46 protein-coding genes and 2 tRNA genes (1 of these 48 running past the window's edge) are annotated in these 57,671 nt (G+C 52.1%); 24 read left to right on the top strand and 24 right to left on the bottom strand.

Features of this window, described 5'->3' with window-relative positions; all coding sequences use genetic code 11:
• Window positions 1–20 precede the first annotated feature (20 nt).
• Complete coding sequence (gene sstT / locus V8L70_RS00510) at window positions 21–1,244, top strand: serine/threonine transporter SstT (RefSeq protein WP_101147706.1); 1,224 nt, start codon at window positions 21–23, stop codon at window positions 1,242–1,244.
• Between the two features lie 54 nt (window positions 1,245–1,298).
• Here sstT and V8L70_RS00505 read toward each other — a convergent pair whose 3' ends face one another.
• Window positions 1,299–2,603 (bottom strand): MFS transporter, encoded by a 1,305-nt coding sequence (locus tag V8L70_RS00505; protein ID WP_101147705.1) that lies wholly within the window; start codon window positions 2,601–2,603, stop codon window positions 1,299–1,301.
• Between the two features lie 171 nt (window positions 2,604–2,774).
• On the opposite strand from V8L70_RS00505, the gene V8L70_RS00500 reads away from it, so the two are divergent.
• From V8L70_RS00500 to V8L70_RS00475, 6 genes are all read left to right on the top strand, one after another.
• Window positions 2,775–3,305, top strand: a complete 531-nt coding sequence (locus V8L70_RS00500) for a helix-turn-helix domain-containing protein (protein WP_101147704.1) — start codon at window positions 2,775–2,777, stop codon at window positions 3,303–3,305.
• Window positions 3,302–4,024 carry an AzlC family ABC transporter permease gene (locus V8L70_RS00495; RefSeq protein WP_101147703.1) on the top strand — a complete coding sequence of 241 codons (723 nt, stop codon included), beginning with the start codon at window positions 3,302–3,304 and terminating at the stop codon, window positions 4,022–4,024. The genes V8L70_RS00500 and V8L70_RS00495 overlap by 4 nt, the downstream gene beginning before the upstream one ends.
• Entirely contained in the window at window positions 4,021–4,353 is a 333-nt protein-coding gene (locus V8L70_RS00490; RefSeq protein ID WP_101147702.1) for an AzlD domain-containing protein, read from the top strand. The genes V8L70_RS00495 and V8L70_RS00490 overlap by 4 nt, the downstream gene beginning before the upstream one ends.
• A gap of 75 nt (window positions 4,354–4,428) precedes the next feature.
• Window positions 4,429–5,436, top strand: coding sequence for an ABC transporter substrate-binding protein (locus V8L70_RS00485; protein ID WP_101147701.1), 1,008 nt, complete (start codon window positions 4,429–4,431; stop codon window positions 5,434–5,436).
• Window positions 5,430–6,434 (top strand): FecCD family ABC transporter permease, encoded by a 1,005-nt coding sequence (locus V8L70_RS00480; RefSeq protein WP_101147700.1) that lies wholly within the window; start codon window positions 5,430–5,432, stop codon window positions 6,432–6,434. Before V8L70_RS00485 ends, V8L70_RS00480 begins: the two co-directional genes overlap by 7 nt.
• Window positions 6,431–7,462, top strand: coding sequence for a FecCD family ABC transporter permease (locus V8L70_RS00475; RefSeq protein ID WP_101147699.1), 1,032 nt, complete (start codon window positions 6,431–6,433; stop codon window positions 7,460–7,462). Before V8L70_RS00480 ends, V8L70_RS00475 begins: the two co-directional genes overlap by 4 nt.
• On the opposite strand, the gene V8L70_RS00470 is transcribed toward V8L70_RS00475, so the two are convergent.
• Window positions 7,459–9,606, bottom strand: a complete 2,148-nt coding sequence (locus V8L70_RS00470; protein ID WP_101147698.1) for a TonB-dependent receptor — start codon at window positions 9,604–9,606, stop codon at window positions 7,459–7,461. The two genes, V8L70_RS00475 and V8L70_RS00470, sit on opposite strands and share 4 nt — an antisense overlap.
• Before the next feature lie 249 nt (window positions 9,607–9,855).
• Between V8L70_RS00470 and V8L70_RS00465 the strand changes: the two genes are divergently transcribed.
• Complete coding sequence (locus tag V8L70_RS00465; RefSeq protein ID WP_101147697.1) at window positions 9,856–10,692, top strand: ABC transporter ATP-binding protein; 837 nt, start codon at window positions 9,856–9,858, stop codon at window positions 10,690–10,692.
• 95 nt (window positions 10,693–10,787) lie between these two features.
• Here V8L70_RS00465 and V8L70_RS00460 read toward each other — a convergent pair whose 3' ends face one another.
• Window positions 10,788–12,788, bottom strand: a complete 2,001-nt coding sequence (locus V8L70_RS00460; protein WP_101147773.1) for a TonB-dependent siderophore receptor — start codon at window positions 12,786–12,788, stop codon at window positions 10,788–10,790.
• Window positions 12,789–13,115: 327 nt separating this feature from the next.
• On the opposite strand from V8L70_RS00460, the gene V8L70_RS00455 reads away from it, so the two are divergent.
• Window positions 13,116–13,219, top strand: a tRNA-Met gene (locus V8L70_RS00455).
• Window positions 13,220–13,440: 221 nt separating this feature from the next.
• Here V8L70_RS00455 and V8L70_RS00450 read toward each other — a convergent pair.
• The 5 genes from V8L70_RS00450 to V8L70_RS00430 all read right to left on the bottom strand — a co-directional run bounded on the left by V8L70_RS00450 (window position 13,441) and on the right by V8L70_RS00430 (window position 21,446).
• Complete coding sequence (locus V8L70_RS00450; RefSeq protein WP_198556140.1) at window positions 13,441–16,866, bottom strand: SNF2-related protein; 3,426 nt, start codon at window positions 16,864–16,866, stop codon at window positions 13,441–13,443.
• Complete coding sequence (locus V8L70_RS00445) at window positions 16,866–18,284, bottom strand: EH signature domain-containing protein (RefSeq protein WP_101147696.1); 1,419 nt, start codon at window positions 18,282–18,284, stop codon at window positions 16,866–16,868. The genes V8L70_RS00450 and V8L70_RS00445 overlap by 1 nt, the downstream gene beginning before the upstream one ends.
• A 2-nt stretch (window positions 18,285–18,286) precedes the next feature.
• The gene (locus V8L70_RS00440; RefSeq protein WP_232774964.1) at window positions 18,287–18,973 is read right to left on the bottom strand and encodes an OmpA/MotB family protein; all 687 of its coding nucleotides are present in this window, start codon (window positions 18,971–18,973) and stop codon (window positions 18,287–18,289) included.
• Between the two features lie 56 nt (window positions 18,974–19,029).
• Window positions 19,030–20,961 carry an anti-phage ZorAB system protein ZorA gene (gene zorA, locus V8L70_RS00435; RefSeq protein WP_336268486.1) on the bottom strand — a complete coding sequence of 644 codons (1,932 nt, stop codon included), beginning with the start codon at window positions 20,959–20,961 and terminating at the stop codon, window positions 19,030–19,032.
• Window positions 20,962–21,369: 408 nt separating this feature from the next.
• A tRNA-Ile gene (locus V8L70_RS00430) sits at window positions 21,370–21,446 on the bottom strand.
• Between the two features lie 112 nt (window positions 21,447–21,558).
• Between V8L70_RS00430 and V8L70_RS00425 the strand changes: the two genes are divergently transcribed.
• Window positions 21,559–22,149 (top strand): hypothetical protein, encoded by a 591-nt coding sequence (locus V8L70_RS00425; protein ID WP_035586867.1) that lies wholly within the window; start codon window positions 21,559–21,561, stop codon window positions 22,147–22,149.
• A gap of 3 nt (window positions 22,150–22,152) precedes the next feature.
• Here V8L70_RS00425 and V8L70_RS00420 read toward each other — a convergent pair whose 3' ends face one another.
• The 5 genes from V8L70_RS00420 to V8L70_RS00400 all read right to left on the bottom strand — a co-directional run bounded on the left by V8L70_RS00420 (window position 22,153) and on the right by V8L70_RS00400 (window position 27,889).
• Window positions 22,153–23,961 carry an ABC transporter ATP-binding protein gene (locus V8L70_RS00420; RefSeq protein ID WP_101145258.1) on the bottom strand — a complete coding sequence of 603 codons (1,809 nt, stop codon included), beginning with the start codon at window positions 23,959–23,961 and terminating at the stop codon, window positions 22,153–22,155.
• Window positions 23,962–23,995: 34 nt separating this feature from the next.
• Window positions 23,996–24,823 carry an ABC transporter ATP-binding protein gene (locus V8L70_RS00415; protein WP_101145257.1) on the bottom strand — a complete coding sequence of 276 codons (828 nt, stop codon included), beginning with the start codon at window positions 24,821–24,823 and terminating at the stop codon, window positions 23,996–23,998.
• Complete coding sequence (locus V8L70_RS00410; RefSeq protein WP_431313207.1) at window positions 24,820–25,917, bottom strand: FecCD family ABC transporter permease; 1,098 nt, start codon at window positions 25,915–25,917, stop codon at window positions 24,820–24,822. Before V8L70_RS00410 ends, V8L70_RS00415 begins: the two co-directional genes overlap by 4 nt.
• Window positions 25,918–25,955: 38 nt before the next feature.
• The gene (locus V8L70_RS00405) at window positions 25,956–26,900 is read right to left on the bottom strand and encodes a FecCD family ABC transporter permease (RefSeq protein ID WP_232774508.1); all 945 of its coding nucleotides are present in this window, start codon (window positions 26,898–26,900) and stop codon (window positions 25,956–25,958) included.
• A 74-nt stretch (window positions 26,901–26,974) separates the two neighbouring features.
• Entirely contained in the window at window positions 26,975–27,889 is a 915-nt protein-coding gene (locus V8L70_RS00400; RefSeq protein ID WP_431313206.1) for an ABC transporter substrate-binding protein, read from the bottom strand.
• A 300-nt stretch (window positions 27,890–28,189) separates the two neighbouring features.
• Between V8L70_RS00400 and V8L70_RS00395 the strand changes: the two genes are divergently transcribed.
• Window positions 28,190–30,322, top strand: coding sequence for a TonB-dependent receptor domain-containing protein (locus V8L70_RS00395; RefSeq protein WP_101145254.1), 2,133 nt, complete (start codon window positions 28,190–28,192; stop codon window positions 30,320–30,322).
• A gap of 153 nt (window positions 30,323–30,475) precedes the next feature.
• Here V8L70_RS00395 and V8L70_RS00390 read toward each other — a convergent pair whose 3' ends face one another.
• The gene (locus tag V8L70_RS00390; protein WP_101145253.1) at window positions 30,476–32,434 is read right to left on the bottom strand and encodes a ligand-gated channel protein; all 1,959 of its coding nucleotides are present in this window, start codon (window positions 32,432–32,434) and stop codon (window positions 30,476–30,478) included.
• A gap of 190 nt (window positions 32,435–32,624) precedes the next feature.
• Between V8L70_RS00390 and V8L70_RS00385 the strand changes: the two genes are divergently transcribed.
• The 5 genes from V8L70_RS00385 to V8L70_RS00365 all read left to right on the top strand — a co-directional run bounded on the left by V8L70_RS00385 (window position 32,625) and on the right by V8L70_RS00365 (window position 38,730).
• Window positions 32,625–33,539, top strand: coding sequence for a LysR family transcriptional regulator (locus V8L70_RS00385; RefSeq protein WP_101145252.1), 915 nt, complete (start codon window positions 32,625–32,627; stop codon window positions 33,537–33,539).
• A 77-nt stretch (window positions 33,540–33,616) separates the two neighbouring features.
• Window positions 33,617–34,492 carry an AEC family transporter gene (locus V8L70_RS00380; protein ID WP_008958165.1) on the top strand — a complete coding sequence of 292 codons (876 nt, stop codon included), beginning with the start codon at window positions 33,617–33,619 and terminating at the stop codon, window positions 34,490–34,492.
• A gap of 130 nt (window positions 34,493–34,622) precedes the next feature.
• A complete protein-coding gene (locus V8L70_RS00375) occupies window positions 34,623–35,819 on the top strand; it encodes a PQQ-dependent sugar dehydrogenase (protein ID WP_101145251.1) in 1,197 nt (398 codons plus the stop codon).
• 53 nt (window positions 35,820–35,872) lie between these two features.
• Complete coding sequence (locus tag V8L70_RS00370) at window positions 35,873–37,318, top strand: sensor histidine kinase (protein WP_101145250.1); 1,446 nt, start codon at window positions 35,873–35,875, stop codon at window positions 37,316–37,318.
• A gap of 11 nt (window positions 37,319–37,329) precedes the next feature.
• Window positions 37,330–38,730, top strand: coding sequence for a sigma-54-dependent transcriptional regulator (locus V8L70_RS00365; RefSeq protein WP_101145249.1), 1,401 nt, complete (start codon window positions 37,330–37,332; stop codon window positions 38,728–38,730).
• Between the two features lie 162 nt (window positions 38,731–38,892).
• Here the strand turns inward: V8L70_RS00365 and V8L70_RS00360 are convergent, their stop codons facing one another.
• Window positions 38,893–39,342, bottom strand: coding sequence for a hypothetical protein (locus V8L70_RS00360; RefSeq protein ID WP_101145248.1), 450 nt, complete (start codon window positions 39,340–39,342; stop codon window positions 38,893–38,895).
• Window positions 39,343–39,760: 418 nt separating this feature from the next.
• Between V8L70_RS00360 and V8L70_RS00355 the strand changes: the two genes are divergently transcribed.
• From V8L70_RS00355 to V8L70_RS00340, 4 genes are all read left to right on the top strand, one after another.
• The gene (locus V8L70_RS00355) at window positions 39,761–40,963 is read left to right on the top strand and encodes a quaternary amine ABC transporter ATP-binding protein (protein WP_101145247.1); all 1,203 of its coding nucleotides are present in this window, start codon (window positions 39,761–39,763) and stop codon (window positions 40,961–40,963) included.
• A complete protein-coding gene (locus tag V8L70_RS00350) occupies window positions 40,963–41,790 on the top strand; it encodes an ABC transporter permease (RefSeq protein ID WP_101145246.1) in 828 nt (275 codons plus the stop codon). Before V8L70_RS00355 ends, V8L70_RS00350 begins: the two co-directional genes overlap by 1 nt.
• Before the next feature lie 140 nt (window positions 41,791–41,930).
• On the top strand, window positions 41,931–42,806 hold the full coding sequence (locus tag V8L70_RS00345) for a glycine betaine ABC transporter substrate-binding protein (RefSeq protein WP_101145245.1): 876 nt from the start codon (window positions 41,931–41,933) through the stop codon (window positions 42,804–42,806).
• A gap of 241 nt (window positions 42,807–43,047) precedes the next feature.
• A complete protein-coding gene (locus tag V8L70_RS00340) occupies window positions 43,048–44,688 on the top strand; it encodes a BCCT family transporter (protein ID WP_336268485.1) in 1,641 nt (546 codons plus the stop codon).
• A 71-nt stretch (window positions 44,689–44,759) separates the two neighbouring features.
• On the opposite strand, the gene V8L70_RS00335 is transcribed toward V8L70_RS00340, so the two are convergent.
• From V8L70_RS00335 to V8L70_RS00325, 3 genes are all read right to left on the bottom strand, one after another.
• Window positions 44,760–45,485, bottom strand: a complete 726-nt coding sequence (locus tag V8L70_RS00335; protein ID WP_336268484.1) for a 3'-5' exonuclease — start codon at window positions 45,483–45,485, stop codon at window positions 44,760–44,762.
• A gap of 1 nt (window position 45,486) precedes the next feature.
• On the bottom strand, window positions 45,487–47,397 hold the full coding sequence (locus tag V8L70_RS00330; protein ID WP_336268483.1) for a DUF294 nucleotidyltransferase-like domain-containing protein: 1,911 nt from the start codon (window positions 47,395–47,397) through the stop codon (window positions 45,487–45,489).
• Window positions 47,398–47,669: 272 nt separating this feature from the next.
• Complete coding sequence (locus tag V8L70_RS00325) at window positions 47,670–48,062, bottom strand: DUF4168 domain-containing protein (protein ID WP_176304468.1); 393 nt, start codon at window positions 48,060–48,062, stop codon at window positions 47,670–47,672.
• 145 nt (window positions 48,063–48,207) lie between these two features.
• Here V8L70_RS00325 and V8L70_RS00320 point away from each other — a divergent pair, with 145 nt between their 5' ends.
• Together V8L70_RS00320 and V8L70_RS00315 are read left to right on the top strand one after the other, a co-directional pair.
• Window positions 48,208–49,146 (top strand): DMT family transporter, encoded by a 939-nt coding sequence (locus tag V8L70_RS00320; protein ID WP_336268482.1) that lies wholly within the window; start codon window positions 48,208–48,210, stop codon window positions 49,144–49,146.
• A 31-nt stretch (window positions 49,147–49,177) separates the two neighbouring features.
• On the top strand, window positions 49,178–49,945 hold the full coding sequence (locus tag V8L70_RS00315) for an EAL domain-containing protein (RefSeq protein ID WP_442906335.1): 768 nt from the start codon (window positions 49,178–49,180) through the stop codon (window positions 49,943–49,945).
• 73 nt (window positions 49,946–50,018) lie between these two features.
• On the opposite strand, the gene mtgA is transcribed toward V8L70_RS00315, so the two are convergent.
• The 4 genes from mtgA to V8L70_RS00295 form a co-directional block, all read right to left on the bottom strand.
• Window positions 50,019–50,735 (bottom strand): monofunctional biosynthetic peptidoglycan transglycosylase, encoded by a 717-nt coding sequence (mtgA, locus tag V8L70_RS00310; protein ID WP_101145238.1) that lies wholly within the window; start codon window positions 50,733–50,735, stop codon window positions 50,019–50,021.
• A 10-nt stretch (window positions 50,736–50,745) separates the two neighbouring features.
• Window positions 50,746–51,600 carry an S-formylglutathione hydrolase gene (fghA, locus tag V8L70_RS00305; RefSeq protein ID WP_101145237.1) on the bottom strand — a complete coding sequence of 285 codons (855 nt, stop codon included), beginning with the start codon at window positions 51,598–51,600 and terminating at the stop codon, window positions 50,746–50,748.
• Window positions 51,601–51,685: 85 nt separating this feature from the next.
• Window positions 51,686–52,795, bottom strand: a complete 1,110-nt coding sequence (locus V8L70_RS00300) for an S-(hydroxymethyl)glutathione dehydrogenase/class III alcohol dehydrogenase (protein ID WP_336268481.1) — start codon at window positions 52,793–52,795, stop codon at window positions 51,686–51,688.
• A 45-nt stretch (window positions 52,796–52,840) separates the two neighbouring features.
• Window positions 52,841–53,824 carry an MBL fold metallo-hydrolase gene (locus V8L70_RS00295; RefSeq protein WP_336268480.1) on the bottom strand — a complete coding sequence of 328 codons (984 nt, stop codon included), beginning with the start codon at window positions 53,822–53,824 and terminating at the stop codon, window positions 52,841–52,843.
• A gap of 130 nt (window positions 53,825–53,954) precedes the next feature.
• On the opposite strand from V8L70_RS00295, the gene V8L70_RS00290 reads away from it, so the two are divergent.
• Window positions 53,955–54,851: a LysR family transcriptional regulator gene (locus tag V8L70_RS00290; RefSeq protein WP_101145235.1), complete on the top strand. Its 897-nt coding sequence runs from the start codon at window positions 53,955–53,957 to the stop codon at window positions 54,849–54,851.
• An 11-nt stretch (window positions 54,852–54,862) separates the two neighbouring features.
• Here the strand turns inward: V8L70_RS00290 and V8L70_RS00285 are convergent, their stop codons facing one another.
• Complete coding sequence (locus V8L70_RS00285; protein WP_336268479.1) at window positions 54,863–56,245, bottom strand: L-serine ammonia-lyase; 1,383 nt, start codon at window positions 56,243–56,245, stop codon at window positions 54,863–54,865.
• 171 nt (window positions 56,246–56,416) lie between these two features.
• Here V8L70_RS00285 and V8L70_RS00280 point away from each other — a divergent pair, with 171 nt between their 5' ends.
• Entirely contained in the window at window positions 56,417–57,055 is a 639-nt protein-coding gene (locus V8L70_RS00280) for a hypothetical protein (RefSeq protein WP_336268478.1), read from the top strand.
• A 185-nt stretch (window positions 57,056–57,240) separates the two neighbouring features.
• On the opposite strand, the gene rpoD is transcribed toward V8L70_RS00280, so the two are convergent.
• A protein-coding gene (gene rpoD / locus V8L70_RS00275) for an RNA polymerase sigma factor RpoD (RefSeq protein WP_008956351.1) crosses the window boundary here: on the bottom strand, window positions 57,241–57,671 show its end. It continues 1,420 nt past the right edge of the window; only the last 431 of its 1,851 coding nucleotides appear in the window; its start codon lies beyond the right edge, outside the window; it ends in the stop codon at window positions 57,241–57,243.

Below are 57,671 nucleotides of genomic sequence, written 5' to 3'. Positions count from 1 at the left end.
CACTACCTGAGAGTTGCGCAATGTTCGCCACCGCCCACGCAGTTTTCCAGCCGCTCATACGGCTGGGCCTTATCCCGCAGATTTTAATCGGTATCGTGGCCGGGGTATTGCTCGCCCTGTTTGCACCGGGCGTTGCCAGCGATGTGTCTTTACTGGGCCAGCTATTTATTGCCGCTTTACAGGCAGTGGCACCTATTTTGGTGTTTGTACTGGTGGCGGCAGCCATCTCTGCTCATCAAAAAGGTCAACCTACCCACATGCGCCCTGTGCTGGTGCTGTATGTGGTTGGCACGTTGATCGTCGCATTCATTGCGGTGGCGGCCAGTTTTCTTTTTCCTACAGAGCTTTCATTGAATGCAGGTGAAGTGGAAGGCACCCCACCTGGGGATATCTTTAGCGTCCTGCGCGATCTGCTGTTGAACGCCGTGGCCAACCCCGTTAGTGCATTGATGGAGGCTAACTTTATCGCTATTTTGGCCTGGGCCATCGGCCTGGGTTTAACGCTGCGCCAAGCCAGCGACACCACCCGCCAGGCATTGAGCGATTTATCCGCAGCAATTACCCGCATCGTTACCCTGGTCATTCGTTTAGCACCGCTGGGCATCCTGGGTTTGGTGGCAGGCACGCTGGCAGAGTCTGGCGTTGAAGCACTGCTCAACTACGCACAGCTGTTAGGTGTAATCGTGGGCTGCATGCTGTTTGTCGCGCTGGTGAGCAATCCGCTACTGGTGTACGTCGCTACCCGACAAAACCCTTATCCACTGGTATTTACGTGCCTGCGGGGGAGCGCGATTACCGCCTTTTTCACCCGCAGTTCAGCAGCAAATATTCCGGTCAACCTAGAACTTTGCCGTCGCCTGAAGCTCGACCCTGACACCTACTCTATTTCGATTCCACTGGGCGCAACGATCAATATGTGCGGGGCGGCCATTACGATTACGGTGATCACCCTGGCCACGACTCATACCCTGGGGATTAATGTTGATTTCGCCACGGCGCTGCTGCTGTGCGTGGTTTCAGCGCTGGCGGCCTGCGGCGTTTCAGGCGTAGCGGGCGGCTCACTGATGCTGATTCCCATGGCTGCCAACCTGTTTGGCATTCCCACCGAAGTAGCCATGCAGGCAGTGGCGATTGGCTTTGTGATTAGCGTGGTGCAGGACTCTACCGAAACCGCACTCAACTCCTCTACGGATGTACTCTTCACCGCTGCCGCCTGCCAGTCACAAGAGTCGAAGCGTTCATAAATGCCCACTAGCGGGAGTGGTTTTTATAATAGCCACTCCCGGTCGCTGCCCACATTAACTATTGGATGGCTTAAAAAGCCCAGCCAATCGCTCACGCTCATCCTCTTCATAAAAACTCGGATCATCGAATAGATCACGCTGAGTATCATCGAAGATCATTTCTAATGCCCCTGCACTGCTTTGTACCATCGGCTCAAAATGCGCGGTGTGGGTAATCAATGCCGTCACGTGGCGACGACGATAAATGGCGTACAACCCCAATAGTGCAAATACGCAGGCGATATAGATTGGCAGGCCTTGGCTCCCCACCGCCGTCATTAGTGAACCCGCCGCAATCGGTGCCACTGCACAGCCAGCGCCATGCATCACCAGCATATCCGCCGAGCCGGAAACAATTTCATCCGGGTGCAGTTGGTCGATCAACTGGGCCACCGCCAGCGGATAGAGCGAAAACGCCAGGCCACCCCAGATAAAATAGAGCCCCAGCAGCACTTCATGGCTGGGCGCAAAGGGCATACCCGCTGCGATCAGCGCCGCCAAGAGCACCACCCAGGTCATCACCCGAGGGCGGTCATGCTTATCAGAGAAACGCCCAATCGGGATTTGCAGCAACGCACCGCCAATAATTGCCACGCTCATCACCAGCCCAACGCCGCCAATATCAAACCCCAGCTGTGTCGCATAGACCGGGGTCATCGACCAAAAAGCCCCCATGGCGAGCCCCGATAATGCCGCTGAAGCCACGGCCAACGGTGCAAAGCTCAAAAGCGCCCTTAAGCTGCTTTTAGGGCGCTCAGGGATTTTAGGCTGCACGCGGCGTGTCAGGGTAATCGGTAGCAGCGCCCAACTGATCAAAATAGCGATGACCACGAAAAGCAAAAAGCCTTGCGGTGAGGAGAGCCGCAGTAACTGCTGAGCAGTGGCTAAAGCGCCCAAGTTAACCACCATATAAACCGCGAAAATACGCCCCCGCTCATGGCTGGCGGCTTGGCTATTCAGCCAGCTCTCAATCACGGTGATTAAGGTAATAAACGAAAGCCCATAGACCACTCGCAACGGTAACCATACCCAAGGGCTAACAAAAATAAGGTGCAACAGCGCTACCGATGCACAAATAGAGGCACAGAAGCCAAAGGTACGGATGTGACCCATACGGCGGATCAATCGCCCGCTCACCCAGGTGCCGCAAATAAAGCCGACAAAGTAACCGGACATAATCAACCCCAGCACTGCGCTGGAAAAGCCTTCATCAGTCCCCCGCAGCGTTAGCAGCGTATTCAATAAGCCATTGCCCAGCAGCAACAACGCCACGCTCTGCAGTATCGATTTAACCGGTTTGAGCATTGCCAATGAACGCATTGCGTTTCCTCGTAGCAGACAACTTAAAGTTCATCAAAAAAGGCCATCAAAAAAGTTCATGCAGAAAGTAGGTGCATAAAGAGTGCCACTGAAAGCTTTCGCTACCACCGTTGACAGGCTAACGTTCTTTATATAGAACGTTCTATATAAAGAACAGCCGGACACCCCATTATGGATCAGCTCTCCCTAAGCACCTTAGGTCAACATTTACAGTCACTGCGATTAGCCCGGGGTTGGTCACTTTCGCAGTTAGCCAATGACGCGGGCATTGCCAAATCCAATTTGTGCCGCCTGGAGCAAGGGAACGGTAATCCAACGCTGGATACTATTTGGCGGTTGGCGGTGCAGCTCAACGTCCCTTTCGGTACATTAGTGGCGCCCATTACCGTACCGCTAGGCGAAGATGGCGTGCAGGTGCGTTTAATTGATCAGGGTAAAGATACTCCCCAAGTGGACGCCTATTGGATGCGCTGCGCGCCCCACACCCTGCGCCATGCCGAGGCCCATACCGCTGGCACTCGCGAGTCGCTGACGTTGATTAGCGGCTCGCTTGAAGCGGGGCCAGCAGGCGACACTACCCAGCTTGGGCCAGGGGATACGATCACCTTCGCCGCTGACCAGCCGCATCTTTATCGTACCCAAGAAGCAGAAGCCACCTTGATGATGACCATCACCTACGGCATAAAAGGCGACACGCCATGAACCAGCCTGCCAACCACTCCCCAATCCGCAACGCCTTCAAAGGCGTGCGGGAAGCCATTCCTCTGCTGGGCGGCTATGTTCCTGTTTCACTCTCGTTTGGAGTAGTCGCCACCCAGGCGGGGTTTAGCATGTGGGAAGCCGCCGCTATTTCAGCGCTGATTTACGCCGGCGCCTCACAGTTTTTGTTCGTAGGCATGGTGGCGGCGGGCTCTCCGCTTTGGCTGGTGGTAGCGATGACACTACTCATAAACGTACGCCATGTGGTTTACGGGCCGAACCTAGCAGCCTTATTACCGCGCAGCCGCCACTGGCCCTGGCTGATGCATGGCCTGACAGACCAGGTGTTTGCCCTGGCGCTTACGCGGCTGCCTCAGTTGCCTGCCCCTGAGCGTTTTGGCTGGTTTGTCGGCGCCTCGCTGCTGGCTTGGGGGGTGTGGATTGTCGGCACCATGGTCGGCGCAACGGCAGGGGAAACGTTAACCGCCCGCTGGCCACTGCTCGGTGAAGTGATGCCCTTCGCCCTGCCCGCGCTGTTTCTGACCATGGTCGCGCCGCGCTTTACCGACAAACGCTGGGCGCTGGCGCTGAGCTGCACCATTATCGCCGCGCTGCTGTTTACCTTTTACGGTTGGAGCAACGTGGCCATTCCGCTCGCAGCCGCCTGCGGCGCGATCTGTTTCTATATGGTGAAGTTTCAAACGAGAAGGTGTAACCCATGAGCACTGCACTCTGGCTAGCCGTTGTGGTTTCGGCATTGGGGACGCTACTCATGCGCGTAGTGCCTTTCCTCTGGATGCAACGCCGTTTAAACAGCGCGACCGGGATTAATAACATGCCCCAGTGGCTCGGCATTCTTGGCCCGCTGATGATTGCGGCGGTACTGGGTGTCTCCATCATGCCGGTCAACCCAAGCGCGATCTCCTGGTTCGCAACGGCTGTCGGACTCTCTGTGACACTATTGGTATGGTGGAAATTACGCTCATTGGGCTGGCCAGTGGCGGCTGGGGTAGCCGTTTTTGGGCTAGTGCAGGTGATAGCTTACATTTGATAATGCTTTGCATTAGCTTTTGCGTCATGCCATCATCTTGGCTCTGCAACCTATGTTAATCGTAAAGTGACATCAATGTTTAAAGCACACACCTATCACCTTAACGTATTAATACGTGTGCTACTGACGGCCATGATCGCGCTACTTTTTTTAAATGCGGTGCCCAGTTGGGGCCAAGCGCTTCCTTCCCAAAATAACCCCACTTTTTTCACCACATCACCGCGCATAGTGACGCTATACCAGGGGGCTACCGATAGCGCTGTGGCGCTCGGACTGACACCTGTCGGCGTGGTTGATTCATGGCTTGAAAAACCTACCTACCGTTACTTGCGAGCTCCGCTTGAGGGGGTCGAGCACGTTGGGCTCGAAACCCAGCCCAACCTGGAAAAAATTGCCTGGCTTCAACCGGACCTGGTGATGGCCAGCGATTTTCGCCACGCGCGCATAGCACCGCTACTCACCGCCATTGCTCCGACCGTTTCGGCCAATAGCGTATTTGATTTTAAAACCACGCTGACGCTTTTGGCGAAAGCCACTGACCACACAGCAGAGGCCCGCGAGTTACTCCAGCGCTGGGAGGCCCGAGCTGCCGATTTTCGCCAGCAAATTGCTACAGAGCTTGGCCATCATTGGCCGCAAAAAGTAGCCGTCGTTCGGTTTAAAAGCGACCACGTGCGCATTTATACCAGCGGCTTTGCGGGCTCAATTTTAACTGAACTGGGTTTCGAACAGCCGGAAACACTACAAAGCCAGAGTTGGGGAATGAAGCTTTCCAGTACCGAGAACATTCCCGTACTGGATGCCGATGTCATCTTCGTGCTGCTTGAGCCGAACGACCCAGCCATTGTGGATAATTACCAGCACTGGACGGCTCACCCCCTTTGGCAGCAGCTTGCCGCCGTGCAAAGCGGGCGCGTGTTTGAAGTCGACCCAGTCAGTTGGATGATGGGGGGCGGCATCCTCGCGGCTAACGCCATGCTGGATGATCTCTACAGTCATTATGGGCTTGATGAGACCATAGTGGCTAACCGCGACGCGTGTTCCCTTGATGCCTATCGCCAAGTGGATCAAGGCATATGCTAAACAGCGCGAGCGCTAAAATGGCGGGGCTTCTACTAGGAGGTTTGGCAGCGCTCGGTGCTTTTCTTGCCAGCATCATGCTGGGCACGACCGATATTGCTTGGTCATCGTTGCTGTCAGCATTTAATCACTACGACCCAAGCAAGATAGCCCATATTATCCTGCTCACCGAACGCCTGCCGCGAGCGCTGATTGCCGCCTTGGTGGGCGCTAGCTTGGCTATTGCCGGTGCGTTAATGCAAACGATGACGCGCAACCCCCTTGCCTCGCCAGGTATTTTGGGGATTAACGCTGGCGCGATGTTTTTTGTGGTGGTCGCCGTGTCGCTGCTCCCCCTGCATACCCCTGCCCACTACGTGTGGGCGGCGCTTTTGGGCGCACTGGTGGCCGCCATACTCGTCGTGCTCCTTAGCCGTGGCCGCCATGGTGAACTCTCGCCATTACGTGTTGTGTTGGCAGGCGTTGCCGTCACAGCCATGTTTGTATCCTTCAGCCAAGGGCTTTTAGTTATTGATCAGCAGAGTTTTGAAAGCGTTCTTTACTGGCTGGCAGGCTCCGTATCTGGACGTGACCTCGCGTTAATCCTACCTTTATTGCCCCTTTTTGGTGGAGCGCTTCTGCTCAGTGCGTTTTTGGTGCGTCATGCCAACGCGCTTTTACTGGGGGATGACATGGTTACCGGGCTTGGCATGCAGGCTACAACGATTAAGCTACTGCTGGGCATAGTGGTGATTGTTCTGGCAGGTAGCTCTGTGGCGCTGGCAGGTATGATTGGTTTTGTGGGACTGATTGTGCCCCATATGGCGCGTGGGCTGTTTGGTATTGACCATCGCTGGCTACTCCCTGCCTGCGCTCTGCTAGGTGCCTGTTTACTGCTATTAGCCGATGTGGCCTCGCGGTTTATCATCCCGCCGCAAGAAATACCGGTGGGGGTAATGACAGCGCTGATTGGTACGCCCTTCTTTATTTATCTAGCACGACGCAAGATGACCAGCCAATGAGACCGGTAGCAGCATTGACCCTTACCAATTCAGCGCCCCGCCTACGCTTTATTCCCAAGCTGCTTCTGTTAAGCCTTCTACTTTTAGTTAGTGCTGGTCTATCGCTCTGTTTGGGAAGTTTTCCCACCACACCGTTTCAGGTATTGCGTGCGCTGGCCGCTCCGCAAAACAGTGATATCGCGTTTATCATTTGGGAGCTGCGGCTACCCCGCATTGCGCTAGCGCTGGTGGTTGGCGCTGCTTTGGCGATAGCGGGGGCTATTCTACAAAGCATTGTGCGTAACCCGCTGGCGTCCCCGGATGTCATTGGCATCACCAGCGGTGCTGCACTGGCGGCAGTGCTGTTTCTATCGCTGTTAAGCGCGACGGTGAGCATTCACTGGTTACCCATTGCCGCCATGACTGGCGCATTGGCGTCGGCGCTTCTGGTGGTCAGCTTAGCGTGGAAAGATGGCATCAGCCCATCGCGCATGGTGCTCGTCGGTATCGGCCTTGCGGCAGCCATGGGAGCGGGCACCACACTGTTAATCGTGATTAGCGATGACGCCGCCGCCATGACGGCCTATGTTTGGCTAACCGGCAGCCTATATGCTGCGCAGTGGAACGATGTAAAAGGCCTGTTGCCGTGGGTATTGGTAGCGGCGCCTATCTGCTTGATTTTCGCCCGCCATGCGGATGCCATGGCACTGGGCGATAACGTTGCTGAAGGGCTTGGGGTACCGCTTCTGCGTAGCCGATTAGTATTGCTGGCTTGCAGTGTTGTACTGGCAGGGGCCGCCGTTGCCTTTGCGGGCGGCATCAGCTTTGTGGGATTAATTGCACCGCACTTGGCTGCCAAGCTAGTGGGGCGTAATCTGGCGCGGCTAGTACCCGCCTCTGCGCTGGTCGGTGCATTGATAGTGCTAAATGCTGACCTGCTGGGACGAGTAGCGTTTCTACCCAAAGATTTACCTGCGGGTATCTTTGTCGCTGGGATAGGCGCGCCCTTCTTCGTTTATTTACTGCATAGGGCGCGCTACAAAGATTAGAAATCGACGCGATACCCAAAGGTGACTGTTCTGCCTCGACCAGCGAAGTAGCGCTCGTCATTCACCAGGGCACTTTGCGAGTAGTAAGTGACGTACTGTTCATCTAATAAGTTGGCCACCCCAACATTCACCTGACCGACAGGCAGTTGATAGCCCACCGCCGCGTCCATCAATAAATAGCCATCAAACTCGCGATTCGTCTCATCAAAGGTTTCATCGAAGGCGTAGTTAGCCTGCACAAAGGTTGAGAGCTCATCGGTCCAATTAGCCGACCAACTGGCTACCAGGCGATCCGGCGATACATCCAATCCAGATAGCTTAGAATCCAGGCTACCGTTATCGTCGCTATCGTAGCGCCCTTCCATGCGTGAATAGGCTAAGCGACCAGCATGTTGATCGGTAAACTGATAATCTACCGCGGCCTCAAAGCCTTTGATTTCGGTCTCCTGGCGCTGCATATAGAAGACATCATCCACTTCTGTTAAGCGGCTACCAAAGTCAGAAGACGACTCATAATAGCTAAGCTCAGCGGCTAAGCGCCCGTTTTCAAAACGCACACCTGTCTCGACATTATCGGTCACGATAGGGCTTAGATTCTCGATGTTATTGACCGACTGCCCTGGAGTACTGATGCCCCTCAATGCACGGCCCACATCGGGAATCGAGAACCCCTCAGAGTAATTGGCAAACAGGCTCCAATTATCAACGGGACTCCACACAGCCCCCAGGTTATAAAGCGTTTCATTGAAACTGGGATCGCCTCCCTCAACGTTAACGCCATTGTTTGCCGCTACGGTCTGATAATCACCGATATCCAGCTTGGCATACTCATAACGCACACCAGCAGAAAGCAGCAACGAATCAACCGGACGAAAGTCTGCCTGGAGGAAGGGTGAAAGATCAGTATATTCAGTGGAAGGCACATAGGTCCGGCTTGACTGATATAAGTACTGCTCTGTTTCATCAAGCAGCGTATCAAAGCCAGCGGTCAGTTTAAGCCGATCATCCAACAGATCATCTTTGGTTAGAGACACCTTGGTGCCAAACTTGCTGGTCGCCGCCATCGTTTGGTCATAAAAAGTCCCTACTGGCGCAATGGTGGGATCTTGGAAAGTTGCCGAGTTGGTGGCACCAAACAGCGCTTCATAATCCTGGTAAAACGCCTGGGCACTTAAACGCATTCCGGCAAGGTCGTAATGATCGTAGCTTAGCCCAGTGGTCCAAACGCGGTTATAGGGCGCGTCACCTTCGGGTGAACCACGTTCAGACGTCGTCACCACACCATTGGCACGATCCCCCGTTACGCTGACATAGTTATTATGATTTTCAATATCGTAATGATTGAGCGTTAATTGAAGACGTTGATCATCATCAAGCCAATAGGCCACCTTGCCCAAAAAGTCATAAGAGCGTGAATCCATCAGGTCACCCTGAGTGTTATCAACGCCCACAGGGTCGCTATTGCCATCCAGGAAAAGACCTTGATCCTCAAAACTCATTGAGAATAGATAATCAATATTGCCGCTGTTGCCACTCACCCCATAATTGGTTTCGTAGCTTAATGTATCGCTGTCCAGCTCGCTGGTGGGAGTCGTCACCTTTACCTCAGCATGCTGGTTGAGCGAGCCGGGCTCTGGGCGTTTGGTAATCAAATTGATAACGCCACCCGCAGCCCCTACCCCGTTGGTGGCGTTCGCCCCCTGAATGACTTCAATCTGCTCGACCATCGAAAAATCGATAGCGTGCGCTTCACGACCAGTGGGCCGTAGCGGATTTGATTGTGGAATACCGTCGATAAGAATCAGCGGTGTTCGACCCCGTAGGGTTTCACCGCTACCGCTCATCTTTTGACGGCTGGGTGAATAGGAAGGCAACAGATTGCTTAATATCTGCGAGGAATCGCTGGAAATTTGCAGCTGCTGATTGATCTCTTCCTCGCTGATTATGCGCACCGTTTGAGGTGAATCTTCTTTTGTGGCATTGGTGCGTGAAGCAGTGACGACCATGGTTTGATTAGCGTCCCCACGGCTACTTTGCGACTCTGGATTAGTGATTGCGGGTGCCTGCCCATAGGCTTGGCTAGCAGTCACTAAACCGGCAAGCGTCAACGTGGGCCAAAATACCGAGTGTTTCTTAATGTACATCTTCTTTTTATCCCCTGCGTTTAAGTGGACGCCCCCTTCAAAACGTAATGCAGATCTAAATGATAATTATTATATTATGCATATAATAACAGCAAGATCTACTGCCATGGAACAAACCGTTCGATATAACGAAATTCTCTAGACCACTTCCAGCAGGGAATGGTTATCGATTAGCTAGCAGTAATTATTGAAAATGAGAATGTTTTGCCTTACGGTGCTAGCTGTTTCGATAACCCCTATGAGCGCCTCATGCCATACCCACCAACCCCGCCGCCCCGCCTAACGGGCGAAGCACTGCATGCTGGCTATGACGCCCGGCAGGTATTGAACGGTGTGGATATCGCTATTGCGGAAGGCAAACTCACGGTTCTCTTGGGGCCCAACGGAAGCGGTAAATCGACACTACTTAAAACCCTAGCCCGCACGCTTTCGCCGAGTAGCGGGCACGTGTACCTGGATGGCAAAGATATCCATCGCAGTAATACGCGGGAGGTCGCAAAACGTCTGGGTATTCTTCCCCAAGGGCCAGTGGCGCCGGAGGGGCTGAGCGTAAGGCAGTTAGTGGGAATGGGCCGCTTTCCACATCAGGGGTTGTGGCAGAAAAATGCGCAGCAGGACGCCAATGCCATTCGTGAAGCGATGGCGTTTACCAACGTCACTGATTTTGCCGAGCGCAGCGTGGATGCGCTTTCCGGTGGGCAGCGCCAACGCTGCTGGATTGCTATGGTGCTGGCGCAACAAACCGACCTGATTCTGCTTGATGAACCGACCACTTTTCTGGATCTAAAGGTACAGGTTGACCTACTGGAACTCCTTTCAAGTCTCGCCCACGAACATGGCCGTACACTTCTACTAGTGCTCCACGACCTGAACCTGGCCGCCGCCTACGCTGACCATTTAGTAATGATGTGTGATGGCCAAATCGTCACCAGCGGCGCACCCACTGAGGTGTTTACCGCTGCTAACCTTAAGCGCGTTTTTGACCTGGATGCCCACGTGATCCACGACTCTGAAAGCGGTATACCAATTTGTGTACCGCGAAAACGGCGCCAGCACGCTACTGAAACAGAAGCGCTTATTCAGTAGCGATGTTTGCAGTTAGCCATGGTTGGTGATTTTACTGCAGGCACAAAAAAGCCCGGCGAGTCGCCGGGCTTAGGGCTTAGCATCGGATAATTGTCTTACCAGCTATATTTCACACTGCCGATCACACTGCGGGATTCGCCGTAGTAGCACCAGTATTCACAGCTTGCGACATACTCTTTATCGGTGAGGTTATTAACGTTGACCTGAGCTTCCCAGCCATCGGCAAATTCGTAACCCACCATGGCATCCACCAGGGTATAGCTATCCACTTCTGTGTTATCTGCGACACTGGTATCAACGGTACTGCCCACATAACGCACGCCACCGCCCAGGGTAACGCCATTTAACGCACCGCCGGTAAAGGCGTAGTCTAACCAGGTGGAAGCTTGGTGACGCGGAATCAACGGCGCGCGTTCATCTTCTTCCAAGCGCGAATCGTTGTAGGTGTATGCCGCTGTCACTCGAAGGTTATCGGTCACATAGCCAACACCTTCCAGCTCGAAACCTTGAGAGGTGCGCTCCCCTTCTTGTACCTGGAAGCCTGCCGGTGAGTTCACCAGCGTGTTGCTTTCTTGCAAATCAAAAACGGCAGCCGTTACATAGCCATCCCAGCCAAAGGGAGCCACCTTCACACCGGCTTCCCACTGCCGCCCTTCACGGGGGTCGTAAAGCTCGCCATCACTGTCAACGCGACCCACTGGGTCGAACGACTCGGTATAGCTGATATAGGGGTTAACACCGTTTTCACCCAGGTACATTGCGCCACCTGACCAAGATACCTGGTCATCGTCTGAACGCTGGGTCGTGCCCGCCGTTAGGTTGCTATTATCCGTTTCGGCCTGGTCGTAACGCACACCACCCAGCAGCACCCAACGGTCATCTATGCGCAGTTGGTTTTGGGCATATAAACCAGTTTGCTCTTTATCGATTTCCCGACTCAACAGATCATCTTGAGCAATTGGTGTGTAGTTACCATAAACTGGGTCGAAAATATCGATCGGATCACCGAATGCGTAATCGTCCCCTTCCTGACCACTCAGGCTTAGGTTCTGGTAATCAACCCCTAGCAGCAGCGTATTCTCGGTACGATCACCGTACCAAGTACCCACCATGCGGTTATCGACAGTCCAGCTATCGATAGAGCCATCACGATATACCAACCCGCGTGAGGCGCGGCGATCATCGACCATAGACAGCGCATAGCTGCTGCGCAGCTCTAAATCTAACTCGCTGTAGCGTAAATCTTGTTCAAACGCCCAGGTGTCATTAATGTTATGTTGTAGCTCATAACCCAGCCCCCATTGGGTACGTGTGTCCTTATCGTACCCTGGCTCGCTCAAATTGGTTTGCGGATCAATACGCCCGAAAGGTGTGTTTTGGACGGTGCCGTAAGGTAGCTTAAAACCGTTGACCGGTACGCCGTCATCCTTTTGCACACTGGCTAAAAAAGTAACGGTGGTGTCTTCGCTAAAATCAACCGCTAGGCTAGGCGCAAAGTAATAACGCTCGTTATCCGTCGCGTTTAAATCGCCATCACGCTCTTTGTACATACCCACTAAGCGATAGCGTACATCGTCTGATTCACCCAGCGGCCCGCTGGTATCAATCCCAACTTGGCGATGGTTGCGGTTGCCAAGCTGCAAATTGACTTCCCCTTGGGGCGTTTCGGTAGGACGTTTGCTCACCGCATTGATCAAGCCACCAGGAGGCGCCTCACCGTAGAGAATCGATGACGGCCCTTTGAAGACTTCAATACGCTCCAACCCATAAGGCTCGGGTAGCCACTGATAAAACCCTTCCCGGTAAATGCGCAGACCATCTTGATAGGTAGACTGATCAAAGCCACGCACCTTGAGCCAATCGGTGTTGTTATCACTACCATAGTGGCCAGAAAGTACGCCCGCACGATAGCGGAACGTTTCATCTAACTGCTGAACGTTGCGGGTTTCCAACTCTTCACGGTCAACGCTTGAAACCGGACGCGGCGTTTCTACCAGCGGCGTGTCCACCTTTAGCGCCGTGGCAGTCACTACCACGGTGTCGTTGGAAGTGGCTTCTTCTTGAGCAAGCACCGTGAGCGGAACAACGCTCAGCATGCCGCCCAGCGACAGAACAAGCGAACGCCGCATAGCAGCAGAAAGCGGCGTGACGGGGAAAGACATCGGAGTACGGAGCATGAAGAGCCTCAGCGGTAAGAGGAAAGTTTTCATTATGATAAAGCGAATGATACGAATTTTTATTCACAATCACAATAACCGCTTTGATCTAAATGTGATAAGCGTTTGATGTGCACTTCATTAATGTACAGCCTGGGCGGTAAGCACTTACTTACCTAACTCAGTTAAACGATTTTTTAGCCGACTATTAAGAGTTTGTATAAAAGTCGGCGGGCGAAGGCTCTTGCAGTTAGTCGTTAAGCACAAATAGGAAGATAGTAAACGCGAAGGGAGAAAATCGAATAATTTGTTTACCGCCGACCAAGGGACTCATAATCCCTTGGCCGTAGGTTCAAGCCCTACTGGACCCACAATTTCTATATTTAGAAAGCAGGAGATTATGAGTGCAACCAAAAAACATTGGGATTAGGATTGCGACTGCAATGCGTAAATGGATATTTTTCATATATTGATATATTAATTCACATTTCCAAGCAAAATGGCTCAGCTACTTCCTGATTCCTGGGAACGACAGGCCGATTCGTTCGAGTATTGCTGAGCAGCCTTGTATATGACAGAGAGCATAGATACCCTACGCTTTCACACGACCCCTCTTCTCCAACAACAGCAAATCATTAATTTTTATAGTGTTCTGGACTAGCAGTTCTTCAAAATCATTAGCTGCAATAACCTCTACATTGTAGTCTAATGCTAATTTACGGCATTTTTTCACTAACCTTCGACTATTACTAATAAAATAAAGTTGAGTGCCAGCACTAGGTGCAAATAGTTTCTCATAAACTTTAGTGGCCGAATATACTTCCTGTATAGCGGAATACCCATTGTAGCTACCCGATACATGTTTAGCTTGTACTAAGTGCATAACCTCCCCTGCTATCGCCACACCATCGGCGCCATGGTCGCTACCATTGGATGTGAGGTAATAACGTTGTGCTCCAATTTTTTTAGCTATTAGCAACACTGCTAGCGCTTCAAACTGCTGCCACGTCAAGCGTTTAACTATAGCGGGGGTAATAATAGTTTCCAACGGCAAGGTTGAAATACCAGCAGGCTGTGGGACTACTTCCTCAGGGGTAACTACCGCATTTTTCAGCAATACTTTTTTGCTTAGTAAACTGTGTAAATTAGCATCAAATGATTCAAACTCCGGATGTAGCGCAACAGGTACATATACGTTTACATCGCGTTTTTGGCCAATACGGTAAACCCGATCCGTTGCTTGCGCTTCTTTCGCTGGATTCCAGTGTCGCTCAAGATGTATTACGTTATTTGCACCCACCACTGTCAATCCAACACCAGCTGCCACCGGTGACATAATAATGAGGTTAAAGCCTTGCTTAGCTTCAAATTCCTCAATGATGCTTGAGCGCGTTTGTGTTTGAGATGTTTTAGCTACAGCCTTTGTATCACCGTTAATCACGTCTACTAGGCCAAGTTCATAGTACTTACCTAGTGCCACGCTTAAATAGCATTGCAGTTTTTTATTTACTAGAAAGATGATGCACTTTTCATTTCGCCCCTTAATTTGGTCAATTATTACTAGCAGTGATGCCAGCTTAGCCGACTGTTTAAGTGAGTCCGTAACATTTGCATCTATATTACCTGCTCCCACCAAATCAGGGTGCAGCGAACAATTTCTAAGTTGCTGAATAGTACTCAGCGCATGGGCATCATTGTCATTAATCTGCTGATTTAATAACGAATCGTAAACTTCTAACTGATGCCCGTGTAAAGTACTTTCAAGCTCAGCCATATATTTCCAACTGGTATCTTTTAAGCCAGCATATAAACGTTTAGACGGTAAACCATCTAAATTATCTTCTTTGGTGCGACGCAACATTAGCGCACCAACTTTTTTACGCAGCATTCGACCATACTCAGCCCGCTTTGCATCAATTTCGTCGCCCGCAGATTGAGTAATTGGAGCCACATAGGTTTCACGGAATTCTTGGTAACTACCCAGCAACCCTGGACAAGCGGTATCCATCAGGCACCAAAAGTCCTTCAAGCTGTTCTCAACGGGTGTACCCGTAGTGACCATCTTAAAATCAGCCTTTAGACCCTTGGCTGCACGTGTTTGCAATGCATTAGGATTCTTAATATTTTGCGCTTCATCGAATACAACCATGCCCCAGTCGATACGGCACATTGAAAACTGATAATCGCGAAGAGTTTGATAAGTGGTAATAACTAACCTACCCGGCATATCCAGACGTTTAGAACCAAAGTTTTTACCCACTTTTAATGAGTACTTAGGTTCTGCGGTCATATCTGCTGAGGAAACTTTAACAATCTCTATGCCACCCTCTCGGTAGTGGTTCATCTCGGCATCAGATTGCAAAACAACAATATCACTGAAAGGGCTCTGATTAAATGTTTTTCCTACTTCTACTTTCCAGTTATCTAACAAGCTAAGTGGCGCAACAATTAAGGTAGGCTTTAGCGTTCGCTCCTGATGCTTACATTGCTCATAGTAAAAATAAGTAGTAGCCAACGCAGAGAAGGTTTTGCCCAACCCCATATCATCAGCGAATAGCGCCCCCGCCACTTCATTAGAGGTATCCAGCGCTTGGTTAATCAAACCAAGTCCCCATCGCACAGCAAACTCCTGGTGCACAAACGGATTTCGCAGAAAATTCTTCCAATCCAAGTCACCTGGATACAGCACTTTCTCAAGTATAGTTTCTATTGAAGCTGATTTAATTTCTAAGGTTTCGTCATTAAGGTCAACATCTACAACCAGCTGAATAGATTCTTCACGTTCTTCACTGACACCTAGTTTATCGTCGTCACCACTATAACCTTGTTCCTCTGCACGCTCATGCAATGTTTTTAATGAAAATAGTGTCGCCTCTTTATCGGAAATATCGTATAGCTTATGATCATGTTCAAAACTGGTTGCACCAGTTTTAATTGCATCATTTATCTTTTCAGTAACAGACGCTAAAGTTTCTGGGTCTTTAATAAATTTATCAGCTGCGGCAAACACTTCGGGAGTCATAGTACTATCAGAGCTACCAAACCAACTGACTCCGGACTCATCAGTATCGCCAAAATATGCCTGTAAATATCCAGTTACCCCATGAACTCTGGCTGAAAAACCGAGGTCAAGGTCAACAAGGGTCGCATCAAGATATTTAGTAGGGTATTTTAAGAAGTCTTCGACATCTTTAGGTTTTACGATTCGGTTACGAATGATCTCTTGCACAGCAGCTAATTTTTCTTCATTGAACAAAACAATCTCATTCCCCACGCGAAGGCTTTTAGCTTCTGGTCTTAGCAACTGGCCCAAGGTTCGGTTTAACTGCTCAGGCGTAGCATCTTGCTGCATACCTGGTGTCAATATCAAACTACCATTTGAATGTTGATCGATTGTAACTGTAATTTTATCCGGAACAGTAATTTTAAGCTTATTAAAGTGACCAAGCTCATATGTACACAACTCGGATTCGTAATGCGCTTGTTGAATAGCATAAATGTAACGAAGTTTCGATTCTTGAGATGCACCTTGATCTTTGAAGCGACTTTGCGCAGAAAATACTTTGTATTCACTAGGTCCTAACAGGTATTTCTGCGTGTCACCAAAACAAATAAGTGGACCATCAATTTCATAGTAATTAGTAAGTTTACCTGTTGGTGAGCTCACTTTTATCTTTACAGAAAACTTATCCTCTCGAGTATTGCCTGCAATATCAGCTACAATCTCACCTCGCCACTTACTTGGTAAATTGAGTAAAGTGCGCGAGCTTTCATCAAATGCTGCAACCACTTCATTTGCCACATCAAATCCATTTGGCAATAGCTCAGCTTGCCCTTGTTCTAAAAGAATTTTTAGCGTTGAGAATTGTAAAAGAACTACTTCCGACTGCTCACTTATTTTTACAAAAACATTTTTTGGAAGATAAAATGAAACAACGCCGGGATTAAGCTCCCACTTAAAAGACTTATCTTTTGGCGTATTGCCCATAATCTTTTTAATGTGGTCTAATAACGCCATTAACTCACTCCATACAGTCGCCGCTGAATATCATACTCACGAGCATCTATTACATCTTTTAATACAATATCAACACCACAATTTCTTAGTTCTGCTACAGCATGTCGCTGCCAGCTATTGGGGCTATGGGTAATATTAGCGGGTTTAGGCATTCCCTCCCTAACCTGCTGTGCAGCTAGTGCCTGCGTTAATTCGAAGTATGCAAATTTTTTACGAGAGTAGTTATAGACACAGGCGGTACTAATTAAATTCTTATAAATCCATAAATAACAGCTATGGCTACCCTCTATTAGATGGGCACCATCCAATTGAATATAAATTAATGACTTATCCTGCTGATCAATTACCTCATATTGCGTCAATGCACTTTGCTCATAGTTTTTCTTGAGATATTGGTCAGCCCGCCGGCTTAAAAATAAACGTGTATGCAGTACTAATTCTTTGTCGAGAAGTCCTTCCATAAACTTCTTACGTGCTGGGTACATTCTCATTAATTCTGTATTGTTTGTTGATTCCTTGAAGTCATTTAATGCTTCTAGAAATAAGCGCAGTTCATACTTCGACAACCAACTTCGAACTTTGGCTATCAATTTATTATCAATGTGTTGCCACCACTTTTGGTAGCGGGAGCTCGAAGGAGATACTCGCGGGTCACCAGCAATTTTGATCACCACATCTTGCCAAGCTTGATGAGGAGCATTGGCGTTCGCACGGTCGATTACAATTGACAAAATTTCATGCCCCAGCAAAGCCCCCCCAGCATAAGGTGCCTCTACGACTGAAGGCTTAACAATTTCTTTCAGTAAATTATGATCTCTGTTTACGTCGATTTTTTTCAATTGCTCTAAATAATAAATATTTTGTGATGCTTGTTTAAAATCACCAGTTGCGTGCAAATCTAACCGTAAAGCTTTTAAGCGTGCGTTTAATTCTATATCAGCTTCAATAGCCGAAGTTGCCGCCCATTTTGCACCAGAAGAAGAAAACAAAAATTCGTCATATGGTTGTTGAATACCGCGCTGCTGCCTGTTTTTTTTCAGCCAATCAGTAAGTGATGGAATTTTTATTGCTTCATAATAACGCATGAAGAAGAACTGTGTTAATGCTTCTAACAAAGCGAAACTAGGTTTATGTGCTAATGCATCTACTTTTTCTAATACTTCTTTAGTTAGAACATCAGGATAATCACGCAATACCGCGGGCAATGCCCGAAGCAAAACTCTGTTAGTGATCTCATGCTGTAAAGGACGCTTATAGCGAGCGGCCTCAGTTAGCTCCTTCAACGCTTTTAGGTACCTGTGGCTACCAGTGCCCACTCGATTAGCAAGGTGTTTTAAATCAGTAGTCGTCCGAATCAGTTTTTCTAGCTGCTCAACCGATCGGTTAGTATTAATTTTGAATTCCAAGCGCTTCATCATAATTATTCCTTAGAACTATTAGGCTTAATGCGCTCTAAGTCAGCAATCGATGGTGGCTTCACAGTAAAGCGAATATCAATGCGTCTATTTTCTGCTTTTTGCCTTGGGGTCTCTTCCAATTCTTGCACTCGGCGGCTGGCAGCATAGCCACTGACACTGAAAAGTCTTTGGCCGTAGATGTTTTCTAATTCGGAGTAGGCTGGGAGCACCTCCAATCCAACTAACCATGTATTCCAAATAGAGATAGCTCGGTCAGTAGATAAGCCCCAGTTTCCTTTGCCACGATAAAATATGGCGTCACTATCTGTATGGCCTTCAATAAATACTGTGTCGAGGTACTGCAAGCGGTCGTCACGAGTAATGGCTTGGTGCAAAACCAAACCAATTTGACGAACCGAATTTTGCACACGTTGATCAGCGGGAATTCTTTCTTCACCCGATTCAAATGAGAGCGTCGATTCTGGGATGCGGATCACAGTATCGTTATCTGCTATTAATACTTCGATGTCTTGCTCAGAAAGCTCTTGACGAACTTCATTCAGGATATCTTCACGTGCTTGCTCCGCTTTTTTCAGTTCTTCGATACCTTCATCTACATCAATAGTTTTTTGGGTTAACTCAATGATCAAAGCTACTGCCGCCAAGATAAAAATCACAAGCAAACCAGACATCAAGTCGGAAAATGACATCCAATATGGGTTTTCCTCGTCTACCTTGGCACTACGCCGACCCCGCCCCCCATCCATTAACGAACCCCTGCAGCTGCATCTTCGATACTTTCAACAATACTAGCCAGTTGTTTGTAGGCTTCGTTCATTTGCGCAGCATACTTGGTCGTGCCCTCAGACCAAGCTTTTAAGTGCTCTGAGGTCTGGGCATTAGCTTGTTCTGCATAGTCACTTAGCAGGACCGCAACTTTATCACTCAAGTTATCTACATTACTTTTTTGGTCAGTCAGGTACTCATTCTGCTGGCGTCTAAGCTCATCAAACACAGAGGCAGACTGGTCAAACATTTGTTGAATCTTATCCGCTAAACTATTGAATTGAGTAACGCTGCCGTTCAGCTCATCACGTAGCGTATTCAAACGATCAGCGGTTTCCTGATTTTGTTTTGCCAAGCCAGCAGTGGTAGAAGCAGCTTTTTCAACAGAGCCAGACAACTGGTTGCCCGCATCTCGGATTTGAGTGGCAAACACATTCATTGTATTTGCCGTGCCTTTTAGTTCTTTAGCAGCTTCAAGCATACCAGTACTGGCTTTATCACTGGCATCCATCGACAAGTGAACCTGTTTGTATAATTCGCGACTTTGCGACAACAGCTCAGCAACGGTTTCTGTTTGCTGACCATAGGTTTTTTGCACTTCTGAAACCAAGGCTTCTGTCGTCGTTTTCACCGCTTCGCTTTGCTCAGAAATCAACTTATTACGTTCTAATTCAGCGGCTTGTACTTTAGTGTCGCGCTCTGAAAAGCTTTGGCTTAACTGTTCAAGCTGACCTTGTGTTGCCTGCGCTACTTTCTGGCTTTGAGCTTCCATTCCGGCAACTAAACTGGCTAGCTTCTGCTCTAGCTGGTCGGTAAACTGGGATTGCTGTTGTACCATGCTAGTTTGCGTAGAATCTAAACGATTTACCATAGCTTGCATAGCGGTGCTCATATCGGCAATCGACTCGTTCACTTTAGCTGAAGCAGAATCCATTGCTTGGCGCTGCTGAGCACCTTGGTGGCCGAAGCTTTCCATAAACTTGCCTATTAGATCTTCCAGTGCTTTTTGATTACCTTCAGAGGTTTCATCCACCAGCTTATTGATTGCAGGTGCCATGATCTTTTCAAGGCTTTGTTCAAGGCCAGATTGGATGCTTTGCGTAACCTGAATCAGCGATTCCTGCATTTTTTCGCCTATCTTTTCGGCTAAACCTTGAAGCACCTCCCGAGATTCTTTTCCATGCGCAGCAATTTCTATTAATTGCTCTTCAGGACGAATACGTGGGAAAAGCCAGTCGACACGGGCTTCAAGCCTAGCAACTTTCTTTTTAACTCCTTGCTCCATAAACTTTTCTGCAAAGTTAAACACTAAGCTCATGCCGATACCCCACACCGAGGTCAAAAAGGCAATTTTTGCCCCATTAACAACACTGGCTATGCCAGTCTTCATTTGCTCGACATTACCGTCTAATTCAAGGCCACTTAAGCCAAGTTGTAAACCAATAAAGGTGCCGATAACACCCAGCGCTGTAAGAAATCCAGGTACTGCAGCTGTTAATCTATTTTCAGTAACTGAGCGTGCCAATGTATAATCATTAAAAAAATGTCCCCCATCAAGAGTATTGCGGAGAACAACTTGATCGTTTTTTTCCACCTCTACTAGTGTCTCATCAAACTCTTGCCACAAGTGCGCAGCGTTCGAGTTCTTATATCTTCTTTTTCGATCTTTAGCAGCTTGTATAAAGTCTCCTCGCTTTCTGGAAACAGTTTCTCGCGTTTCATTTTCTATCAGCTTGAATAACCATTGAATATCCCAACGGGCACTAACAGTACGGCATAATGAAATGAAGAAGAATATTAAGGCTACTGCAACAATAATAAGAGAAATAACACCACTTAATTCGACGCCATTTTCTGGGACTTTCAGCACCCATTCAGGCCATAACCAAGCGAGGCGAAACTGATTCTCCATGGACATTCCCTTATATTTTTTGTCACTTAACGTGGTTTACTAAGTTAATCAAACGAGCTAATAATGTTGATTAAGACGACTACTATCTGCAGGCATCCCAAACATTTAGTATAATTTCAATTGCTTACAAAAAATCAGTGGTTAAGAATAGCCAACTGCATAAATGAGGAAACCTATAAAAACATCTTCATCAGAATCATACGCAACGTTACCAAATCTGCACATAACAGTGACCCTACGTCAGAATACCAAATATTGCATCCACATAAGCACCTTGCTTTAGGTTATTTTGTTTATGCGCAACCTAGGGCCAATTCCCAACTTCTCGAAAAAAATGAAAAAGGGGGTCAAGGCCTGCGTTTTTTTGAAGCAAACGATGAAGGTGTAAGGAAGGAACAAATATAGAAATGGTGGGCCCAGTAGGACTTGAACCTACGACCAAGGGATTATGAGTCCCCTGCTCTAACCAACTGAGCTATAGGCCCGAAAAGCGTGCATATCATAGCGAATGTGGCAGAGTGAGGCTACCCCCTTTGCGCTATCTTGATGTCATTACGGCACTTTATGTGGATTGGGCAGTCTGGTGAGTAGTTCTTTATGCGGAGACGCGTTGTGAAAGCATTGATTGCTCTATTTCCCCTATTGTTGGCAGTGCCAGCTTTCGCTGACTGGCAGCTTGACCCTGCCCAGTCCCAGGTGCAGGCGTCGATTACTCAGTTGAACGGCGAAGCACCGCAAACTCATCACCACCAAGTACGTGATCTGCAGGGTGATATCTCCAGCGATGGTACGCTTCGACTGCCGTTAAAACTTAGCCAAACAGATGTGCTTGAGCGGTTTGGCGAACTTCCGCCGTGGATAGGTTTGTTGGCGAACACCACTTTAGTGACGCTGGTGGCGCAGATGCCACCCGAGCGGTTGGACAGCTTAGATATTGGTGAATCACTGGTGGAGACGCTGGAGTTTCGCGTTCAGTCCGACATGATAAACCAGCAGGAATCCGTGCCGCTGCGGTTTACCCGCGAAGGTTTGAATGAGATACGCGTGACCCACGCAGAGCCCATGGCGATGGATGGCAGAGCGCTGATGGCCAACAGCACGGTGCGTACCGTGCTGTCGATGCTGGGCTATCAGGAGATTGACGAGCATGTACCCGTCACCCTCAATGCGCTTTTAGTTAACCGTTAAAGATTAGCCCCTGAGTACTTCTACATCACCCGCCTGGGCTTCGCCGGTTTGTACTCGCCATTGGGCGGCGTAGTGGCCGTTAGCTTCCAATAGGGTTGAGTGGCTGCCGCGCTCGGCCACTTGGCCTTTCTCGATCACTACGATCTCATCGGCATGCACGATGGTAGAGAGCCGGTGGGCAATCATAATCACCGTGCGACCATGGGCGATGCGCTTAAGCGAGCGCTGAATGGCCGCCTCGGTCTCGTTATCGACTGCGCTGGTGGCTTCATCCAGCACCAAAATAGGCGGGTCTTTAAGCAGCGCCCTGGCTAGAGAAAGCCGTTGGCGTTGGCCGCCGGAAAGCCGCACGCCCCGCTCCCCTACTGGCGTGTCCAGCCCTTGGGGCAACGTCTCGATAAAGCTCCACGCTTCGGCCGTTTTGGCGGCATCGATAATGGCGGCTTCGTCTGCATCAGGTTTGCCGTAGGCGATATTGTCGCGAATGCTGCCTTCAAATAGATACACGTCCTGGCTGACCAGGCCAATCGACTGGCGTAGCGAGTTCATGCTGACGTCGGTTATCGGTTGCCCGTCGATAAGCACCCGCCCACTTTCCGGGTCGTAAAAACGCAGCAGCAGTTTGATCAAGGTGGATTTTCCCGATCCCGTCGCCCCCACCAACGCTAAGGTGTTGCCCGCTGGCACGTGCAGGTGAATGCCATCGACCCCGACAAGGCTGGTCGCGTAGTGAAAACTCACATTATCAATCGTTACTTCGCCACATACTGGCTGGGTAAGCGGTGTCGTGCTGTCATCTTTGACCGTAATCGGCACTTCGAGCAGGTCAAGAATGCGCCGCGTGCTCGCCATGGCACGCTCAAACAGGTCAATCACCTGGGCCAGGCCGGTGAGCGGCCAGAGCAGTCGCTGAGTTAAAAACACCAGCACGCCGTAAGCGCCTACGTTCAGGTTGCCGTTGAGCGCCATCATGCCGCCAACGGTAAAGGTGGCGAGAAAGCCTGCTAAAATCGCCATGCGGATGACCGGAATAAACGCGGAGCTAACCTTGATCGCGCGGCGATTGGCTTCTACATAGGCTTCGCTGGCATCGCGTAGGCGTTCGGCTTCGCGGTCTTCGCTGGTAAAGCTTTTAATCGTGGCGATGCCGCTGAGGTTATTGGTTAACCGGCTGGCCAAATCACCGACCTTTTCACGCACATCGCTGTACAGCGGCCCGGCTTTACGCTGGAAGAAGAACGCCCCCCAGATAATCAGCGGAATCGGTGTGAACGCCAGCAGCGCTATCAGCGGCGAAAGCACGAAGAACACCGCGCCCACGGCTACCACGGTGACCACCACCTGAATCAGCGCGTTGGCTCCGCCATCCAGAAAGCGCTCAAGCTGGTTCACATCATCGTTCATGGTCGCTACAAGCTGGCCGGAGCTTTTCGACTCAAAGAACGCCATATCCAGCCGCTGGGCGTGCTCATAAGTATCCTGGCGCATATCCGCCTGTAGCCGCTGGGCTAAGTTGCGCCATAAAATCTGGAACAGGTACTCAAACAGTGACTCCCCTGCCCAGATAAAAAACGTCAGCACCGCCAGCATCGTGATCTGCTGTTGGGGTGTTTGAAACCCCAAACTTGCCACAAAGCTCTGCTCTTGATTCACCACCACATCGATGGCGACCCCAATCAATATCTCTGGGGCAATATCAAACAGCTTGTTGATAACTGAACAGGTAGTGGCGGCAACAATGCGTCGCCGATAGCCCTTGGCGTAGCGCAGTAGCCGCACCAAAGCTTGAAAACTGTGCGCAGGAGAGGACACAAGTATTCCTTTCTAAGATTGTTTTAGGCCTAAGCTAGCCACTCACCGATGAGCGCCGCACATTGGCAAGCAGCGGGCTACCGGTATCAGGGTCGGTTAATAGTGTGCACTCTACTTGATAAAGCGTGCGTACTAAATCTTGAGTGACCACCGTGGCGGGCGGCCCCTCCGCCACAATCTGCCCTTCGCGCATGGCGATTAAGTGATCCGCGTAGCGGCAGGCGCTGGCGAGGTCGTGCAGTACCATCACCACGGTGCGACCGTGATGGGCAAGGTGCTGAACCAGTTCGAACACTTCGATCTGATGGCCAAGATCCAGTGCCGAAGTGGGTTCATCCAGCAACAGTAGCGGGGTTTGTTGAGCGATGGTCATGGCGATCCAGGCGCGTTGCCGCTGCCCCCCGGAAAGCGCGTCAATTGGCCGATCGGCGAGTTGCTCAAGCCCTGCTGCGGCCAGCGCGTGCTGGACGACTCGCTGGTCCTCCGCTGACCACTGGCGGAGCCACCCTTGATGGGGCTGGCGGCCAAAGCGAATCAGCTCTGTGACGCTTAAGCCTTCAGGCGCGACGGCCTCTTGAGGCAATAGCGCCAGCTGCGTCGCCAACTGGCGCGTGGGAAGGCGCTGTATATCGGCGCCATCCAGCAGCACCGCCCCGCTGTCAGGCTTATGAAGGCGCGCAAGCCCGGCCAATAGCGTTGATTTCCCACAGCCGTTGGGGCCCACAATGGCGGTGACTTGGCCGCTGGGTAGGGTGATATCCAAGCCATCAATCACCTGCCGGGCGCCATAACTCATGCCGAGTGATTGAGTCGCCAGTGAAGGCATTGATAAGGGCATTGATGTCGCCGGGGAATGGCTCATGTGTAGCTCCGTTGCGGGCGCATTAATATCCAAAGTAGCCAGGGGCCACCCAACACTGCAGTGACAATACCCACAGGAATCTCAATCGGTGCGAGCAGCGTGCGCCCGGCTAAATCAGCCAGCACCATCACTAATGCCCCCGCCAGCGTTGCCGCCAAAATAGGCACGCCGCGTGAACTCGACAGCGACCGGGCGATCTCGGGGCCAATTAGCCCCACCATACCCACCGGCCCAGCAACAGCGACCGCCAACCCCGTCAGTGCAACCGAAAGCAGCAGCACTTCCAGTCGGCGTCGTTTGACGTTAACCCCCAAGCCGCTGGCGGTGGCATTTTTAAAACGTAGCAGCGTTAGTGAACGGGCCAGCACCAGGGCGGTGGGCAGCCCTAACGCTAACCCGAGCATGAGTAGCTGTAGCGCGCCACTAGGCCGGGCATTCAGCGAACCAACCGTCCAGGGGTAGGCAGCGTTGGCGGTATCAATCGCCACCCGAGCAAGGAGCAGCTGCGTCACCGCACCAAATACCGCGCCAACGCCAATCCCCGCAACGATAAAACGGTAGCCCTGGGTGCCACTACCCGCCGCTAAACCAAAGGTAAGCACTGCCGCCGTGGTCGCGCCTGCCAATGCCATGGCGGGCGGTGCAATTGAAACACCTATCCCTACGATGGATGCCACGGCAAACGCCGTTGCGCCATTATCAATGCCGATAATACCCGGCGTCGCTAGGCGATTGCGGGCTAACGTTTGCATCAAAATGCCTGCCAGTGCGAAGGCAGCTCCGGTGAAGCAAGCGGCAGCCAACCGTGGCAAGCGTAGTTCTTGCACCACAAAGGCTGCCATCATGTCAGCGTTGCCCACCAGCGCTTGTAACACCGCCGTCGGGGCGACCTTAACGCTGCCCAGACTTAGATAAATAACGCTGGCGACGAGCAACGCGCCGAATAGACCCAGATTGACCACCACCGCACGCTGTTCAAACAGTACGCTGTTCGCACCCTGTTGATGGCGCCAGGCGAATCGCCAATACCCTTGAGGCGGCGAGACTGTGTCGTTGTCACCCGAAGCCGCTCGGGCTGTATCAGAGAAAGGCATAGAGGTGGATTTAATTGATGTGGTTTTCATGAACCAGCTCATAACATCGGTAAGCGGCGCGCACGCACGACCGCTATCAATACAGGTGCACCGCATAGCGCAGTGAGTACGCCCAGCGGTAACTCGGAAGGGGCGACCACCACACGCGAGATGATATCGGCGGCTAACACGATCAGTGGCCCAATGGGCAGACAAAACAGCAGCGTGCGGCGAATATCAGGCCCGGCAAAGGCTCGTGCAACAAACGGCACCACCAGCCCGACAAAGGCGATTGGCCCGGCAATAGCAGTGGCCGCGCCAACCAATAGCGCCACACAGGCCACGACCAGCCAGCGAATAAGGTTAGGGTGGTGACCTAATCCCGACGCAACCCGCTCACCTAAGGCCAGCGCGGCTAATGGCCGGGCGGTCAATATGACGACCACAGCCGCAACCAACATGCTAGGCAGCACCGCTAGCAAGTCGTCTAAGCGGCGGCCTGCCAAACTGCCAATCACCCAGAAACGAATTTCATCCGCGGCGCGCTGATCATAAAGCAGTATCAATGAGGTGAGTGAGGCCAGCAGCCCAGAAAACGCAGCCCCGGCGAGCACCAACCGGATAGGGTCATTGCCTACGCCACGAAAGCGCGCCACGCTCAATACACATACGCAGCCCACCAACGCACCTAGCTGCGCCACTGAAATACGCAAGGTAGCGGCACTGGCGCCGAGCACTAGCGCCAGCGCCACGGCAAAGGCAGCTCCTGCGCTAACGCCTAAAAGCCCCGGCTCAGCCAGCGGGTTGCGGGCCACCGCTTGCAACAGCGCCCCCGCCACCCCTAACGCCATCCCCACCACGATGCCGATTAACGTTCGCGGTGCGCGCAGCTCCCACACGATAAAATGCGCTTCGCTATCCTGGGCACCGAAAAGTAGCGCCAACACCCGACCGGGGCCAACACTTCCCGCGCCAATCAGTAGGCTAACGAGGCTCACCGCCATTAAGGCGGTGAGGAGTAGCAGTATCAGCGTACGCGGATGGGTACGGAGGTTAGTCGTTGCAGAAGATGGAACTGTCACGGCAATAGCGCCGCCTCTATATCATCAAGGATCGCTTGCGCCGCTAGCGGGCCGTTGGCGCTGGTCCATAGCTGGCCGTCTACCGGGACCACTCGCTCTTGCTGCACGACATTAAGCCGCGTAAAGGCACTGCTCTGTTTGGCCGCCTCCAACGCTGCTTGGCCGTCTTCGTTTAGCGTTGCCAGGAACAGCCAGCCACCGTCCACTTGTGAGAGGTTTTCCAAGCTAAGCACATCGCTATGCACGCCACGCTCACCCACCAATCCGCCGTCCTGAACATCCAAGCCGGCTTGGGCTAAAAGTCCTGCTGAGAAGAGGTTTTGCGACATGACCATTGGGCCACCGGGCATCCAGCGAACCAAAAACGTACTGCCACCAACGCCTGCGGCCTCCACTGCTTGACCAACCTCGGCGGCGCGCTGCTCAACAGTCGCAATGGCTTCTGCAATCGCTGCTTGACGATTGAGCGCTTCGCCATAAAGGCGCGCTTCGTCTTTCCAGTTATCCGGAGCAAGCGGCTGAGTGGGTGGCACCACCGTGGGCGCAATGCGGGATAGCAGCTGATACTGCTCATCAGACAACTGGGCGGGGGCCAGAATCAAATCCGGCTGCTGAGCCAACACGGCTTCGATGTTGATCTCGCGCACCACACCCATAATCGCCGGCCGGTCATCGCCAAGATGCGCTTCAATATAGCTCGCCACGTTGTCGCCACCACGGGTGGTAACGGCACCTAGCGGTTTCACGCCTGCCGCCACGGCGGCGTCTAGCGCGCCTTCGTACAGCGTTACAACACGTTCCGGCGTACCTTTCACTTCTACATCGCCGTAAGCGGTATCGAGCGTGCGGGCTTGCGCAGTGGTGGTGCCTAAAACGCTGACGACTAACGCACTGAGTAGCACGCCAACCATGTTGAAGCGCCAGCTCTTATGACGTGCGGTGGCTATTGCTGGGATGATAACCGACATAGCTTTCTCTCAAGACAAAACATTGAGACAGATAGTAACGATTATCAAAAGCACCTGCACTACTATTCAGCAGAATCTTACGTTCCATTTCTTGCAACCCATCGACGACTTATACGTTTCACTTTATGCAACAAATCGTTCCTCAATTTTGCATCGCAAATAGGAACTTTTCTTTTTAGACTCTCAACCCTATTTGATAATAAATATCATTGACAAGCGAAACGTATTACCAAGGGGTCCTTCATGCAAGACTTTACTCGCCGCATTTTAACCAGTGCTATTGCACTAGCCGCTGGCTCTTCGGGCGCCTATGCGCAAGACACTACTCAGTTAGACAACATGGTGGTGTCTGCCAGTGGCTTTGAGCAAGCCATGGTGGACGCACCGGCCAGCATCTCGGTGATCTCACGTGAGGAACTTGAGCGCACGCGTGTCACTAGCATTGCCGATGCCCTGCGCGATATTGAAGGCGTCGATGTAGGTGGCCAAGTGGGTAAAACGGGTGGCAGTAATATCAGCATCCGCGGCATGCCTAGCGACTACACGTTGATACTGATCGACGGACGCCGTCAGAATGCGGCGGGCAGCGTTACGCCTAACGGCTTTGGCGAAACCTCGACCAGCTTCTTCCCCCCCGTATCCAGCATCGAGCGCATTGAGGTTATTCGTGGGCCGATGTCGACGCTTTATGGCTCCGATGCCATGGGCGGTGTTATCAACATTATTACCCGCCGTGTTGGCCGTGAATGGACGGGCTCGGTGGGCGTCGAGAATACCTTTAACCAGGATCGTGACTTTGGCGACCGCCGTGAAATCAACCTCTATACCAGTGGCCCAATAGTGGCAGACACACTGGGTGTTCAACTACGTGGACGCTTCTATGAGCGCGACGCCTCCGAGCTTGTCTATAGCGACGAGAACGGTGACCCGATTGAAGTCAGCCAGCGCGGCCCCAGCCCGGTGGAGGGCGATATTTACAACCTGGGCGGCAAGCTGACCTGGACGCCTAATGACAACAATGATCTCTGGATGGATGGTGAGGTCAATCGACAGCGCTATAACAACGATGAATGCCAGCTAGGCACGCTTGACGGACGCACTCGTAGCTGCGACCCGGAACCAGGCGAAGCATTTGGCTACTCTGACGAACTGCGCTTTGAGCGTGAACAAGTCGCGATTGGTCACACGGGGCGTTTTGCATCAGGCACGTTGGAAACGAGCCTAATGCGCAACACTACCGAAACCAAAGGGCGCACCATGCCAGGTGCAATCGGTGAAGCTTACGACGGTTTTCCAGGCATTGTCGGTGGCGACCCGCGCGAACTCGAGACCACGAATACGGTACTCGATAGCAAGTTCATCATGCCGTTAGACAATCATATGACCACGGTGGGAATGCAGTGGTGGGATGCGGAACTCGATGACGGCCTTGCAGGGGAAACTTTCGAGCAAACCACTTGGTCGCTATTTGCTGAAGACGAGTGGCTGCTACAAGACGATTTAGCCCTTACCTTAGGCGGTCGCTATGACCACCATGATGCTTTTGGCAGCCAGTTCAGCCCACGCGGCTACTTGGTTTGGAATACTACCCCGGAGTGGACGCTAAAAGGCGGTGTTAGCCGCGGCTATAAGACCCCAACGCTTAATGCGCTGCACGCTGGCATTAATGGTGTCACCGGACAGGGTACCGTGCTGACCATCGGTAACCCTGACTTGGAGCCGGAAACCAGCACCAGCAGCGAGATCGGCGCTCACTACGATAATCAACAGGGTTTCACCGCCAGCGCGACGCTGTTCTACAATCAGTTTGACGACAAGATCGCCAGTGGCAACGATATCTTGATCGAAAACGATCCGCTGATTCCCGACGGTCTTTATGGCCAAGATATCAATATTGATGAAGCCATCACCCAGGGCATCGAGCTAGCCGCCAGCTATCAGTTCAATCCCGATTGGCGTTTGAATGCCAATTACACCTATACCGATAGTGAACAGCAAAGCGGCGAAAATGAAGGCGATCCGCTTACCGATACCCCAGAACACGCGGTCAATGCCACGCTGCGCTGGCAAACCACTGCGAAATTGGATACATGGCTTTCAGCGGAATACCGCAGCGAGCGCTACCGTAATCGCGAAAGCGTTCGGGGCGCCCCTTCCTATGATGATTTAGGTGATTTTAAAGCCTACTCGCTATTTCACCTGGGCGGTAATTACGCGGTGACCGATAGCCTTAACCTAAGCGCCACGATCTACAACCTGTTTGATAAAGACTTCGTTGACTACCGCGCCTATGGCGATGGCACTAGCTTTGGCAATGTGTACGCCAATAGTGAGGAAGGCCGCCGCCTGTGGCTCTCCGCCCGCTACGAGTTTTAATCGGTTTCAGCTCGCTACTGTTTCAATGCTGACTTCTGCCCCGGCTATGCGCCGGGGCTTTTTTGATAATTAGCACGCGCTCTTCTTAGCCAAAAAAAGGCGGCTATCGCTGGATAGCCGCTGCAGTAGTGCACCTATTACTGGAAAACTGGTTTAGAACGCAACGTTGAGACCCAACCAAACCCGGCGGCCATCTTCTACATAGCCGTACTCGTCGTAATCGATCGCTTCGTCGAACAGGTTGTAGATGCCGGCGTTGAGCTGCGTTGTTTCATTAAGCTGATAGCCCACGCCTGCATCTATAAAGGTGTAGGAAGGTGCCACAATGGCGCTTTGCGAGGGGCCGGTATTGGGCTGGCTCTCTTCACCGCGGTAGGTCGCTTTGGTCCACTGGCGCAGCTTGGGCGAGACTTGCCAATCTAGCGTGGCCGATACCTGATGGCGCGGGAGCTGGGTGAGCGGTTCGCCTGCGTACTCACCGCTCTTCTGCTCGCTGTCGGTAAAGGTGTAGCTGGCTGTTAGTTCAACTGCCTCGCCTAGGGGCGCCGCTATGCTTGCCTCTACCCCTTGTGTGACCGCTTCATCAATGTTGATGCGATAAGTAGGATCGCTGCCGAACTGGTTGGGTTCATCAGCACACACACCTTCGGGGCAGGCAATGCGGGTGATTTTATCTTTGAAGTCATTATGGAACAGTGTGATACCGCCACTTAGCCCGGCGTCATTGGCATACAGCAGCGCCAGTTCCTTATTGAGCGAGGTTTCTGGTTCTAAATCCGGGTTACCATAAACGTCACCGCCTCGGCTGATTTGCCCCCAGTCAGCAGTGGCTTCGCGCAGGTTAGGCGAACGGAAGCCGGTGGAAACTCCGCCTTTTAACGTCCAATCTGGGGTCATGTTCCACACACTGTAGAGCCGCGGGCTGATATGGCTGCCGTAGTTTTCAGCATCGTCTAACCGTATACCGCCAGTCAACGCCCAAATATCGGTCAGCAGCCACTCATCTTCTGCAAACAGAGCCCACTGCTGCTGCTCTACGTTAGTACGATCGGAAATCTGGTTGGTCGTGTTGTCATCCAGCGACTCCTCTTCGTAGCTCGCGCCCAAGGTGAGCATATGGGAACCCAACGGCATCACCAGGCTGGTTTTAGCGGTGGTGTTGGTGATCTCAATTTCCCGCGATGGGTTTTCGCTGGTTTCCCGCTGGACAAAGCTTTCGCTGGTGCCAATATCAAAGCGGCCGCTATGGGTCAGAGCAACATGCCGATTGGTATAATCGTTGAAGCTATCCGTGCAGCCACCTCGGCAGCCTTCTGAGGGCGCCGAGTTACCCATCAGCGATTGACGCTCCTGCTCGGTAATACCGGCTTCAGCGGTAAAGTCGTGGTTATCCGAGGCGGCAAGACTGAACCGTGCCGTCAGGCTTTGCAGGCTTTTATCTTCGTAACCGTTAATGATGTTGTCTTCGTCGCGCTGTGAGGTACGACCATAGAGTTGGAGACCTAACCGATCACCTATTAATGGCCCACTCAGATAAAAATTGGCTTGGCGGCTGTCACCAGAATCACTGCTCTCTTGCAGTACCGTGTCGAGCTGGACATTACCGTGCCACTCCTGGGCAACTTTGCGGGTAATCACGTTAATCACACCGCCAATGGCATCGGAGCCGTAGAGCGTCGACATTGGCCCACGTACCACTTCAATACGCTCGATTGCCTGCAGTGGCGGCAGCCAATCCTGTTCAAAACCGGCGCTACCATTGGGCCGAGACTCACGAGAATTTTGCGGGCGCCCATCCACCAGTATCAGCGTGTATTGGGAGGGCATGCCGCGGATAGAGATATCGTGGCCGTTATCCCCAGCGCCGCCACCGGTCACGATCACACCGGGCACATCGCGCAGCGCATCGGTAACATCTTGATAGTGGCCTCTTTCCAATTCCTCGCGTGAAATCACACTAATAGACGCTGGCGCATCCGAAACTGACTGTTCAAAGCCGGAGGCAGTCACCACCATATCATCTAACCGTGGCGCTTCTTGTGCCCACAGGGGGCCGCTGGAAAAAGTAGAGATAGCACTAGCCAGCAGCGTTCGGCGCAAACAGGGAGACATAGAAAAAGTCCTTCATGTAAGTGAGCAATTGCCCTATAAATGGGAATTATTAGCATTTGCATTTTTGCACACTCTTTCCATAATGGGGTGAGACGGTGCGTTCAGCAAAACGGAACACAAATGCCTATTATTTTCATTCGCACCAAACAGTGGCACAATTAAACCTCACCCTTTGCCCGTGGGCCTGACCATGTATGACTTTGACGAACTCACCGCTTTTGCCGATGTAATGACCACGGGCAGCTTGACCCGCAGCGCGCAAACGCTCGGTTTAGCCAAATCGACCCTAAGTCGACGCATCAGTCAACTGGAAGCTCGGCTTAACCAGCCGCTGCTAAGACGCCAAGCCAACCGCTTAATCCCCACGGAAGCTGGGCTGCTGTTTCACAACTACTGCACTGAACTTTTGGCGATGGCGGCCCATAGCCAGGAGGCGCTGGCGGAGCTGCGTGAGGAGATCAGCGGTGAAATAACCCTTGAGGTACACGGTGCCTTAGCGCGTAGTTGGTTAGCGAGCGCCATTGATGCCTTCTTGAACCGGCACCCCAAGGTAGAACTAACGCTACACACTCGTGAAACGCCGCCAACTAAAATGCACAGTAATAGCGTGCATGTTTGGTTGGGGCCAACGCATGAGTGCGGGCTTAATCAGGAACGCTTGGGGTATTTAACCCGTGGTTTATATGCCAGCCCCCGCTATTTAGAAAGGGCTGGCATGCCTAAGCACCCCGAAGAACTTAATCAGCATGCTTGGATAGACCTTTTGAACTCAGCGTCAAATGGGCTACTGCTCTCACATCCTGAACACGGCGAGTACACCTTTAACCCGCCCCGCTCACGGTTAAGGGTGGATCTCACCGCCCTCCATATTGATGCCATCGCGCGTAGCCAGGGCATTGGTCTACTCGCTCACTGGTTAACCGCCAAACGTGAACAGCATCATCCGGGCGAGCTGATTAACTGCCTGCACGGCTGGGAGCCAGCCCCTTTACCGATCACGCTGCTTTACGCTTATGGCCACCAGTCACGCCGAACTCACGCCCTGTTGGAGTTTTTACGCAGCCAAGTGCCCGCCCAGTGGCGTACGTCCACCGCCGCTGCATAGACCCATTAAGTGTTTACCTTGCCAGTTAGCCCGCTTATTAACGACAATAGGCGCTTAATTATTGCCAAGGACAGTCAATGCTTGCCGAACTTTTTGCCGTCATGGCGCCCGTACTTGCCGGTGCAGGGCTTGGCTATTTATGGGTACGCTTAGGCCATCCTTACCCGGTCGACTTCATTACCCGTCTGGTATTTAACATCGGAACACCGTCACTGGTATTAGCGTCCCTGGCAGGCGCCGACATTGATGCCACCACCTTTGGCCAGACAATGCTGGCCGCCGCGTTGGTGATTCTCACCATGGGGGCCGCGACCTTTCTGGTCGCGAAACTGTTGCGCCGCAGCTGGCGGGTGTTAATTGCTCCCATGATGTACCCCAATACCGGCAACATGGGCTTACCGGTGGTGCTTTACGCTTTTGGCAGCGCAGGCTTTGCCTATGGCATCACGGTGATGGTTACCGTCTCGTTATTTCAATTCACCCTGGGCGCTGTCCTTAATAGCCAAGGTAATCCACTCAAAACCCTCGTTAAAACGCCAACCGTTTACGCCATTCTTATTTCTATGGCGCTGTTGCTGACCGGTACCTCGCTGCCGCCCTGGTTGGCGAACACAGTAGATTTAATGTCCGGTTTCACAGTACCGCTAATGCTGATTACGCTGGGCGTCTCACTGGCCAGTATCAAGGTCAAAAACCTGCGTTCGGGGCTAGGGTTTAGCTTAGTGCGCATCCCCCTTGCTGCGGTAGCCGCTTGGTTGATCGCTGGCTGGGTGGGCCTTCCCCCCCTCGCACAAAGCATTTTAGTAGTGCAGATGTGTATGCCCGTGGCGGTATTTAACTATCTATTTGCGCAACGCGCTCAGCGTGAACCTGTCTATGTTGCCAGCCTAGTGTTCTGCTCAACGCTGCTAGCGTTGGTTTATATACCGGTACTGCTCGCCATACTCATGTAAGCCCGCTTCTTTCAATAACGCCGTTTAAGCACTCTTAGCGGAACCCCGACGTGAGTGAAGAGTCACTGCTAGACTGTTATTAATAACGGGTACTAATGATAACGGGCATTAACATCACAGAGGGCACGCTATGCATTATGCCAATAAGAGTCACTCTACCCGCCTCTGGCTCGCGCCGGGGATTCGAGTAGCGGGGATTAGCGGGTTGATACTGGCGGCTACGATGAACAACGCGAACGCAGAAGTGATTGAGGCGTCGCTTGAAACTGAGCATTTAACCCTTTCTATGGAGCGTATCGCCGAGGGTTTCGAACACCCCTGGGCGGTTGCGTTTTTACCTGATGGGCGCTCGCTGGTCAGTGAACGCAGCGGGCAACTGACGCTTGTTGACCCCGAAAGTGGCGAAAAACGCTCCCTGGAAGGCATGCCAGACGTCAGCACGCAAGGCCAAGGCGGCCTGTTAGATATCGTTTTGCACCCTGATTTCAAAGATGGCAATGGCGCGGGTGACAACGACTGGATTTATTTCACCTGGAGCAAGCCCGATGGCAATAACACGCGTTCGGCGCTATCACGCGTACAATGGCTGGGCGACGAACTGGGTGAGGTAGAACACTTATTTGAACAGGACCGCGCCTCTGGGCCTGGCCGCCATTATGGCTCGCGACTCGCTTGGCTACCTGATGGCACGCTGCTAATGAGCATTGGCGACCGCGGTAGTGAGCCGCCTCGCGCCCAAGCAAGCGATGACCACGCGGGCTCAACATTGCGCCTTACCGCCACCGGCGGCGTGCCTGATGACAACCCTTTTGTAGACGATGACGCCACACTGGACGAAATCTATACCATGGGTAACCGTAATATTCAGGGCATGACCGTGTTGAGTAACGGCCAAGCTTGGGTATCCGAGCACGGCCCGCGAACCGGCGACGAGCTTAACCATATCGAAGCAGGCAATAACTATGGCTGGCCGGACGTCAGTCAGGGCAATGACTACGCCACCAATGAACCGATTGGCGAAGACTCACTGCCCGGCATGGTGAACCCGGTATATGTGTTTGAAGGCCGCTTTGCACCCGCCGGACTTGCAGAAGTGACTAGCGACGCGTTTGGCGAGTGGAAAGGTAACTTATTGGCTGGCGGTCTCGGCAGTGAAAAGCTACTTCGCTTGCGCTTAGAGAATGGTAACGTAGCCGAAGAGGAACTGATTCTTAATGGTGACATTGGCCGTATTCGTGATGTTCGCCAAGGCCCGGACGATGCCATCTATCTGCTTACCGATGCCCCACAGGGTGGTCTTTATCGCTTGGCGCCAACGAAACAGTAACGCCTCAAGCATTTACTGATACTAAAATGTATTAACACCACTATGGGCGCCGCATGCGACTACGCAATTTAATAATTTTAACGGTAATTGTGCCGCTTTTCGTCGTCCTAGTGGTGTTTAGCTTAGTCGCCATTAAATCGCTTGAGGATAACGTACGCTCAAAGCTACAAACGGAAGTAGAGATTATTACCCGCACGCTGAGCTCTTCGCTGAGTTACGCGGTCACGCCGGACAGCAGCACCCCGCTCGAAGAAGCGCTACAATCGGCGTTCTCGTTCCACCGCATTTATGGCGCCTATGTATTCGATACCGACGGGCGCGACATATACGGTCTAGGCCTTGGCAAAGACATTTTCAGCCGGGAAGAAATTCAGCAAGTCATTGAGCGCGATGATTTATATAGCAACTATCGGCAGCACGATGGCTGGAATTACTACTCTGCGTTGACACCCCTGCGTTCACAAGATGGCACTGTGTATGGCGTGCTGCAGGTTAACCGACTCAATACCGGCATTGAGAGCTATACTGGCTTTATCAGCATTGTGGCCGTGTTGGTATTTGTGGTCGGCGCTGCAGGGATTGTATTTAGTATTTGGTGGGGGTTTCGCCGCCATATCGAGCGCCCGCTTAATCGGCTGCTGCACGTAATGCTGCTGGTGGAAGACGGTGACCGCAGCCAGCGTGCCGCCGAAGACGGCCCTACCGAATATCGCCGCCTCGCCTCTGGTTTAAATGGCATGCTGGACGCGATGGCAGAGAAAGACCAAGAAATCGAAGACCGCCAGCGGCGTGAAATAGAGCTTGAAAAGCGTCTACGCAAATCGAAAAAATTAGCCGAACTAGGCGTTCTTGCAGCGGGGGTAGCCCACGAAATAGGTGCACCGCTAACGGTAATCAATGGCCAAGCTCAACGCCTGGCTCGCCGCGATGTCATTGGTGATGACGAGCGAGCAAGACTCGGACGCATTCGCGGCGAAGTGGAACGCATCGTTGAAATTGTGCGTCAATTGATGGAATTAGGCCGTCAACATAACGTAGAGAAAGGCGAGTTAGCACTCGATCAGCTTATTATGAGCGCCAGTGATTTGGTTGAAGAGGAGCTTGAACCGCGCAACATTCGTCTAGACATTGAATTACCGTCACCGACACCCAACTTAATCGCTAATGGTCAGCAGCTTATTCAGGTGCTGACCAATTTACTCAGAAATGCGGCGCAAGCGCCCGACGTAAGCCGCATCAGAGTTCGAGCCCAACAGCAAGAACACGAATTAGTACTGTGGGTAGAAGATGATGGCCCGGGCATACCCGACTCTCATCATCACAAAGTGTTCGATCCATTTTTTACCACCAAACCCGTCGGCCAAGGCAGTGGTTTGGGGCTCTCTATGGTACATCGCATTATTAACGACCACGGCGGCACGATCGGCGTGTTTGACAGCGTCCTTGGTGGCGCTGGTTTTGAAATTACACTACCCCTTAGTGAAACCGCATCCGCGTGAGGACAACGTTTGTGACCCATCAGGAACACCTTTTACCTTTATTGGTGGTGGAAGATGACGCCGCTATACGTGAGTTATTAGAGGAAGAACTGCAGGATGCAGGCTATACCACGCTGGGCGTCCCTAGCGCTGAAGAAGCTATTGCCCTATTGAGCCACACCACCGTCTCGCTGGTAATTACCGACGTACGTTTGCCGGGTATGACTGGCATACAGTTACTTCAGCAACTCCGCCAAGCGGGCAGTGAGTTGGGCATTATCGTGATTACCGCCTTTGGTACCATTGATCAGGCGGTCGAGGCATTAAAACTCGGGGCTGACGACTTTTTAACCAAGCCACTCGATTTGGATGCAATCCGGGAAGCCGTTTTTCGTGTGCTAGAACGGCAGCGTTTAGCAGTCTTCCACGATACCGATATCAGTCACTTTCATGGCATCGTGGGTAAAAGCCAAATCATGCAGGCGCTGTTTCACGATGCCTCTCGGTTAGCCAAAAGCGATGCCCCCATCCTCATTTTAGGTGAAAGCGGCACCGGTAAAGAGCTACTTGCTCGCGCCATTCATCAGGAAAGCCCGCGTAACGACCAGCCCTTCGTACCAGTTAACTGCGCGAGCATTCCCGCCGACTTGATGGAAAGTGAGTTCTTTGGCCATGTAAAAGGCGCTTTTACCGGCGCTAGCGAAGCGCGCAAAGGGCTATTTCAAAGCGCCCAGGGCGGCAGCCTGTTCTTAGATGAAATTGGTGAAATGCCGATTAATCTGCAGGCTAAATTGCTGCGTGCCCTGCAGGAGAAAACCGTGCGTCCAGTGGGTGGCGAGCGCGAAGAGCCGGTGGATGTGCGAATCATCGCTGCGACCCATCGCAATCTAGAAAAAGAGATAGAGCAAGGTAACTTCCGTAGCGACCTTTTTTACCGGTTGGAAACTTTTTCGCTGCGTATCCCGCCTCTGCGTGAGCGCGGCACCGATATCGAGCATCTTGTTTTTGCCCTTATCGATAAGCACTCTGAGGCACAGGGCAAGCAGATTGAGAAAATCGAACCCGAAGCACTCAGTAATTTGCTCAATTACGCCTACCCCGGCAACGTGCGCGAATTGGAAAACGCCATTATGCGCGGCGTTACGCTGAGCGAAGATGGCTCGCTAAGCCACAAGGATTTACCCGAGCGCCTGCGGGAGCAATCAACGGTGGAAACCGGCACGCCTATAGTGCCTTCCGTCAGTGGCGAACTACTCGCGGGCGGCCAACTGCCAGCCCCGCCTCCGATCCGCTGGCCCAGCTTGGAAGAAGTCGAAAAACGTTATATTAACAAAGTCTTGGAAGCCACAGGGGGCAATAAACGGCGCACCGCAGAGGTGCTGGGCATCGCACGCAGAACACTCTACCGCCGCCTTGAAGATAATGAAGAGTAATTAACGCGACCCTGCTAGCTGATTAAACAGGATAAAAAAAACCCCCGCGGGCGCGGGGGCGGAAAGGATGGCAAACCGTGTGGAGCAGCCGCAGGGAACAGACAGCTGATGCGATTTACCATCGTAGGGAGCGGTACACTAACAATTACTAATGTCTAGCCATTACTGATTACTGGTTTCCTCACCATCGTCATCTGGGGTGGTATCTGTATCTTCACTGTCTCCCGGCATCGGGTCAGTGCCTTCACCGAAACCCGCTTCATCTTCTTCGGGGTTCATTGTTCCCGTGGCGGGCTCAGCCATTGTGTCTTCAGGCATAGGCTCTTCAGACGCCATAGGCTCTTCAGATTCCGCGCCTGAACTTTGAGTCATGGACCCTTCTGAACCTGAATCTTGCTCCATTGCAGGCTCTTCACTCATGCTCGGCTCAGGTTCAGTGGTGGCATCTTGCTCCAGCGGAGAAGGCTCTTCCGCGGGCGTTGCTGGCTCTTCATTATCGCCGCAACCAGCCAATACGATGACACTTGCTGCTGTTGCCATCATGCACACCGTTAACCAACGTGGGCGCTTAGTAGCTTGCCGACTTTCAATTTGGTCATGTTGATTATCCATATCACCCACCTCCATTGATGAAACCGTTAATCTCTACTCTGCAACATATAATTAATAAAACGTTCACCTGATTAAATGAAAATTTGGCTTATACAAATAGTGACTCGGCTACCAAGCACATTCATTTAATGTGCCAACTTCCACATAAATAAAACAAAAACTTTAAAATCATAACGTTAAAAAATAATAAATATCAGCATCGACGGCAGCTGATCGAAATCAGGTGGGTAAAAAATGACACATGTAGCGTTAATTGCCCCGTTGAGCGAGCCGTTGTGACACATAGGCCCTACCTATGTATAATAATTATTAATAAATTAACCAACACAAGTTATCTTTTCTTTTATGAATGACGTTGTGCCGCGGCTAACGCTGCCATCAATGCACATTCATTCTGCTCAACAAAAAGGCACCGCCGATGGACGAGACACGACCCGTCAAAATTAAAGTGCGCGGCTTAAGCAAAGTCTTTGGCAAGCACCCTCAAAAAGCAATCGAGCTACGTAACCAGGGAATGAAGCGCCCGGAAATTCTGGAGAAAACAGGCCAGACGCTGGGGCTATCGGATATTTCGTTTGATGTCTATGAAGGCGAACTGCTGGTTATCATGGGGCTTTCAGGGTCAGGCAAGTCGACGTTGATTCGTTGCCTTAACCGCCTGATTGAAACGACCGAAGGTGAGATCGTCATCGACGGTGAAAATATCCCGACGCTGAAAGAGAAAGCGTTGCTGGAGTGCCGTCGCCGCCACTTCTCTATGGTGTTTCAGAATTTCGCGCTATTTCCTCACCGCACTGTGCAGCAAAACGCCGAGTTCGGTTTGGAAATTCGCGGCGTAGAGAAAGCAGAACGGCACAAGATTGCTCATGACTCGCTGAAACAGGTTGGCTTGGAGGGCTGGGAAGACGCCTACCCCAATCAACTTTCCGGCGGCATGCAGCAGCGCGTTGGCCTAGCCCGTGCATTGGCCAACGATGCCACCGTGCTGTTAATGGATGAAGCCTTCTCCGCACTCGACCCGCTAATTCGTAAAGACATGCAGCAAGAGCTTTTGCAACTGCAATCCAAAATGCAAAAGACCACCGTCTTCATCACCCATGACCTGGATGAGGCGCTCAACATTGGCGACCGCATCGTGCTGCTCAAAGATGGTGAAGTAGTACAGATCGGCACGCCGGAAGAAATTCTGACTAAGCCGGCGGATGACTATGTGCGGCGCTTTATCGAAGGGGTTGATCGGTCACGTATTCTGACCGCTGAAAGCGCCATGCGTCCGCTACGCACCACCGCCCGCGAAAGCGATGGGCCGCGCACCGCCCTGCACCGTATGCGCGACCACACTATCGACTCTATCTACGTCGTTGATCGCGACCGTCGTCTGCTCGGCCTGCTGGAGGTGGATGCCGCTAGCCGCGCGATTGAAGAAGGGTCTGATTCAATCATTCCCTATTTAACCCAAGATTTCCGCAAAGTCCCTATGGATGAGCCGCTGCATAACCTGTTTGCCATGTTTAGTGAAAAGAGCTTCCCTATCGCCGTGATTGATCAGCAAGAGCAACTGCTTGGCGTGGTGGTAAAAGGCGCAGTACTTGATGAACTGGCACGAGCAGGAGAGCAATAATGGAAATCCCACGCATCCCGCTAGGGGACTGGATTGAAAGCGGCCTGACCTGGTTGACCAGCGAATACTCTTTGGTTACCCGTGGCATCTCACGCTTCACTCAAACCGGCATTGATTTTTTAAACGACAGTCTAATGTGGCTGCCTGAGTGGGCACTGCTCGGCTTGATAGCCCTGCTCTGCTGGAAGCTGGCGGGCCCTCGGTTAGCCATCGGCGCCGTCGCCGGGTTGGCTCTGATTTGGAACCTGGGCCTTTGGAACCCAATGATTGAGACGCTCACGCTGGTGGTATTTGCCACCATGGTGGCGGTGGTCATTGCATTACCTGTGGGCATCGCTGCGGCGCTATCCAATCGGCTTTACCGCGTGATAATGCCGATTCTGGACTTCATGCAGACCATGCCAGCGTTTGTTTATTTGATTCCCGCGATTCCGTTTTTCGGCATTGGCTCCGTCTCAGCAATTTTTGCAACGGTCATCTTCTCGATGCCACCGGCGATTCGCTTTACCACGCTGGGTATTCGTCAAGTTCCTGTAGAGCTCATCGAAGCCGCTGATGCTTATGGCGCTACACGGGGTCAGAAACTGTTCAAAGTACAGCTGCCGCTTTCATTACCCACAGTCATGGCGGGTATCAACCAGACCATCATGTTGGCGCTCTCCATGGTAGTGATTGCCGCCATGATCGGTGCGGATGGTTTGGGCAGCGAAGTATGGCGCGCTATTCAACGTCTGCGTCCTGGCGATGGTTTTGAAGCGGGTATTGCGGTGGTTATTCTAGCCATGCTGCTTGACCGCTTGACGCAGTCACTGAGAAAGACCCGATAACCGGAAAAATGCATCAATTAAGCAAAACGGCAGAAGCGACTGCGTTGAGCCAACCGCTTGCTAAGTCGCTTCTGGCTAAGCATGCTGTGTTTGGCAGCAGATCGTCACATTAATAAATGTATACCCAAGGGAGAAAGTGAATGAAACATCGCACATTGAACCTCCGTATCCGTATCGCTTCACTGGCACTGTTAGCTGGTACAGGCGTCGCTATCAGCAGTACAGCGCAAGCCGAGGAAGAGAAAGGCACCATTAACTTGGCTTACGTCGAATGGTCATCTGAAGTTGCTTCCACCAACGTGGTTGCCGCAGTACTTGAGCAAGCAGGCTATGAGGTGGATCTCACCTCGCTTTCTGCTGCTGCCATGTTCCAAGCGCTCTCTTCTGGCGATGCGGATGCTATCGTTGCCGCTTGGCTGCCAACCACTCACGCCGATTACATGGAACGCTTGGGTGATAGCATAGAAGACCTGGGTCCCAACCTGGACGGCACCAAGCTAGGCCTCGTTGTACCTGAGTACACCGACGTCGACTCCATTGCTGACCTTAACGATAACGCTGACAGCTTTAATAACGAGATCATCGGTATTGACCCCGGCGCAGGCTTAATGTCGCTGTCCGAAGAGGTTGTGGATACCTATGACCTTGACCTGGAACTGCGTAGCGGTAGTGGCGCCACGATGACGGCAGCGCTTTCGAGTGCCATTAATAACGAAGAAAACGTTGTTGTTACCGGCTGGACGCCTCACTGGATGTTCGCCCGCTTTGACCTCAAATACCTAGAAGATCCTGAAAATGTCTACGGTGGTGCAGAGCAGATCCATACCGCGGTTCGCGAAGGCCTGGAAGAAGACATGCCAGAAGCCTATGCCATTCTCGATGCTTTCGAATGGACGCCAGAGCAGATGGGGGAAGTCATGCTGATGAATCAGGAAGATGGCAGCGACCCCTACGAGAACGCAAAGCAGTGGGTTGAAGACAACCAAGACGTAGTGGAACAGTGGCTCGATAGCTAAAACTATACGAGCAAGCTATAGCAGGGGGCTTCGGCCCTCTGTTGTCGTTGTAAGTACCGTTTTAAGTGCTGTGTTAAGCACCGTATTAAGCGCTATGGTTCACAATACGTTGAACACTGTTTTAACAGATTTGCTATTGTGCGCCTTAACGTACGCCATGCAATGTTGGTTGATGACCACATTTTGGTTTTTGTTCAACATCTTTTGATCGACATACCTTGATCGAAATAGAGAGGCTCAAGTGGATAACCACGACGATAAACGCCCTCCCGAAGAGCCCGTCTCTGAGGGAATACCCTCGCCGGATGGCCCGGCGAATTTGATTGATACCGATTATGTCATCGGCCAAGACAATATCACCACCAATACCATGGGTCTCAACTTAGACCTGCACGGCAAGGTATTTACCATTTCGTCTGTGGTGGTGCTGCTGTTTGTAATACTGACGCTTGCGTTGCAAGACACCATCGCACCGATTTATGACGCCCTTTTCGGTTTCTTGACCGGTAATCTGGGCTGGTTCTTTATTTTATCGGCGAATGTCTTCGTCATTTTGTGTATTGGCCTGATCTTCTCCCCGCTAGGTAAAATCCGCATTGGTGGTGCTAATGCCAAGCCTGATTTTACCTATATGGGCTGGTTTTCAATGCTGTTTGCCGCGGGCATGGGCATTGGCCTGATGTTCTTCGGCGTTAACGAGCCGCTGACCCACTTTGGAACCTCCTTTGACGGTGGCAGCTGGGCACCGCTTGGTGGTGCAGAGGGCGATGCCGAAGGTGCTGCAGCGCTCGGCATGGCGGCGACTATCTTCCATTGGGGCCTGCACCCATGGGCGATTTATGCGGTTGTCGCGCTTTCGCTGGCACTGTTCTCGTTCAATAAGGGCCTACCGCTCTCCATGCGTTCGGTGTTCTATCCCATTCTGGGTGAACGCGTTTGGGGCTGGCCGGGTCACCTTATTGATATTCTGGCCGTTTTTGCCACGCTATTTGGTTTGGCTACGTCTCTGGGGTTAGGGGCTACACAAGCCGCAGCGGGCCTTACTTACCTGTTTGGCGCGCCGGAAAGTGATATCACCATGATCTTATTGATCGTGGGTATTACGATCATCGCCATTGGCTCAATCATTGCGGGTGTTGATAAGGGCGTACAGCTGCTCTCCAAGATCAATATCATCCTTGCGGCCATACTGCTTTTCTTCGTTATTGCGGTGGGCCCTACCCTGCTGATCGCCACCGGTTTCTTTGAGAACTTGTGGAATTATGCGGTGCATCTGCCGGCGCTATCTAATCCGTTTGGCCGTGAAGACGCCAACTTTAGCCAAGGCTGGACAGCCTTCTACTGGGCTTGGTGGATCTCCTGGTCTCCTTACGTTGGTATGTTTATCGCCCGTGTTTCGCGTGGCCGCACCGTGCGTGAGTTTCTGGTCTCGGTAATGCTGGTGCCGTCTACAGTCTCCGTATTGTGGATGACCACCTTTGGCGGCACAGCGATTGATCAGTATGTGAGTCAGGGTATTGAAGCCGTACGTGATGCCGGTGTCGATCTGCAGCTATTCATCATGCTGGAACAGCTGCCGCTCTCGCAGATCACCTCATTCGTCGCCATTGTGCTGGTGATTGTGTTCTTCGTGACCTCTTCTGACTCCGGCTCACTGGTCATTGATTCCATTACCGCGGGCGGCAAGGTCGATGCACCAACGCCACAACGTGTGTTCTGGGCGATCATTGAAGGTGCGATTGCGATTGCACTGCTGCTGGGTGGCGGTTTAACGGCACTGCAAACCATGGCGGTATCCACCGGCTTCCCGTTCACCATCATATTGCTAGTGGCCTGCTATGCCATTATCAAGGGGTTGATGAGCGAGCCAAAAGCGGTTTAAGTTTTCTGTCTACTGACTCCGTAAAGCAAATGGGCAACCCACTGGGTTGCCCATTTTTTTGTGTATAACCGTTAACACCAAATATCTTTTAGCGGCGTTTCAGGCCGGTAGTGAGTGGCAATTTGCGCCTGTAGCAACTCTGCCGTCGCCAGTGCATCCACCAAGGCGTGGTGGCCTTGATATGGGGGTAAACCATAGCGCTCGCGGCTAGCGTTCAAACGTATCGACACCGGTGGGCGGCCCAACCAGCGGCGAAAACGCGCCCAGAGCGTTTGGCGGTGCAGCCGCGCCTCCAATGACATAGTATCAATCATCGGGAACAGCGCCCCTTCCCCACGCCGGGCTTTAACCGCCGCATCTAAAAACGGTCTCTCAATATTACGAAAATGCACTACCACCAATCGCCCCGCTAGCTGCTCCAGCAGTTCGTCCAAGACCTCCTCGAAGTCGGGCGCCTGGGCGATCTCCGAGTGGGTAATATGATGGAAAGCAATCGAGGCTTCATCAAGTGGCCTGGGCGGCTTAACGACCCAATAGCGCCGCTCGGCCAACTTAATACGGCTTAACGTGAAGGGTACGACGCCAATACTAACAATCGCGTGCCGCCGCTCATCCAGCCCGGTAGTCTCCATATCCAGCGCCACCATAGGCACCTCAGAAATAGGCGTTTCCGGATCGGGTAACGAGGTGCTAAAAAACTGCTGAAGCGCAGGATTACCCGCCTGCTGTGCCCGCTGGGCCATATAGCCCTTCCAGTCGGCCTGGGTAATTTTTTGACGTGGGCGTATATCGAACATCTTAACGCCCCTGCCGCTGAGCGGGCATGGGGTAGCGGAACTTCAGGAATTTTTGCGCATTGCTAAGCACTTGGAAAGCGTCTTTCAAGGTGTGCCGCTCGCTGTCGGCAACGTTTTCAGGCTCGATATTGTTATCTGGCAGTCGATCCTCTTGCAGATCGATCATTTGATGGCGCAGCCGCGACATGCATAAAAACTCAAACGCATAGCTTAGTTTGTCACTCATACCATTCGCCAAGAGCTGGGTCTTGCTGATGTCATTTAAGCGTTGAAAGGAGTTCTGCGCTTTGGAGCCGCAGGCCAAGGCATGAATCCGCACCAAATCCACCATTGGCGCCGTGCCGCGGCGCTTCAGGTTAATCGAGTTATTGTGTTTGCCGTCTTGCTCCATCACAAAGGTGCGGAAAAACCCTAGCGGCGGCGTGCGGTTTAACGCATTGCGCGCCATCGCGGCCAAAAATAACGGTGACTGGGGGGCCGTTTGGGCGATCAAATCCTGCAACGCCTCCACATAGTGGTCTTCGCCATAGCAGCTATCTAAATCAAAGAAAATCGAGCTATGTAGTAAGCGTTCCGGCGTTGGGTTAGCCATCCAATCCTGAAAATAACCTTTCCAAACACTCAGCGGCTGGCGCCATTGGGTGTTGGTCGCCATGACATCGCCTTTACAGTAGGTGTAGCCGCAGGCGTCTAACCCATCGCTAACGATTTTTGCCAAGGCGTAAAAATAATCATCATGCTTCTCTGGGTCGAAGTCATCGGAGAGAATCAGCGCGTTATCCTGGTCAGTGACAATGCTCTGCTCATTGCGCGCCATGGAGCCATTGACCATAAAACAGTAAGGCACCGGCGGCGGGCCCAGTTCTGCTTCAGCCATTTCCAGCAACCGCCGCGTAAAACTACGACCAATGGTAGACAGCGCGCTGCCCACCATTTGTGAGTTAGCGCCCTCTTGCACCATGCGAACAAACGCAGCCCGTACATCTGGCGCCAGGCGTGACAGCCCCTGGGTGCTGGACTGATTAAAGATATTAGTGACCAGATAGAGGCCGCTATGGGTTTCGTAGCGGATGATATCGGAGAGATGTACCACCCCCACCGGGCGCTGGCGATAGAGTACGGGCAGGTGATGCACGTTACTGCGCAGCATCGTCAGCATGGCTTCGTAGACAGAGGCGTCCGATTGCACGGTGATTAGCCTTGGGGAAACCACCTCACCGACCGTGGTTTGCGGCGATAGCCCCTCGGCCACCACGCGGGTACGAAAATCACTGTCGGTTAAAATCCCGCACATCTGCCACGTCTGGCCTTCACTATCTTTAAAGCTGTAGCGCGGGTTGTCGCTACCCTCTTTTATGACCAGCAGCGCGGAGGCTTGCGCTTCGCTCATCTGCTGCGCGGCGTGCTGAACACTGGTAGACGTTTCGACCATTACCGGGTAGCGAGTTAGCAGTTTGCGTATCCGGGTGACCATCATGTCGTTGGATTTCTTTTGCTGCTCGGCGGCGCTCTCTAGCCGGGGCCGCTCCAACTCGACAAAGTCGGCAAAATGCTCATCCTCATCGCATAGCCTATGAAAGACTGCTTTAGGGATAAAGTAGAGCAAGGTATCTTCAATCGCCTTAGCTGGAAGGCGCACTTTATGATTTCGCAGCAGGCTGAAATGGCCAAAAATATCGCCTTCACCTAAACGGTTATATAACTCCCCCTGGCTACGGTAGACCTCAACCGCACCACTGCGGATATAACAGAGGTCACTGGGCATATCGTTTAGCGCTAAAATAGTGCTGCCGGTTTTGAAGTAGCTCACTTCCACCTGTTCAGCAATGGCATCAAGAAGATCATCCGACAGCCCATCAAAAGGGGGAAAGCGTCCCATATGCTGGCGTATTTCTAACAGCTCGACATCCATACGGACTCCTTAAGGCTTATCGGTTAATAGCCTGGATTATCAACACATAAACTAAAGTGTGGCGGGAAGGCTAGAGAAGGTAAACCCCGAAATACACAATAAAAGCGAGCATGATGAAAAGGCTCATGAAAAACGACAAGCAATAAAAAAACCCGGTGCAGTCAGTATGCACCGGGTTTTGATGGCCAAAGCCAAGCTGACAACGATGTGACTGGTTAATTTAATAAGCCAGCTACATAAAAAGCGCTATCAGCCGATATTAATAGCAGGACTTAGGATTGGCTAGCCATTTCCTGAACACGCTGCATCATTTCTGGGTCTTGCTGAATAGATTGACCAATTGCATTGAAGGTATCAACATCTAAACCGCTGTCTTCGACCACTTCGATCATGCGGTCGTTAGCTTCAGTGCGCACTTCCTGCTGCGCTGATTCATCTTCCGCTTCCTGCAGACGCTGGGTATATTCTTGAGAAATAACCGCAATTTCTTGAGAAGCATCGGCGAACTGCTGGAGCTGATCGTCAGAGAAATCCTGGGCAGGTGCTGCTTGCTGAGTTGCCATTGGATCTTGTGCCGGTTCCTGATCTTGCTGGGCATGAGCAGTAGCCGTCATTAGACCAGTGGCGAGCAGGGCAGCAGAGAACAGAGCAGTCATACGTTGCATAGTAATAAACCTCAATATTGCGTTATGTATGTGCCCAGTACGACGCGCTGTTTTCAAGCAGGTTCAATTTATTATGTAAGAGTTAGTAACAAAAAGAATCATATGTATCAAAGCGATGATCTAAACACGCCACCACGGAAAAATAATGACTAGTAAATTCAATATCTTAAAATACGGCGATCTCTCTTCTGCGGGCTTGGCGGCTATGCCTGCTATTTTTGTTCTTCTCTGGAGTACAGGCTTTATCGGCGCAAAATTTGGCCTGCCTTATGCTGAACCCTTCACATTTCTGTTCATACGCTTCGTGCTGACCTTACTGCTGTTAATCCCGTTGGCGCTTTTAATGCGTATTCCTTGGCCAACATCGCCTAGGTTATGGACACACATTGCCATATCGGGTTTTCTAGTCCACGGCGCTTACTTGGGTGGCGTCTTCTATGGCATTTACTTAGGTATGCCAGCCGGGCTAGCGGCGCTGCTTGTCGGTCTTCAGCCGCTTTTGACCGCCGCCTTTGCTGGACCACTATTAGGGGAAGAGCTGACACGGCTTCAGTGGGTGGGGTTGAGCCTGGGTTTAATCGGAATCTGCTTAGTCCTCGGCAGTAAGCTAGAGATTGGTGAATCCCTCTTTGATGGCTTCGGTATTAGCGCTTTACTGTGCGTCACCGCCGCATTAATGGGCATTTCATTGGGTACGCTCTATCAGAAAAGATATTGCACCAGTATGCCGCTGCTTTCTGGGGCGGTTATCCAATACTTGGCGGCAGGTGTCCTACTAGGGAGTGGCGCACTACTATTTGAGACACGCCAGGTGGAATGGAGTAGTACTTTTATACTAACCCTTGCTTGGTTGGTGTTGATTCTCTCAATTGCCGCTATCCTGTTACTTATGGCCTTGATTAAAAAGGGGGAAGCCTCGCGGGTAGCGAGTCTTTTTTATCTTGTGCCACCCGTCACGGCGCTTCAGGCGTGGTGGTTATTTGACGAACGTCTACCCCTATTGGGGCTTGCGGGAATGGTGATTGCCATCACAGGGGTAGTGATGGTGATTCGAAAACCCGCCCATGGGGCGACTAGACGATAACAAGGTTTTGTAGAACAGGGTTTGGATAAACATGTCAGCACAACACCACTGTGCCAGGGTGAACGGACACTGTAACCGTTGCGATTCACCGGTACCTTTTGCATTTACGATGGCATTTCAACCAATCGTCGATGTTAGTCAGCGAGAAATTATTTACTACGAAGCGTTAGTGCGCGGGCCCAATGGTGAATCTGCCTTTTCAATACTTGAGCAAGTGACAAAGGATTTGATGTACCGCTTTGACCAGGCCTGCCGTATCAAGGCCATAGAGCTAGCCAGCAAGCTGGGTATGCAGGAAAAGCTCTCGATTAACTTTCTACCCAATGCGGTTTACGAACCAAGAGCGTGCATTCAAGCCACCCTTGAAACAGCGCACCGTGTTGGCTGGCCTACCGAGCAGCTCAATTTTGAAATAACCGAAACTGAGCGGGTTAAAGATCGTGGGCATATGCGTCGGATTATCGAAAGTTACCGTGAGATGGGCTTTACCACGTCACTGGATGACTTTGGTAATGGCTATGCCAACCTCGATCTACTGACAGACCTGCGGCCAGATACGCTGAAACTTGACCGCGACCTGGTAATGGAATGCGATAGTGATAAGCGTCGACAAGCCATACTTCGTAGCCTAGTGGCGCTAGCAAGCACATTGGGAACACAGCTAATTGCTGAGGGCGTTGAAACCCGTGAAGAGTCTCGCTGCCTAGTTGAATTGGGTATTCCGATGCAGCAAGGCTACTACTTTTCCTACCCAAATTTAGAAGCATTGGCGGAAATTGATGACGCCAAATACCGTTAGGCAATACCATTAGGTCATGTGAATAAAAATATGACCTAATCGGCTATCAATGCTTTTATATCAGCATCCTAAACTATAGTTGTTGCAGATAATCAGCTCCGCCTAAGTTACGCATCTGCTGGCGTATCCACTGGCTGCGCCGCTCAACCTGAGCATCGGGCCTTGCGGCGCTACGCGTTAACGGGCTGGGTAAAATAGCGGCCAGCAAGCTGGCTTGGCGCTCGGTAAGGGAATGGGAAGAGGCGCCGAAATAGTGCTGAGCCGCTGCCTCCACCCCAAACACGCCGCGATCCCACTCAGCGACATTGAGATAAACCTCAAGAATACGTTGCTTACTCCAGAGTATCTCAATCAGCAGCGTGAACCACGCCTCTAGCCCCTTGCGCGTCCAGCTTCGGCCGGTCCATAGAAACACGTTTTTCGCTGTTTGCTGGCTCAGGGTGCTGGCACCGCGTAGCCTTCCGCCGTCCCGACTGGCCTGCAGCGCGCGGCGTAATTCGACAAGATCAAACCCACTATGATGCGGAAAGCGCTGATCCTCTGCGGCAATCACTGCCAGTTTGGCGTTGTCAGAGAGCGAATCCCAACCGCGCCACTCGCGCTGTAGTCGAATCGGCTCACTATGGATCCAACTCTGTATTTTGCGCTCAACCATCACCATCGAGCCCGGTGGAGGAACAACGCGAAACAGCACTACCAGCGCGACTGATAGCAGCACAAACGCTAATACGCTGCGCCATACAATCCGCCATAGCAGACGCATAAAACGGCGCAGCGAACGATTGAGCATCCAGTAATCCTTAACGCTTCATGAGGTGGTCTGCATGATAGCGCAGATGATCCTCAATGAACGAGGCAATGAAGAAGTAACTGTGATCGTAGCCCGGCTGACGGCGCAGTGTTAACGGATGATCGTGCTCTTCACAAACGGCTTCTAAACGCTCAGGCTGAAGCTGCTCTTCTAAGAACTGATCCGCTTCGCCCTGGTCGATAAACAGTCGCTGACGGGATGCACCATTAGCCACCAGTTCACAGGCGTCGTACTGGCGCCAGCGTGATTGGTCTTCACCTAGATAAGCGGTAAAGGCTTGCTGCCCCCAGGGGCAGTTCATTGGATTCACCACCGGTGAAAAAGCCGATACTGAGCGGAAACGACCTGGGTGGCGTAGTGCCAGAATCAATGCGCCATGCCCACCCATCGAATGGCCACTAATGGATTCGCGACCATTCACCGGGAAGTGCTGGCGTACTACGGAAGGCAGCTCCTCAATCACATAGTCGTACATGCGATAATGAGACTTCCAAGGTTCCTCAGTCGCGTTGACATAGAACCCAGCCCCGGATCCCAGGTCAAAACTTTCGTGCTCGCCAGGCAAATCCGTGCCTCTGGGGCTGGTGTCAGGGCAGACAATCGCCACACCCAATTCGGCGGCAATACGGTGAGCGCCCGCTTTCTGCATAAAGTTTTCGTCATTGCAGGTTAGCCCCGAGAGCCACCAAAGCAGCGGTACGCGCGCGTTTTCCGCCTGGGGGGGCAGGTAAACGGCAAAGACCATGTCGCAATCCAGCGCACGGGAGTAATGGCGGTAGCGCTTATGCCAGCCACCAAAACTACGGTTAGCGGACACCAGTTCTAAAGTTTCACTCATGCTCATGGGCAGGTTCCTTTAAATGCAGCAAACGCGGCAGGTCTCCCCGCCGCGTTTTAAACGTGCTAGCTATCAGTTTCAGCAATGATACTCAGTAATGCAGTACGGTACGAATGCTCTTACCCGCATGCAGTAAATCAAACGCTTCGTTGATCTTCTCAAACGGCATATCGTGGGTAATGAAGTCGTCGATATTGATCTCACCCTTCATATAACGATCCACGTAACCCGGTAGCTCGCTGCGCCCTTTGACGCCACCAAAGGCAGAGCCTTTCCAGACGCGCCCGGTGACCAGTTGAAACGGCCGTGTCGAAATCTCTTCACCGGCCCCGGCGACACCAATCACGATCGATTCGCCCCAGCCTTTATGGCAGCACTCCAGCGCCGAACGCATCACGTTAACGTTGCCGATACACTCGAAGGAGTAGTCGACACCGCCATCGGTCATATCGACAATGACTTGTTGGATCGGGTCTGAATACTCTTTCGGGTTCACAAAATCGGTAGCGCCAAACTGCTTGGCCAGCTCGAACTTATCAGCGTTAACGTCAATGGCAATAATTCGACCCGCTTTGGCCATCACCGCACCCTGAATAACAGCAAGACCAATCGCACCAAGGCCAAACACCGCCACCGTAGCGCCCGGCTCTACTTTGGCGGTATTCAGCACTGCACCGATGCCGGTAGTCACACCGCAGCCCAGCAGGCAGATTTTATCCATAGGGGCTTCTTTAGACACCACCGCTAGGGAGACTTCTGGCAACACCGTGTACTCGCTGAACGTAGAGGTGCCCATGTAGTGATGAAGCATCTTACCGTCTAGGGAGAACCGCGAGGTACCGTCAGGCATGACCCCCTTACCCTGGGTAGCGCGCACGCTGCCGCACAGGTTGGTTTTACCCGACAAACAGAATTTACATTTGCCGCACTCGGCGGTGTAGAGCGGGATCACATGGTCGCCCGGCTTAAGGCTGGTAACGCCCTCGCCTACTTCTTGAACGACGCCGGCCCCTTCGTGACCCAATACGGCGGGAAAATTACCTTCCGGATCAGCTCCAGAAAGCGTGTAGGCATCGGTATGACAGACGCTAGTCGCTGCCATTTTAACCAGTACTTCGCCCGCTTTTGGGCCTTCAACATCAATCTCAACTAATTCGAGCGGCTTACCCGCTTCTAGTGCAACAGCTGCGCGTGACTTCATTTCGGCTCCTCAATGTTCATTACTTCAACCACTATTACGAATGCGTTACTCGTCAGCTGCTACCGGGGCAAATTCAATTGGCAGCCAGCGATACCCTTGTTCATCTTCTATGATATGTCCAATACCAGGGAAAGGCATATGGGCACCGGCGATCCAGTGCTTATCTTCAACGGCGCTTTCGAGCACACTTTCCCGCGTGCGCACGGCTTGCTCTGGATTAGAATCAAACTCAATAGCCACCGTAGGGTCGGCAAACTGCACGCCGTAGCTGTGCACTACGTCTCCCCATACCAGCATGGCCTCATCATCGCTATTGAGCATAAAGCTTGAGTGACCAACAGTATGGCCATGAGTATCTTGAGCAACAATGCCCATGAGCACTTCATCACCTGCTGTAAAGGGGTTGAAGCGACCCGCTTCCTGATAAGGCGCTACCGCGTCTTGGGCCATTTCAAAGAACGCTCGATTACCTTCGGGCGCCGCTGCCGCACGCTCCTCATCCAACCAAAAACCAGCATCGGCTTGGCTGGCACGTAACTCAGCGTTTGGATAAACCGCCTCGCCACTCTCATTGGCTAAACCGCACACATGATCCGGATGTAAATGGGTCATCAACACCGTGTCGACATCTTCTGGCGAGTAGCCTGATGCGCGGAGGTTGCTCTCTACCTGACCAAGCGAGGGGCCAAAGCAGGCGGCAGACCCGGCATCGACCAACACCAGATTCTCGCCAGTATGAATAAGAAAAGCGTTAACCGCGGTTTGCATACCGCTTTCCGCATCAATAAATAGCGCATCCAGATGGCGAAGAATCTCTTCTTGCTCCATGCCTTTTAGCAAAGAAGTATCAATCGCTGTATGACCATCGTAGAGAGCGGTGACTTCATACTCCCCAACCATCATACGAAACCAGCCGGGAGCCTGCTCTTGCTGTTGCGTAGGTAGCTCTGCCTGAGCACTAGCGGCACAGCCAGCACTAATAGCAACGGCCAGCGCACCGCGCGACCACTGAGATAAGAATTTAGACATAAGCTATACACTCCATTGATACGCCAACGATGCGAGCAGTGTAGGTCAGCTAGGCGCAGTAGATAAAGCGGGATACACTCATAAGATTATTGTCACTCAGCAACAATCGCCGTCGACCTAAGGAATCAACATGCAGCACTGGAGCCGTATCGAAGCGTTTGTCGAGGTAGTGCGTTTGGGCACGTTCTCTGCCGCTGCCCGCCACTTAAAAGTATCCACTTCGCATATCAGTCGTTTGGTCAGCCAGCTCGAAAATCAGCTGGGCGTACAATTATTCTACCGCACCACGCGGCAAATCCGCCTGACCGATGCAGGGGCTACTTACGTTGAGCACTGTCGTCATCTTTTTGATGGGCTGCGCGATGCTGAACAAGCGCTTAGCGAACTGCAAGGCAAGCCTAACGGCTTGCTTAAACTCACCTCGGCCACTACGTTTGGAGAGCGTTTTATTGCCCCGCTGGTTAACGACTTTCAGTGCCTACACCCTCAGTTGGACGTGCATATGCACTTCACTAACCGGCCGGTGGAATTGATTGAAGAGGGCTACGACATCGCCATTCGAATGGGGGTGTTAAAGGATTCCAGCCTAATCGCTAGGCGCCTATGCGACCGGCGCGAATATATCGTCGGCTCGCAGAGCTATTTTCGCCAAGCGCCGCGCCCACATACCCTGGCTGAACTTAGCCAACATCGTTGCTTGATTGGCTCACGACCTAACTGGCTATTTGAAGTGAACGGCCAACGCCGGGAAGTGCGTGTCGAGGGGTGCTGGAGCGGTAATTCCGGTCCGGCGCTGTTAGATGCTGCTCGCAAAGGGCTGGGCTTGGCGCAGTTGCCTGATTATTACGTGGCTCCCTATCTGGCAAGCGGTGAGCTGGTAGCCGTGCTTGAGCCTTTTCAGCACCACGATACTGCTGTGTGGGCGGTCTACCCCCGCCACCGCCATCTATCGCCTAAAATACGCCAGTTGGTAGATTATCTGGTCGCCAATATTGCTAGCGTCTTGCCCAAGGACTCGCTTAGTTAAGAAACCGCTGCTTAGCACTCAATAGCATTAACGGCGAGCCCGCCTTTAGAGGTCTCTTTGTACTTATCCTGCATATCGCGGCCGGTATCGCGCATGGTGCGAATCACTTTATCCAGCGATATAAAGTGCTCGCCATCGCCATGCAGCGCCATACGCGCGGCATTAATGGCTTTGACGGAGGCGATCGCATTGCGCTCTATACAAGGCACTTGGACAAGGCCGCCCACCGGGTCGCAGGTTAACCCCAGATTATGCTCCAAGCCGATCTCAGCAGCGTTTTCCACTTGGCCCGGCGTGCCGCCCAGCACTTCGGCAAGCCCAGCGGCCGCCATTGCACAGGCGGAGCCCACCTCGCCTTGGCAGCCTACTTCAGCGCCCGAGATGGAAGCATTCTTTTTACACAAAATGCCGACTGCCCCGGCTGTGAGCAGAAAATCCACTACATCCGCCTCGCTAGCGTCGGGCTCAAATTTCAAATAGTACGCCAATACAGCAGGCACAATGCCCGCCGCGCCATTGGTGGGGGCGGTGACCATACGCCGCCCGGCAGCGTTCTCTTCATTCACCGCCAGCGCAAATACGTTAACCCAATCCATCACGGTAAAACTCGACACAATCAAACTCTGATTTTCCGGCGGATGCAGCAACTGCTGGTGAAGCAGCTGCGCACGACGGCGCACGTTGAGCCCGCCGGGCAAATGCCCCGTCGCGCGTAGGCCATTCTCGATGCTGTCGCTCATGGCGTGCCAAATGGTCAGCAGCGCTTCACGAATAGCCGCTTCGCTGCGCCAGGCTTTTTCGTTTTCAAGCATCACTTGGCTAATACGCAGCTGATGCTGCTGGCACAGGGCGAGCAGCTCGGCGGCAGTCTCGAAGGGGTAAGGCAATTCAGTGGCATCGTCGCCAACCTCGCCTTGATCCGCCTTGGCTTGGTCTGCTTTAGATTGGTCGACATAAAAACCGCCGCCAAGAGAGTAAAACGTATTGGTCGCCACCAGCGCGTCATCGCAATAGGCGCTTAGCACCATGGCATTAGGGTGAAACGGCAGGCAGGTCTCATCCCACTGCACATCGTGATGCCGTGAAAAACTGATCGGCTGGCCATTGGCGAGCAGCAGCGGCTCACCCTCTTCCAGTTTTTCTAGCCGCGATGCAATCGTGTCTGGGTCAATGCTTTCAGGCGCTTCGCCCATTAGCCCCATGAGAACAGCCTGATCGGTTCCGTGCCCCACCCCGGTGGCAGCAAGTGATCCATGCAGCCTTATCACCAACCGAGTAACGCTGGCGTCACCAAGCGCCAGGGCAAAATCTCGGGCTGCGCGCATCGGGCCCACCGTATGAGAGCTGGAGGGCCCGATGCCGATACGAAAAAGATCAAATACGCTAATAGCCATGCCAATTACGCCTCACAACGTTGTTATTAATCAAACGTCGAGGAATTACCCTCAATATCGACGTGCGCACCTATAAGTGTGGCGATATAATGAACATTCACCCGTGCATGTTTTTTAAATGTACATGTAACTGTGTAGCAGCAATGCTGCCTACCCACAAAGGATGCTGGTATGTCTTCACCCCCTTCCTGGCCAATAGGATTTCAAACCATCTTAGTGCGTGCGGTGCTGTACGTATTATTTATCGGTGCGATTGCCCAGGGTGCCTATTTAGAAGCGCTGTATCTCCCCTCCGTGCGGTTTTCTGAGCTGGGCTTTACCGAGTTTACCCAAACGTTAGTGCTGGCCACCTGCTGCGCCATGCTGATTTATATTCGTCAGGTGCTAAAGGTATGGCCCACCGTCACGCTACTGCTGCTAGCGTTTGTGGCCGCTTCGCTGGTGCGCGAACAAGATTATTTTTTAGACAACTATATAGCCCGCAACACGTGGAAGGTACTTGTCGCGCTGATTATTATTCCCACGCTGGTTTGGGTGATTAAGCAACGCCGACGCTTTCTGGAAGAGTTTGCCCACTATAGCAATACCTTTGCGTTTGGTTTATTTACGGCAGGCGTGCTAACCACTTATATTTTTTCGCGCTTATATGGGCGGCAGGATTTTTGGCGCACGGTGCTTCAAGAGAGCTATACGCGGGACTTTAAAAACGTCGCCGAAGAAGTGGTTGAGCTACTTGGTTACAGCTTAATTTTGATCGCCACCCTTGAACTCCTGCTGCTAGCAAGACGGGTCTACTTGGCCAGACAGTAGCACTTGGGGCAAATATTCGGTCATAAGACACACGTTTATCATCAAAAACAAAACATACAATCATAAAAAAACATACCGATCATAAAAAAGCCCGCCGTTCAAAGAACGGCGGGCTTTTTACTTTCTATTTATCACTCACTATTTACTATCACTTACTACTTACTACCACGCACTACTTACGGCTTTCACTCGTCGAGGAACGAACGCAGCGGTTCAGAGCGGCTGGGGTGACGCAGCTTACGCAGCGCTTTAGCTTCAATCTGACGAATTCGCTCACGCGTCACGTCAAACTGTTTGCCCACCTCTTCCAGCGTATGGTCGGTATTCATATCAATACCAAAGCGCATACGCAGCACTTTCGCTTCGCGAGCGGTCAAGCCGCCTAACACGTTACGTGTCGCTTCGATAAGGCCTTCACCGGTGGCCATATCGATCGGCAGCAGCATGGTGCCGTCTTCAATAAAGTCGCCCAGGTGTGAATCATCATCGTCACCAATCGGCGTCTCCATGGAGATCGGCTCTTTGGCGATTTTGAGTACCTTGCGTACTTTATCTTCCGGCATTTCCAAGCGCTCGCCGAGTTCTTCCGGCGTCGGCTCACGGCCCATTTCCTGCA

Source organism: Vreelandella arctica (assembly GCF_037070215.1).
GTDB lineage: Bacteria > Pseudomonadota > Gammaproteobacteria > Pseudomonadales > Halomonadaceae > Vreelandella > Vreelandella arctica.
This window is presented reverse-complemented; position numbering and strand designations above follow the sequence as displayed.

Excerpts from the sequence above, each read along its gene's own strand:
- sstT (WP_101147706.1), top strand. The coding sequence starts at position 21 with ATGTTCGCCACCGCCCACGCAGTTTTCCAGCCGCTCATACGGCTGGGC.
- V8L70_RS00505 (WP_101147705.1), bottom strand. The coding sequence starts at position 2,603 with ATGCGTTCATTGGCAATGCTCAAACCGGTTAAATCGATACTGCAGAGC.
- V8L70_RS00500 (WP_101147704.1), top strand. The coding sequence starts at position 2,775 with ATGGATCAGCTCTCCCTAAGCACCTTAGGTCAACATTTACAGTCACTG.
- V8L70_RS00495 (WP_101147703.1), top strand. The coding sequence starts at position 3,302 with ATGAACCAGCCTGCCAACCACTCCCCAATCCGCAACGCCTTCAAAGGC.
- V8L70_RS00490 (WP_101147702.1), top strand. The coding sequence starts at position 4,021 with ATGAGCACTGCACTCTGGCTAGCCGTTGTGGTTTCGGCATTGGGGACG.
- V8L70_RS00485 (WP_101147701.1), top strand. The coding sequence starts at position 4,429 with ATGTTTAAAGCACACACCTATCACCTTAACGTATTAATACGTGTGCTA.
- V8L70_RS00480 (WP_101147700.1), top strand. The coding sequence starts at position 5,430 with ATGCTAAACAGCGCGAGCGCTAAAATGGCGGGGCTTCTACTAGGAGGT.
- V8L70_RS00475 (WP_101147699.1), top strand. The coding sequence starts at position 6,431 with ATGAGACCGGTAGCAGCATTGACCCTTACCAATTCAGCGCCCCGCCTA.
- V8L70_RS00470 (WP_101147698.1), bottom strand. The coding sequence starts at position 9,606 with ATGTACATTAAGAAACACTCGGTATTTTGGCCCACGTTGACGCTTGCC.
- V8L70_RS00465 (WP_101147697.1), top strand. The coding sequence starts at position 9,856 with ATGCCATACCCACCAACCCCGCCGCCCCGCCTAACGGGCGAAGCACTG.
- V8L70_RS00460 (WP_101147773.1), bottom strand. The coding sequence starts at position 12,788 with ATGCTGAGCGTTGTTCCGCTCACGGTGCTTGCTCAAGAAGAAGCCACT.
- V8L70_RS00450 (WP_198556140.1), bottom strand. The coding sequence starts at position 16,866 with ATGGCGTTATTAGACCACATTAAAAAGATTATGGGCAATACGCCAAAA.
- V8L70_RS00445 (WP_101147696.1), bottom strand. The coding sequence starts at position 18,284 with ATGATGAAGCGCTTGGAATTCAAAATTAATACTAACCGATCGGTTGAG.
- V8L70_RS00440 (WP_232774964.1), bottom strand. The coding sequence starts at position 18,973 with ATGTCATTTTCCGACTTGATGTCTGGTTTGCTTGTGATTTTTATCTTG.
- zorA (WP_336268486.1), bottom strand. The coding sequence starts at position 20,961 with ATGGAGAATCAGTTTCGCCTCGCTTGGTTATGGCCTGAATGGGTGCTG.
- V8L70_RS00425 (WP_035586867.1), top strand. The coding sequence starts at position 21,559 with ATGCGGAGACGCGTTGTGAAAGCATTGATTGCTCTATTTCCCCTATTG.
- V8L70_RS00415 (WP_101145257.1), bottom strand. The coding sequence starts at position 24,823 with ATGAGCCATTCCCCGGCGACATCAATGCCCTTATCAATGCCTTCACTG.
- V8L70_RS00410 (WP_431313207.1), bottom strand. The coding sequence starts at position 25,917 with ATGCCTTTCTCTGATACAGCCCGAGCGGCTTCGGGTGACAACGACACA.
- V8L70_RS00405 (WP_232774508.1), bottom strand. The coding sequence starts at position 26,900 with ATGGCGGTGAGCCTCGTTAGCCTACTGATTGGCGCGGGAAGTGTTGGC.
- V8L70_RS00400 (WP_431313206.1), bottom strand. The coding sequence starts at position 27,889 with ATGGTTGGCGTGCTACTCAGTGCGTTAGTCGTCAGCGTTTTAGGCACC.
- V8L70_RS00395 (WP_101145254.1), top strand. The coding sequence starts at position 28,190 with ATGCAAGACTTTACTCGCCGCATTTTAACCAGTGCTATTGCACTAGCC.
- V8L70_RS00390 (WP_101145253.1), bottom strand. The coding sequence starts at position 32,434 with ATGTCTCCCTGTTTGCGCCGAACGCTGCTGGCTAGTGCTATCTCTACT.
- V8L70_RS00385 (WP_101145252.1), top strand. The coding sequence starts at position 32,625 with ATGTATGACTTTGACGAACTCACCGCTTTTGCCGATGTAATGACCACG.
- V8L70_RS00380 (WP_008958165.1), top strand. The coding sequence starts at position 33,617 with ATGCTTGCCGAACTTTTTGCCGTCATGGCGCCCGTACTTGCCGGTGCA.
- V8L70_RS00375 (WP_101145251.1), top strand. The coding sequence starts at position 34,623 with ATGCATTATGCCAATAAGAGTCACTCTACCCGCCTCTGGCTCGCGCCG.
- V8L70_RS00370 (WP_101145250.1), top strand. The coding sequence starts at position 35,873 with ATGCGACTACGCAATTTAATAATTTTAACGGTAATTGTGCCGCTTTTC.
- V8L70_RS00360 (WP_101145248.1), bottom strand. The coding sequence starts at position 39,342 with ATGGATAATCAACATGACCAAATTGAAAGTCGGCAAGCTACTAAGCGC.
- V8L70_RS00355 (WP_101145247.1), top strand. The coding sequence starts at position 39,761 with ATGGACGAGACACGACCCGTCAAAATTAAAGTGCGCGGCTTAAGCAAA.
- V8L70_RS00350 (WP_101145246.1), top strand. The coding sequence starts at position 40,963 with ATGGAAATCCCACGCATCCCGCTAGGGGACTGGATTGAAAGCGGCCTG.
- V8L70_RS00345 (WP_101145245.1), top strand. The coding sequence starts at position 41,931 with ATGAAACATCGCACATTGAACCTCCGTATCCGTATCGCTTCACTGGCA.
- V8L70_RS00335 (WP_336268484.1), bottom strand. The coding sequence starts at position 45,485 with ATGTTCGATATACGCCCACGTCAAAAAATTACCCAGGCCGACTGGAAG.
- V8L70_RS00330 (WP_336268483.1), bottom strand. The coding sequence starts at position 47,397 with ATGGATGTCGAGCTGTTAGAAATACGCCAGCATATGGGACGCTTTCCC.
- V8L70_RS00325 (WP_176304468.1), bottom strand. The coding sequence starts at position 48,062 with ATGCAACGTATGACTGCTCTGTTCTCTGCTGCCCTGCTCGCCACTGGT.
- V8L70_RS00320 (WP_336268482.1), top strand. The coding sequence starts at position 48,208 with ATGACTAGTAAATTCAATATCTTAAAATACGGCGATCTCTCTTCTGCG.
- V8L70_RS00315 (WP_442906335.1), top strand. The coding sequence starts at position 49,178 with ATGTCAGCACAACACCACTGTGCCAGGGTGAACGGACACTGTAACCGT.
- mtgA (WP_101145238.1), bottom strand. The coding sequence starts at position 50,735 with ATGCTCAATCGTTCGCTGCGCCGTTTTATGCGTCTGCTATGGCGGATT.
- fghA (WP_101145237.1), bottom strand. The coding sequence starts at position 51,600 with ATGAGCATGAGTGAAACTTTAGAACTGGTGTCCGCTAACCGTAGTTTT.
- V8L70_RS00300 (WP_336268481.1), bottom strand. The coding sequence starts at position 52,795 with ATGAAGTCACGCGCAGCTGTTGCACTAGAAGCGGGTAAGCCGCTCGAA.
- V8L70_RS00295 (WP_336268480.1), bottom strand. The coding sequence starts at position 53,824 with ATGTCTAAATTCTTATCTCAGTGGTCGCGCGGTGCGCTGGCCGTTGCT.
- V8L70_RS00290 (WP_101145235.1), top strand. The coding sequence starts at position 53,955 with ATGCAGCACTGGAGCCGTATCGAAGCGTTTGTCGAGGTAGTGCGTTTG.
- V8L70_RS00285 (WP_336268479.1), bottom strand. The coding sequence starts at position 56,245 with ATGGCTATTAGCGTATTTGATCTTTTTCGTATCGGCATCGGGCCCTCC.
- V8L70_RS00280 (WP_336268478.1), top strand. The coding sequence starts at position 56,417 with ATGTCTTCACCCCCTTCCTGGCCAATAGGATTTCAAACCATCTTAGTG.